General features: G+C 73.6%; 55 protein-coding genes (2 of these 55 running past the window's edge). 22 read left to right on the top strand and 33 right to left on the bottom strand.

Annotation, left to right across the window (positions count from 1 at the left end):
• The 3 genes from ASD18_RS04000 to ASD18_RS03990 form a co-directional block, all read left to right on the top strand.
• Positions 1-3735, top strand: the 3' portion of a protein-coding gene (locus ASD18_RS04000) for a S8 family serine peptidase (protein ID WP_056086967.1). It extends 399 nt beyond the left edge of the window; only the last 3735 of its 4134 coding nucleotides appear in the window; the start codon falls outside the window, past its left edge; it ends in the stop codon at positions 3733-3735.
• 123 nt (positions 3736-3858) lie between these two features.
• Entirely contained in the window at positions 3859-8007 is a 4149-nt protein-coding gene (locus ASD18_RS03995; RefSeq protein ID WP_056086965.1) for a S8 family serine peptidase, read from the top strand.
• A gap of 207 nt (positions 8008-8214) precedes the next feature.
• Positions 8215-8982 (top strand): ion transporter, encoded by a 768-nt coding sequence (locus ASD18_RS03990; RefSeq protein ID WP_056086962.1) that lies wholly within the window; start codon positions 8215-8217, stop codon positions 8980-8982.
• A gap of 4 nt (positions 8983-8986) precedes the next feature.
• On the opposite strand, the gene ASD18_RS03985 is transcribed toward ASD18_RS03990, so the two are convergent.
• Positions 8987-9592, bottom strand: a complete 606-nt coding sequence (locus ASD18_RS03985; protein WP_056086960.1) for a GNAT family N-acetyltransferase — start codon at positions 9590-9592, stop codon at positions 8987-8989.
• 73 nt (positions 9593-9665) lie between these two features.
• Between ASD18_RS03985 and ASD18_RS03980 the strand changes: the two genes are divergently transcribed.
• Positions 9666-9905 carry a hypothetical protein gene (locus ASD18_RS03980; RefSeq protein ID WP_056086957.1) on the top strand — a complete coding sequence of 80 codons (240 nt, stop codon included), beginning with the start codon at positions 9666-9668 and terminating at the stop codon, positions 9903-9905.
• Positions 9906-9919: 14 nt separating this feature from the next.
• Here the strand turns inward: ASD18_RS03980 and ASD18_RS03975 are convergent, their stop codons facing one another.
• Genes ASD18_RS03975 through ASD18_RS03945 form a run of 7 tightly spaced genes read right to left on the bottom strand, consistent with a single transcriptional unit; the run spans position 9920 to position 12901 of the window.
• Positions 9920-10297 carry a nuclear transport factor 2 family protein gene (locus tag ASD18_RS03975; protein WP_056086954.1) on the bottom strand — a complete coding sequence of 126 codons (378 nt, stop codon included), beginning with the start codon at positions 10295-10297 and terminating at the stop codon, positions 9920-9922.
• Between the two features lie 56 nt (positions 10298-10353).
• Positions 10354-10932, bottom strand: coding sequence for a hypothetical protein (locus tag ASD18_RS03970; RefSeq protein ID WP_056086952.1), 579 nt, complete (start codon positions 10930-10932; stop codon positions 10354-10356).
• The gene (locus tag ASD18_RS03965) at positions 10929-11504 is read right to left on the bottom strand and encodes a DUF6286 domain-containing protein (protein ID WP_056086949.1); all 576 of its coding nucleotides are present in this window, start codon (positions 11502-11504) and stop codon (positions 10929-10931) included. The genes ASD18_RS03970 and ASD18_RS03965 overlap by 4 nt, the downstream gene beginning before the upstream one ends.
• Positions 11501-11860, bottom strand: coding sequence for an Asp23/Gls24 family envelope stress response protein (locus tag ASD18_RS03960; RefSeq protein WP_056086947.1), 360 nt, complete (start codon positions 11858-11860; stop codon positions 11501-11503). Before ASD18_RS03960 ends, ASD18_RS03965 begins: the two co-directional genes overlap by 4 nt.
• On the bottom strand, positions 11853-12032 hold the full coding sequence (locus ASD18_RS03955; protein WP_056086944.1) for a hypothetical protein: 180 nt from the start codon (positions 12030-12032) through the stop codon (positions 11853-11855). The genes ASD18_RS03960 and ASD18_RS03955 overlap by 8 nt, the downstream gene beginning before the upstream one ends.
• A 9-nt stretch (positions 12033-12041) precedes the next feature.
• Positions 12042-12449 carry a hypothetical protein gene (locus ASD18_RS03950; RefSeq protein WP_200938467.1) on the bottom strand — a complete coding sequence of 136 codons (408 nt, stop codon included), beginning with the start codon at positions 12447-12449 and terminating at the stop codon, positions 12042-12044.
• Complete coding sequence (locus tag ASD18_RS03945; protein WP_056086942.1) at positions 12446-12901, bottom strand: Asp23/Gls24 family envelope stress response protein; 456 nt, start codon at positions 12899-12901, stop codon at positions 12446-12448. The genes ASD18_RS03950 and ASD18_RS03945 overlap by 4 nt, the downstream gene beginning before the upstream one ends.
• Positions 12902-13032: 131 nt before the next feature.
• Here ASD18_RS03945 and ASD18_RS03940 point away from each other — a divergent pair, with 131 nt between their 5' ends.
• The 4 genes from ASD18_RS03940 (at position 13033) to ASD18_RS03925 (ending at position 17627) form a co-directional block, all read left to right on the top strand.
• Positions 13033-13590 (top strand): RNA polymerase sigma factor, encoded by a 558-nt coding sequence (locus tag ASD18_RS03940; RefSeq protein ID WP_082573887.1) that lies wholly within the window; start codon positions 13033-13035, stop codon positions 13588-13590.
• Positions 13587-14036: a hypothetical protein gene (locus tag ASD18_RS03935; RefSeq protein WP_156387879.1), complete on the top strand. Its 450-nt coding sequence runs from the start codon at positions 13587-13589 to the stop codon at positions 14034-14036. Before ASD18_RS03940 ends, ASD18_RS03935 begins: the two co-directional genes overlap by 4 nt.
• Positions 14037-14130: 94 nt before the next feature.
• Positions 14131-16716, top strand: a complete 2586-nt coding sequence (locus tag ASD18_RS03930; RefSeq protein ID WP_056086933.1) for a circularly permuted type 2 ATP-grasp protein — start codon at positions 14131-14133, stop codon at positions 16714-16716.
• On the top strand, positions 16713-17627 hold the full coding sequence (locus tag ASD18_RS03925; RefSeq protein ID WP_056086930.1) for a transglutaminase family protein: 915 nt from the start codon (positions 16713-16715) through the stop codon (positions 17625-17627). The genes ASD18_RS03930 and ASD18_RS03925 overlap by 4 nt, the downstream gene beginning before the upstream one ends.
• On the opposite strand, the gene ASD18_RS03920 is transcribed toward ASD18_RS03925, so the two are convergent.
• From ASD18_RS03920 to ASD18_RS03910, 4 genes are all read right to left on the bottom strand, one after another.
• Positions 17624-18553, bottom strand: coding sequence for a hypothetical protein (locus ASD18_RS03920; RefSeq protein ID WP_056086926.1), 930 nt, complete (start codon positions 18551-18553; stop codon positions 17624-17626). The two genes, ASD18_RS03925 and ASD18_RS03920, sit on opposite strands and share 4 nt — an antisense overlap.
• Positions 18554-18690: 137 nt before the next feature.
• Positions 18691-19221: a DinB family protein gene (locus tag ASD18_RS03915; protein WP_056086924.1), complete on the bottom strand. Its 531-nt coding sequence runs from the start codon at positions 19219-19221 to the stop codon at positions 18691-18693.
• 63 nt (positions 19222-19284) lie between these two features.
• On the bottom strand, positions 19285-19416 hold the full coding sequence (locus ASD18_RS21680; protein WP_255355434.1) for a hypothetical protein: 132 nt from the start codon (positions 19414-19416) through the stop codon (positions 19285-19287).
• A gap of 149 nt (positions 19417-19565) precedes the next feature.
• Positions 19566-20819 (bottom strand): GAF domain-containing protein, encoded by a 1254-nt coding sequence (locus ASD18_RS03910; protein WP_056086921.1) that lies wholly within the window; start codon positions 20817-20819, stop codon positions 19566-19568.
• A gap of 253 nt (positions 20820-21072) precedes the next feature.
• Between ASD18_RS03910 and ASD18_RS03905 the strand changes: the two genes are divergently transcribed.
• From ASD18_RS03905 to ASD18_RS03890, 4 genes are all read left to right on the top strand, one after another.
• Positions 21073-21690, top strand: coding sequence for a TetR/AcrR family transcriptional regulator (locus ASD18_RS03905; RefSeq protein ID WP_056086918.1), 618 nt, complete (start codon positions 21073-21075; stop codon positions 21688-21690).
• Positions 21691-21694: 4 nt separating this feature from the next.
• Positions 21695-22837 carry a methyltransferase gene (locus ASD18_RS03900; RefSeq protein WP_235522249.1) on the top strand — a complete coding sequence of 381 codons (1143 nt, stop codon included), beginning with the start codon at positions 21695-21697 and terminating at the stop codon, positions 22835-22837.
• A gap of 89 nt (positions 22838-22926) precedes the next feature.
• Positions 22927-24876 (top strand): NHL domain-containing thioredoxin family protein, encoded by a 1950-nt coding sequence (locus ASD18_RS03895; RefSeq protein ID WP_056086915.1) that lies wholly within the window; start codon positions 22927-22929, stop codon positions 24874-24876.
• Between the two features lie 152 nt (positions 24877-25028).
• A complete protein-coding gene (locus tag ASD18_RS03890) occupies positions 25029-25394 on the top strand; it encodes a hypothetical protein (RefSeq protein ID WP_056086913.1) in 366 nt (121 codons plus the stop codon).
• Between the two features lie 16 nt (positions 25395-25410).
• Here the strand turns inward: ASD18_RS03890 and ASD18_RS03885 are convergent, their stop codons facing one another.
• The 6 genes from ASD18_RS03885 to ASD18_RS03860 form a co-directional block, all read right to left on the bottom strand.
• The gene (locus ASD18_RS03885) at positions 25411-26847 is read right to left on the bottom strand and encodes a diguanylate cyclase (protein WP_056086911.1); all 1437 of its coding nucleotides are present in this window, start codon (positions 26845-26847) and stop codon (positions 25411-25413) included.
• Between the two features lie 103 nt (positions 26848-26950).
• Complete coding sequence (locus ASD18_RS03880) at positions 26951-27121, bottom strand: hypothetical protein (RefSeq protein WP_235522248.1); 171 nt, start codon at positions 27119-27121, stop codon at positions 26951-26953.
• Positions 27122-27221: 100 nt separating this feature from the next.
• Positions 27222-28217 carry a hypothetical protein gene (locus ASD18_RS03875; protein ID WP_056086905.1) on the bottom strand — a complete coding sequence of 332 codons (996 nt, stop codon included), beginning with the start codon at positions 28215-28217 and terminating at the stop codon, positions 27222-27224.
• Positions 28218-28297: 80 nt separating this feature from the next.
• Positions 28298-30085 (bottom strand): ABC transporter ATP-binding protein, encoded by a 1788-nt coding sequence (locus ASD18_RS03870; protein WP_056086902.1) that lies wholly within the window; start codon positions 30083-30085, stop codon positions 28298-28300.
• Entirely contained in the window at positions 30082-31965 is a 1884-nt protein-coding gene (locus tag ASD18_RS03865) for an ABC transporter ATP-binding protein (RefSeq protein WP_056086900.1), read from the bottom strand. The genes ASD18_RS03870 and ASD18_RS03865 overlap by 4 nt, the downstream gene beginning before the upstream one ends.
• A gap of 82 nt (positions 31966-32047) precedes the next feature.
• A complete protein-coding gene (locus ASD18_RS03860) occupies positions 32048-32761 on the bottom strand; it encodes a YafY family protein (RefSeq protein ID WP_056086896.1) in 714 nt (237 codons plus the stop codon).
• Between the two features lie 64 nt (positions 32762-32825).
• Here ASD18_RS03860 and ASD18_RS03855 point away from each other — a divergent pair, with 64 nt between their 5' ends.
• The 5 genes from ASD18_RS03855 to ASD18_RS03835 all read left to right on the top strand — a co-directional run bounded on the left by ASD18_RS03855 (position 32826) and on the right by ASD18_RS03835 (position 36515).
• Complete coding sequence (locus ASD18_RS03855) at positions 32826-33527, top strand: alpha/beta fold hydrolase (RefSeq protein ID WP_056086892.1); 702 nt, start codon at positions 32826-32828, stop codon at positions 33525-33527.
• A gap of 92 nt (positions 33528-33619) precedes the next feature.
• A complete protein-coding gene (locus ASD18_RS03850) occupies positions 33620-34444 on the top strand; it encodes a DUF4397 domain-containing protein (protein ID WP_056086888.1) in 825 nt (274 codons plus the stop codon).
• Positions 34445-34451: 7 nt separating this feature from the next.
• Positions 34452-35165, top strand: coding sequence for a class F sortase (locus tag ASD18_RS03845; RefSeq protein WP_082573511.1), 714 nt, complete (start codon positions 34452-34454; stop codon positions 35163-35165).
• A gap of 35 nt (positions 35166-35200) precedes the next feature.
• On the top strand, positions 35201-35809 hold the full coding sequence (locus ASD18_RS03840) for an RNA polymerase sigma factor (RefSeq protein WP_056086885.1): 609 nt from the start codon (positions 35201-35203) through the stop codon (positions 35807-35809).
• Positions 35793-36515 (top strand): anti-sigma factor, encoded by a 723-nt coding sequence (locus ASD18_RS03835; RefSeq protein WP_056086881.1) that lies wholly within the window; start codon positions 35793-35795, stop codon positions 36513-36515. The genes ASD18_RS03840 and ASD18_RS03835 overlap by 17 nt, the downstream gene beginning before the upstream one ends.
• Positions 36516-36563: 48 nt before the next feature.
• Here the strand turns inward: ASD18_RS03835 and ASD18_RS21460 are convergent, their stop codons facing one another.
• From ASD18_RS21460 to ASD18_RS03820, 3 genes are all read right to left on the bottom strand, one after another.
• Positions 36564-36872: a DUF6458 family protein gene (locus ASD18_RS21460; protein WP_235522247.1), complete on the bottom strand. Its 309-nt coding sequence runs from the start codon at positions 36870-36872 to the stop codon at positions 36564-36566.
• 92 nt (positions 36873-36964) lie between these two features.
• Positions 36965-39016, bottom strand: coding sequence for an alpha/beta fold hydrolase (locus ASD18_RS03825; RefSeq protein WP_056086878.1), 2052 nt, complete (start codon positions 39014-39016; stop codon positions 36965-36967).
• Between the two features lie 199 nt (positions 39017-39215).
• Positions 39216-40103 carry a hypothetical protein gene (locus ASD18_RS03820; RefSeq protein ID WP_056086876.1) on the bottom strand — a complete coding sequence of 296 codons (888 nt, stop codon included), beginning with the start codon at positions 40101-40103 and terminating at the stop codon, positions 39216-39218.
• A gap of 473 nt (positions 40104-40576) precedes the next feature.
• On the opposite strand from ASD18_RS03820, the gene ASD18_RS03815 reads away from it, so the two are divergent.
• Both ASD18_RS03815 and ASD18_RS03810 read left to right on the top strand, forming a co-directional pair.
• Positions 40577-41020, top strand: a complete 444-nt coding sequence (locus ASD18_RS03815; protein ID WP_156387878.1) for a DUF6318 family protein — start codon at positions 40577-40579, stop codon at positions 41018-41020.
• A 491-nt stretch (positions 41021-41511) separates the two neighbouring features.
• Positions 41512-41931: a hypothetical protein gene (locus tag ASD18_RS03810; protein ID WP_156387877.1), complete on the top strand. Its 420-nt coding sequence runs from the start codon at positions 41512-41514 to the stop codon at positions 41929-41931.
• 9 nt (positions 41932-41940) lie between these two features.
• Here the strand turns inward: ASD18_RS03810 and ASD18_RS03805 are convergent, their stop codons facing one another.
• The 4 genes from ASD18_RS03805 to ASD18_RS03790 form a co-directional block, all read right to left on the bottom strand.
• Positions 41941-44031, bottom strand: a complete 2091-nt coding sequence (locus ASD18_RS03805) for a cytochrome c oxidase assembly protein (RefSeq protein WP_082573505.1) — start codon at positions 44029-44031, stop codon at positions 41941-41943.
• Positions 44032-44077: 46 nt separating this feature from the next.
• Entirely contained in the window at positions 44078-44728 is a 651-nt protein-coding gene (locus ASD18_RS03800) for a copper resistance CopC family protein (protein ID WP_056086869.1), read from the bottom strand.
• Positions 44725-45438 carry a YcnI family protein gene (locus tag ASD18_RS03795; protein ID WP_056086866.1) on the bottom strand — a complete coding sequence of 238 codons (714 nt, stop codon included), beginning with the start codon at positions 45436-45438 and terminating at the stop codon, positions 44725-44727. Before ASD18_RS03795 ends, ASD18_RS03800 begins: the two co-directional genes overlap by 4 nt.
• A 63-nt stretch (positions 45439-45501) precedes the next feature.
• Entirely contained in the window at positions 45502-46137 is a 636-nt protein-coding gene (locus ASD18_RS03790; protein WP_056086864.1) for a hypothetical protein, read from the bottom strand.
• A 137-nt stretch (positions 46138-46274) separates the two neighbouring features.
• On the opposite strand from ASD18_RS03790, the gene ASD18_RS03785 reads away from it, so the two are divergent.
• From ASD18_RS03785 to ASD18_RS03775, 3 genes are all read left to right on the top strand, one after another.
• On the top strand, positions 46275-48056 hold the full coding sequence (locus ASD18_RS03785; protein WP_056086861.1) for an MDR family MFS transporter: 1782 nt from the start codon (positions 46275-46277) through the stop codon (positions 48054-48056).
• Positions 48057-48144: 88 nt separating this feature from the next.
• Entirely contained in the window at positions 48145-48627 is a 483-nt protein-coding gene (locus ASD18_RS03780; protein ID WP_082573503.1) for a ubiquinol-cytochrome c reductase iron-sulfur subunit, read from the top strand.
• Positions 48628-48630: 3 nt separating this feature from the next.
• Positions 48631-49026 (top strand): hypothetical protein, encoded by a 396-nt coding sequence (locus tag ASD18_RS03775; RefSeq protein ID WP_156387876.1) that lies wholly within the window; start codon positions 48631-48633, stop codon positions 49024-49026.
• Here the strand turns inward: ASD18_RS03775 and ASD18_RS03770 are convergent.
• The 8 genes from ASD18_RS03770 to pdhA form a co-directional block, all read right to left on the bottom strand.
• The gene (locus ASD18_RS03770) at positions 48992-49633 is read right to left on the bottom strand and encodes a hypothetical protein (RefSeq protein ID WP_056086858.1); all 642 of its coding nucleotides are present in this window, start codon (positions 49631-49633) and stop codon (positions 48992-48994) included. The two genes, ASD18_RS03775 and ASD18_RS03770, sit on opposite strands and share 35 nt — an antisense overlap.
• A complete protein-coding gene (locus ASD18_RS03765; protein ID WP_056086855.1) occupies positions 49633-50166 on the bottom strand; it encodes an RNA polymerase sigma factor in 534 nt (177 codons plus the stop codon). The genes ASD18_RS03770 and ASD18_RS03765 overlap by 1 nt, the downstream gene beginning before the upstream one ends.
• On the bottom strand, positions 50163-51185 hold the full coding sequence (locus tag ASD18_RS03760; RefSeq protein WP_082573501.1) for an amidoligase family protein: 1023 nt from the start codon (positions 51183-51185) through the stop codon (positions 50163-50165). Before ASD18_RS03760 ends, ASD18_RS03765 begins: the two co-directional genes overlap by 4 nt.
• A 25-nt stretch (positions 51186-51210) precedes the next feature.
• On the bottom strand, positions 51211-51747 hold the full coding sequence (locus ASD18_RS03755) for a hypothetical protein (protein ID WP_056086849.1): 537 nt from the start codon (positions 51745-51747) through the stop codon (positions 51211-51213).
• Positions 51748-51824: 77 nt separating this feature from the next.
• Positions 51825-52481 carry a hypothetical protein gene (locus ASD18_RS03750; RefSeq protein WP_056086845.1) on the bottom strand — a complete coding sequence of 219 codons (657 nt, stop codon included), beginning with the start codon at positions 52479-52481 and terminating at the stop codon, positions 51825-51827.
• A gap of 28 nt (positions 52482-52509) precedes the next feature.
• A complete protein-coding gene (locus tag ASD18_RS03745) occupies positions 52510-53952 on the bottom strand; it encodes a dihydrolipoamide acetyltransferase family protein (RefSeq protein ID WP_056086842.1) in 1443 nt (480 codons plus the stop codon).
• 11 nt (positions 53953-53963) lie between these two features.
• Complete coding sequence (locus tag ASD18_RS03740) at positions 53964-54950, bottom strand: alpha-ketoacid dehydrogenase subunit beta (RefSeq protein ID WP_056086839.1); 987 nt, start codon at positions 54948-54950, stop codon at positions 53964-53966.
• Positions 54947-55834: the 3' portion of a pyruvate dehydrogenase (acetyl-transferring) E1 component subunit alpha gene (gene pdhA / locus ASD18_RS03735; protein ID WP_056086836.1), read on the bottom strand. Its footprint extends 246 nt past the window's final position; the window shows 888 of its 1134 coding nt (coding positions 247-1134); its start codon lies beyond the right edge, outside the window; the stop codon is at positions 54947-54949. Before pdhA ends, ASD18_RS03740 begins: the two co-directional genes overlap by 4 nt.

Below are 55834 nucleotides of genomic sequence, written 5' to 3'. Positions count from 1 at the left end.
GTGCGGCGCGCCACGCAGTGGACCGCCGATCCCGCGCTCGAGAGCACGTGGCCGTACTTCGACCTCCTGCGGCTGCCGCGCGCGTGGGACGCGAGCACAGGGGCAGGCGTCACGGTCGCGGTCCTCGACACGGGCGTCTCCCCCCATGCCGACCTCGGCGGCCTGCTCCCGGGCGCCGACCTGGTGACGAACGACGGCAACCCCCGGGACCCCCTCGGGCACGGCACCCTCGTCGCCGGCGTCATCGCCGCGCGCAGCAACACGGTCGGGTCCGTCGGCGCCGCCTACGACGCGCAGATCCTGCCCGTCCGCGTGCTCGACGAGCTCGGTGAGGGCCCTGACTCCCGGATCGCCGCCGGCATCGCGTACGCGGTGTCGCAGGGCGCGACGGTCATCAACCTCTCCCTGGCTGGTCCCGACGAGTCCCCCGTCCTGCTCGACGCCATCGAGTCGGCGGTCGCGGCCGGGGCGGTCGTCGTGGCGGCCGCGGGCAACGACGGCACCGACGCGCCGCAGTACCCCGCCGCCTACGCCCCGCAGGTGGACGGTCTGCTCGCCGTCTCCGCGACCGACGACGACGGCGCCCTGACGGACTTCTCGACCTGGGGCGACTGGGTCTCCATCGCGGCGCCGGGCTACGAGATCGTCGGGCCCGATGCGTCCAGCGGCACCTACGTGTTCAGCAGCGGGACGTCGTTCGCCGCCCCGTTCGTCTCCGGCGCCGCCGCCCTCGTGCGCGCGCACGCCAGCACGATGACTCCTGAGCAGGTCGAGGAGCGTCTCGTGCAGACCGCCCGCGACGCCGGGCCCCGCGGGATCGACCCCTACTACGGGTTCGGCGTCCTGGACGCCGCCACGGCCGTGACCGCGAGCGACTCGTTCACGGCCGCCGCGGCCGTCCCGCTCGACCGCGCGGCCGGCGACGGCGGCGGGGACGACACGGCCCGGACCGCGGTCGCGATCAGTGGCACCCAGGTGAGCGGCGCGATCGCACCCGAGGGCGACGCCGACTGGTACCGGTTCAGCCTCTCGGCACCGGGCTTCTACCGGATCAGCGCGGACGCCGGGTTCCAGCCCCTCACCTCCCGAGCGCTCGACCCGTCGCTGGAGGTCCGCTCGCTCGACGGCGCACTCCTCGGCACTGCCGACGGCCTCGGGCTCGGCCTCCAGGACCCCACCGTGCTGACGTTCCCCATGGCCGCCGCCGGGGACGTGCTCGTCGCCGTCACCAACGCGAACGGCGCCGCGAGCGACGCACAGTACGAGCTGACGCTCGACCCGACCGCCCGGCCCTTCGACTTCGCCTCCACGACCGCGCCGGCATCCGCCCGGGACGCCGTCGCGGTCGGTGACGTCACGGGAGACGGCATCGCCGACGTGGTCGGAGCGACAGCCGGCGAGACCTCCTTCACGGTCCTTCCGGGCGCAGGCGGCGGCCGCACGGGTGCGCGCATCGACGTGCCCGTCCCGTCGGGCGCCGGGTGGACCAGCGGGAACATCGCCCTGGCCGACGTCGACGGAGACGCCGACGTCGACGTTCTCGTGGGCGCGCTGGACGGCGTGTGGACGTTCACGCAGTCGGGCGGCGCGCTCACGGCCACGAGCTCGGTCGCCAACCCGTGGTCGCCGCGCGAGATCCTCCCGTACGACACGGACGGCGACGGCGACCGCGACCTCGTGATCGCCGGCCAACCGACACGGATCGCGACCAACGGCGGGACGGGTGTCTTCACCCTCCAGCCGCTCGACCTCGGGGCAGCGACGGGCATGGCCGCGGGCCGGCTCGACGGGGACGCGGTCGCCGACCTCGTCGTCGGCAACCGGATCTACCTCTCCACCGCGGGCGGCCTGGCGTCGGCCGGGACCGCGATGCCCGGTCTCGGCCTCGACGAGATCGCCCTCGGTGACGTGACCGGCGACGGCGCCAACGACCTGGTCCACGCCTCGCTCGGGGACGGGACGATCGCCGTCGAGCCCGGCAGGGGCGACGGCACGTTCGGGTCGACGGTGCGCCACTCCCTCCCGTTCCTGTCGGTCAGCACTCTGCGCCTCGGCGACGTGGACGGCGACGCCAAGACCGACGTGGTCGCGCTCACCACCTACTCCGGGCTCGCTGTCCTCCTGCAACGCGGGGGCAGCCTCGCCGGCCCGGCCGTCGTCCCGCTGGCGCAGGCTCCCGGGACCATGCGGCGCAGCGGTCTGAGCCTCGCGGACCTGGACGGCAACGGCTCGCTCGATGCCGTCACGGTCGGCAGCAACGCGGTGAACATCGCGGTCCAGCGCTCGCGCGCCGACACGGAAGGCCGCGCCTGGGTCTCGGGCATCACCCCGGGCCCGCACGTCTCGGGGGCCCAGCGGCGCCCGACGGTGACCGTGCTCGTGGACCGCGACCTCCGTACGCCGCTGCCTGCCACGGTGCGTCTCGTCGACGCCGACGGGGCCGAGGTGCCCGCCACCCGGACCTACTCCACCAACCCGAGGCGGATCCTGCTCACCCCCACGGTCGACCTGGACCGTGGCAGCCACTACGAGGTCGTCGTCGGCGGCCTCGTCGACGCGTCCGGCGACACCCAGGACGAGCCCCTGCGGTCGTGGTTCACGGTGGCCGCCGGTGGCGACCGGTTCACGCCCATCGACCCCGTCCGCATCGCCGACACGCGGCTCGACGACTTCGGCGCGGTGGCCTCGGGCGAGGAGGTGCAGCTCGACCTGAGCCCGCTGCCCGCCGACGCGACGTCCGTCGTCCTGTCCGTGGTCTCGGCCGGGCACGGCTCGCTGGGCAACGTGCGGGTCTTCCCGACGAAGCCCGGCGCCCCGGTGCCGACGGTCGCGAGCCTCAACCTGGTGCCGGGCGTCGACCAGCCGAACCTGGTGACGGTGGCCATCGGGCAGGACCGGATGGTCAGCCTCGTGCCGGACGGCCCGACGACGCACCTCATCGTCGACCTCTTCGGCTACTACAGCCCCGGCGGCGGCACGGCGTTCGAGCCCCTCGACCCCACACGCGTGCTGGACACGCGCAACGGGACGGGAGTGACGCAGGGCCCGCTCACCGGTGGTCACTGGGTGGACCTCAAGGTCGCCGGCACGGGCTCGGTGCCCGCGGACGCCTCGGCCGTCGTGCTCAACGTCGCAGGAACCAGCGTCGCCGGGCGGCTCTTCGTCTCGGTGTACCCGAGCCCCGATGCCGGCTACCCCGACGAGTCCCCGGGGACGTCGAACCTGAACCTCTACCCGGGCCGCGACCAGTCGAACCTCGTCACGGTCAAGGTGGGTGACGGGGGGCGCATCCGGTTCTGGGTGAACACGTCGTCCACCCACCTGGTCGCAGACCTCGCCGGCTACTACTCGGCCACGGGCGACAACGGCTTCGTCCCCGTGACCCCGGTGCGCATGGCGGACACCCGGACGAGCAGCCACCTGCCCGGCATCCTGCGGGCGGGCGTCCCGGTCGACCTGGAGCTCTGGCGAGCGCCGTTCGGGACGGACGCGACGGCGGTCGTCCTGAACATCGCCGGCGTCGGACCCAGGAGCCAGACGCACGTGCGGGCCTTCCCGACGACGGTGCCCGCGACGCTGCCGCTGATCTCGACGATCAACCTCGCGGCCGGCCGGGACGAGTCCAACCTGGCGATCGTCCGGGTCGGGGACCGAGGTCGGATCACCCTGTACGCGCACAGCTCGGACACGCACCTGGTGGTCGACGCGTTCGGCTACTTCCGGACGTATCGCTGAGCCTGACCTGATCTCGCCCGACCGGGTGAATCGCCCACGGGCGTCACCCGGTCGGCGCTACGTTGTCGCCACCCATGCGGACCGCGGCACCGCCGTCGCACGCACGAACCCCGGAGACAGCCCATGTCCGCCCGTGTCGCCAGTCCGCTGATCGGCGCCCTCGTCCTGGTCGGGGCCGTCGTCCCCGTCTCGACCGCACCGGGCGCCGCCGCGCTGCCGGCCGCCGTGGTCACCGCTGCCGCCGACGACACAGTCGGCGAGTCCGCGACCGGTCGCGTGCTGGTCCGTTTCACGGACGGTGCGACGGAGAACCAGCGCGGCGCCGCGCGCGCCGCCGTGGGGGCGACCGACGCCGGCGCGGTCGGCGCGACCAGCTGGCGCGCGCTGACGGTCACCCGCACCGACCTGCCCGCGGTCGCCGCGGAGCTGCGTACTGCCGCGGGGGTTGCCGCGGTCCAGCTGGACCACCTCCGGGAGGCAGCCGGCTGGCCGTCGGACCCGGAGCTGGCGTTCAACTCGTTCACGTACACCCGCGCCCAGGTGGCGTCGATCCGCCTCCCGCGGGCGTGGGACGCGGCCACCGGCGAGGGCGTCGTCGTCGCCGTGGTCGACGAGGGGACCAACGCCGCGGACGAGGACCTCGGCGGGGCGGTGCAGCCAGGGGTCGACCTCGTGCCGACGGAGCCGGATCCCCAGCTGACCCAGAGCATCCACGGCACGGCCGTGTCCCGGATCGTCGCGGCCCGGGCGAACAACGGCGTCGGGTCGGCGGGAGTCGCCCACGGATCGCAGGTCCTCCCGGTGCGCGTGCTCGACCAGACGGGGCGGACCCCGGACTCCCGGCTCGCGGAGGGCATCGCGTGGGCGGTCACGAACGGTGCCGACGTCGTCAACGTGTCGATCGCCGGCCCGGCCACGTCGCCGGTGCTCCGGGACGCGATCGAGGCCGCGACGGCCGCGGGTGCCGTCGTGGTCGCCGCGGCGGGCAACGAGGGCAGCCAGGCACCGCAGTACCCCGCGGCCTACGCACCCGACGTCGCCGGCCTGCTGTCCGTCTCGGCCAACAACGGGGCCGGTCTCCTCACGGAGTCGAGCTGGGGTGACACCGTCTCCCTCGCGGCACCGGGTCAGCACCTCGGCCTCCACGGCACGTCGTCCTCGGCCGCCGTCGTGAGCGGTGTGGCCGCCCTGGTCCGCGGCAGGTTTCCCGCGCTGACCCCGGCAGAGCTCGAGCTGCGGCTCGTGCAGACCGCGCAGGACGCCGGCCCGCGCGGGCAGGACCCGTGGTTCGGTTCCGGGATCGTGGACGCCGCCGCCGCGGTGACCGCGGGCGACGCCAGCCCGGCCGCCCCCACCGTGCCGCTCGACCGCCTGGCGTCCGACCCGGGCACGAGCGACGACACGCGCGCCACAGCCCGGCTGCTCCCCACCGCCGGGTCGTCCGCGACGCTCGCACCGGAGGGCGACGAGGACTGGTACCGGTTCGACGCACCGGCGCGCGGGTTCTACTCGCTCACCATCGACGGTCCGACGTTCAGGCCGATCATCGAGGTCCGGAACGCGTCGGGCGACATCGTGGCGCGGTTCGACGACGGCTACGCCCACGCGCCGATCGACGTCCCCGCCGCGGCTGCCGGGCCCCTCTACGTCCGGGTGACCACGGCCGAGGCGGCGGCCGGTCCGTGGCCCTACCGCATCTCGGTCGACTCCGATCCGGCTCGCACGGCCTTCGTCGCGTCCTCGGTCCTCGTGTCGGGCCGGGAAGGGCGGTTCGGGGTCGGAGACCTGACGGGTGACGGCATCCTCGACGTGGCCTCCACCGCCTCGTTCCCCAACCGGATCGTCGTCCTTCCCGGCCTCGGGGACGGACGCGTGGGGCCGGAGAGCACCACCGTGGCGGATCCCGTCCCGGCCGGGGAGAACCCGCTCTGGGCCGTCGCTGTCGCCGACCTGGACAGCGACGGCGACGACGACCTCGTGTACTCGAGGAACCGCGGGTTCTGGTCCTGGGACGAGGGGTTCCGCACGTTCCTCCAGTCCGACGGGCACCTGACCGCGGGGGCGGTCGTCGGTGGCGGGGGCGTCGGCGAGGACGTGGTGCCCGCGGACATGAACGCGGACGGGCACGTCGACCTGGTGCTGACCAGCCTCTACTCCCCGGACGAGCCGTACCCGTACCCGACCTACGGCACGACCGTCGCGCTCAACGACGGAGCAGGTCACTTCACGACGGGGCCGTCGTTCGCCCACACCTGGCGCTGGGCCCGGGCCGGGGACGTCGACGCCGACGGTCGGGTCGACCTCGTCGGGACGAGCTCCTGGTACCGCCAGCTCGCGGACGGGTCCTTCGAGGCCAAGGACCTGCCGCAGGTCGGTCACCCGGACGGCGACGTCGCCGTGGCGGACCTCACGGGCGACGGGCGCCCTGACGTGGTGCGCACGGACCGCTCCGGCTCCCGGGTGTGGGTCCATCCGGGCGCACCCGGAGGCGGGTTCGGAACGCCCGCCACGTACGCCGCGGGGATCGCGAGCACCGACGCCCTGCCGCTGACGCTGGCGGACGTGGACGGGGACGGCCGCACCGACGTCGTCGTGGACAACGTGCAGGAGAACGTCATCCGCATCTGGTACCAGAAGGCTGACGGGACGTTGACGTCGCCCGACCGGGTCAAGCTCCCCGGTTTGGCGAGCGGGTGGCGCGAGCACATCAGGGTCGTCGACCTGGACCAGGACGGCACTGCCGAGATCGTCACGCCCGAGGACGACCTGACCGTCCTGCGCCAGATCGACCTCGACACCCCCGGCCTCGACGACACCCTCGGCCATGGCTGGGTGCGAGGGCTGACCCCCGCTCCGCACACGTCCGGGGTCGACGTCCGTCCGACGGTGACGGTCACGCTCGAGGCCCCGATCCAGGCGTCGTCGGTGACCCCGACCACCGTGCGGCTCGTCGACGCGCGGGGCGCTCTGGTGAGCTCTACCCGGACGTACGACGCCGCCACCCGGACCATCCGCCTCACTCCGTCGACGGACCTGTCGCCCGGCGGCCACTACGAGGTGGTCGTCTCCGGACTGGTCGACACCGCCGGGGCCGTCCAGCCGGAGCCCTCACGCACGTGGTTCACGGTGGCCGCGGGCGGCTCTCGCTTCACCCCCGTGTCCCCGAAGCGCGTGCTGGACACCCGCGACCCGATGACCGGCGGGTACGGGGTGGTCCAGGGGCGCGAGAAGCGTCGGCTGGACCTGAGCTGGCTCCCCGCGGACGCGACCGCGGTGGTCATGACCGTGACCGCGGTCGGGCAGGGATCGCTGGGCAACGTGCGCGTCTTCCCGACGCCGACCGGGTCCGGCGCCCCACCCACGGTCTCGAACCTCAACATGGTGCCCGGCGTCGACCAGCCGAACCTGGTCACCGTGGCGCTCGGCGCCGACCGGTCCGTCACGCTCATGCCCGACGGGAGCTCCGTGCACCTGATCGCCGACGTGGCCGGCTACTACAGCCCCGGCGGCGCGGCGGCGTTCGAGCCCATGACCCCGGCGCGCGTGATGGACACCCGCACCGGTACCGGGGTGCGCTCCGGACAGGTCACCGGCGGCCGCTGGGTCGACCTGCAGGTGGCCGGCGTCGGCGGCGTCCCGGTGGACGCGTCGTCGGTGGTCCTCAACGTCACCGGCACCTCCGTGACGGGCCGGTGCTACGTCAGCGCCTACCCGGTGCCGGACCCCGGCGAGGACCAGACCCCGCCGACGGTCTCCAACCTGAACCTGTACGCCGGCCGGGACCAGGCGAACCTGGTGACCGTCAAGGTCGGTGACGGCGGCCGGGTCCGGTTCTTCGTCAGCGCCGCGGCCACCCACCTCGTGGCGGACATCGCCGGCTACTACACGTCCACGGGCGACAACGGCTTCGTCCCCGTCGCCCCGACCCGACTGGCGGACACGCGTGCCGCGCTCGGGTTCGCCGGTCCGCTGCGCGCCGGCGTGCCCGCCGACCTGAAGGTGACCGGCGCCGTCGTGCCCGCGGACGCGACCGCGGCGGTGCTGAACCTCGCCGGGGTCGGCCCACGGCGGCTCACGCACGTCCGCGCGTTCCCGACGACCGTCCCGGCATCGCTCCCCGAGGTGTCGAGCATCAACCTGGTGCCCGGCCGGGACGAGGCCAACCTGGCGATCCTGCGGCTCGGCGCGGGCGGTAAGGACACGTTCTACGCCGCCTCGTCGGACACCGACCTCGTGGTTGACGCGTTCGGCTACTTCCGCACGTACGGCTAGCCGCGCCTCGCAGGCCCTGCACGTCGCGCAGGGCCGGTCCCCACCCTCCTGGGGACCGGCCCTGCGACGTCGTGACCAGCGTGCCCCTCGCCCGCTCCAGAGTCAAGCAGTCATTGACACTCGTCACACGAATGCCATGACCCAGAAGTGGGGCGACACGGAGGTCGGGGCACCGGCCGGGCCCGAGCCGGGTGCCACACTCGTCGCGTGAGCGCGCCGCGCAGCGAGCTGAAGAACATCGGGTACGAGATCTTCATCGGCGCGCTGTCGCTGCTGTCGATCGTCAACTTGGTCCTCGTCGCAGTGGCCCGGGGCGACGGCGACCTGCAGAACGTCCTGCTGGCGATGGACGCGATCTTCAGCGTGATCTTCCTCATCGACTTCACCTACCGGCTCGCCACCGCACCCTCGCGCAAGGACTACTTCTTCCGGCACTTCGGGTGGGCCGACCTGCTCGCCAGCCTGCCGCTGGCCCAGCTCAAGTTCCTGCGCATCTTCCGCCTGGTCCGCGTCTTCCGGCTCATGCGGGGGGTCGGCGGCCGCTCCGTCCTGCGGACCCTCGTGCGGGACCGAGCAGGCAGCGCGCTGTTCACCCTGCTGCTCACGGGCATCCTGGTGCTCCAGTTCGGCAGCCTCACGATCCTGCGCGTCGAGAGCGGCGCCCCGGACGCCAACATCACGACCGCCTCGGACTCCCTCTGGTACACCGTCGTCACCATCTCGACCGTCGGCTACGGCGACCAGTACCCCGTGACGACCGCCGGCCGGATCGTCGGCGCGATCATCATCGTGGTCGGTGTCGGCATCTTCGGGACGTTCACCGGCTACCTGGCCAACCTGTTCCTGACCCCGCGGAAGGCTCCCGAGCGGGTCGACGCGCTGGCGCAGCTGCGGCACGTCCTCGACCTGCCGGGCGTCACGGTCGAGGATGTCGACCGCGTGCTCGCCCTGCACCGCGACGGACGTCCGGACTGAGCGCTCAGGTCAGGTCGAGCGTCAGCGTCCTGCCCCAGCCGTGCCGCTGCGCCTCCGTGAACCCGACCCGCGAGTAGAACGCGATCGCGCCCTCGTTCCGGCTGTCGACGCCGAGGTGCAGACCGGGCACCCCTCGCTCGCGCAGCGCCGCCGAGAGCGTCTCGACCAGTCGACGCCCGAGCCCCTGACCCTGCGCACGCGGGAGCAGGTCGATGTGCATGTGGGCGGGGAACCGGTCCGCCAGGGACTCGTCGGCGGCCGCCCACTCGTGGATCCGGCCGACGACCACGTGGTCCTCGGTGCCGTCGTGCGGGTCCTCGCCGAGCGGGTAGCGCGCCCGCAACGTGGGCCACCACGCCCGCTCGAGCCACTCCTCGAAGCGCTGGGTGTCCGACGTCGCCAGGATGTAGCCCACCGGGCCGAGCTCGTCGACGACGACGAACGTCAGGCTGGGATCGGCGATCGGGTACGGCCCCGCGTAGACGTGTCCCAGCAGGTCAGGGTCGCGGTAGAGCGCCGTGGCGTCGGCGCCCGCGTCGCCTGTGCCCAGGCAGATCCGGTAGAGCGCGGGCAGGTCGGACGGGTGGAACGGCCGGATGACTGCAGGCATGACGACGACCCTCTCACGGCCTCACCCGCACTCCGGGTTCCAGGTCCGGCGCCGATCTGCCGATGACTACGGTGTGACGCTCCTCACCGACACCACCACCGACCTGATGCACCAGGCGTTCATCGTCGCCGTCGGCAAGTGTGACGACGACGGGAACCCCCTGGGCCCCTACTACAGCGTGCTGAGCACCGCGAGCACCTTCCACGCCAGCGTCGTCGTCTCGACGCCCGAGGAAGCGTTCGCCCTCGCCCGCGACCGGATCGCCCTCCAGCCCGACCCCGGGTCCTGGGAGATCGTCAACCTGCTGCACTGAGCCCGGACGCGCGGTCAGGCTCCTGCCGAGGCCGTGTACGTCTTCTCCGGCCAGTACGCCCACTCCTCGAACAGCTCGGCGCGCCCGTCCGGCCCGAACCGCAGCACCCAGAGGTCCTTGTACTCCTGCGGCTTGTTGCCGCCGTACTGCAACTCCACCCGGACCACGGCGTCCTGACCGTCGGCCGCGATCACCTCCGCCGTCATGGTGAACGGCGTGGGGTCCACCCAGAACCCGCGGATCGCCTCGAGCCCCTCCAGGGGCTCCGGGTCGTACGGCGAGCGCAGATACCGCGCGTCCTCCGCGAACAGGCGGTCGAGCCCGTCCACGTCCTGCGTGCGCCACGCGTGCTCGTACCGCTCGACCCATCCCGTGACCGCATCCCGGCCCATCGCCGCCTCCTCCGCTCGGTGTGGGTCCGAGTCTCCACCCGACCACCGACGCGGCGTCAGCTCACCCGCGGACCGACCGCTCCGCGGCGCAGCACCGACAGCTCGACGCGCGAGCGCAGCTGGTCGGTGGGCAGGACTTGCGCGAGGTCGGCGAGCACGCCGTCGCACGCGTCGACCACGGCTCCGAGGTCCACGTCCGGGTCGACGGTGGCCCGCAGGCGCACGACGAGCTCACCCCGGTCCGCGAGCACGGCACCCTTGGCGGACCGGATCATCGGGTCCTCGGCGAGCACCTCCGCGGCGGTCGCCACCGCCGGGCCCGGATCGACCAGCAGCCGGCCCGGCTGCGCCCCGGACGGCAGCCGCAGCGACCCGACGGACCGTCGGGGCAGGTGCGCCAGGAGCCACCAGAGCCCGATGACGACGAGGGCGCCGCCGACGATCCCGGCGAGGGCCGCGAAGCTCGACGACCCGGTCACCTGGCCGGAGTCGACGGCGACCTCGTCGGGCACCTCGGGCCACAGGGACTCCAGGAATCCCGTCTGCCAGCCCACTGCGGCCACGCCGACCAGGATCAGAAGGAGCCCGAGCAGCAGGACGAGCACCCGGTCGAACCCCAGGATCGAACGCCTCATCGCCCGTCACCTCCCGAGTGGAGCCCGGCGGTCGTGCGACCGACCACCTTGACCGACAGCGGCTGCGCCAGCGGCGCCAACCGCTCGGTCACGGCCGCGCGCACGGCATCGGTCACGTCGTCGCCCTCGAGGGTCGACACGGTGACGGTCACGGACCGGCGGGTGGCCGACGCCCGCGCGGAGAGCACCCGGTCGACCTCGTCAGCGGCCGAGGCGGCGAGCCGGGCGGCGTCCCCGACGCCGATGGTCGCCCCGGTCGAGGACGTGACGTCCAGCCGCGTGCGGACCCGTCGGCCCAGCGCGACCACCACGAGCCACAGCCCGAGCAGGGCGACGACGACGCCCACCGCGGTGACCAGCGTCGACGGCACGACACCGTCGGCACTGTCCACGACAGGCGCGATCCAAGGCTCGCCGTCGACCCGCCCGGCGGCGACGAGGGCCTCGCGCACCACGAGGACTCCGAGCACGACCAGCACGGCCGCGAGCGCGATGCTCCACCAGGCGACCCTGCCGGCCCGTGTGGCAGCGGCAGCGGGAGCGAACCCGCGCGGGGTCTCGACGTGCGTCATCGCACCCTCGCGACCGGTCGAGCGCTCGCCGCACGGACGACCTCGCGCACGGCGACGCTCACGTGGGCGAGGTCCTGACCTGCGAGGCGCTCGAGCTCCTGGCGCAGCGCAGCCTGGACGCCTGTGGTGACCTGCGCGGCCGAGGCCGGCCAGGTGATCGCCACCTCCACCTCGACGCGCGCCTTGGAGCCGGCCCGCTGCCAGCGGACGCGCGGGTAGCCGCGGCCCAGCGTGCGTTCGACCGTGCCGACGGACTCCTCCTCCGGAGCGACACCGGGGACCTCGAGGGTCACCTGACGGGCGATCCGTGTGAGGGCGCGGTCGGCGATGGTGAGCGTCCCGCGGGCGTCAGCCACGGCCGCGGCCGGAGACGAGGCCGGTGACGTCGATCCGACCGTCGACCGCGAGGCCGACGACCACCCCGACGGCCGCGAGGACGACCGCGAGCATGAACATGTCGAACCCGCCGACGGCGGCGACGAGAGCGAGCAGCAGGCCGGCGAACAGCCCGATGGCGACAGATGACACGGTGACTCCTCAGACGATGGTGTCGATGTCCTCGACGTGGACGCGGACGGGCATGGGTGCGATCGCGGAGACGGCCCGCTGCACCCGAGCCGCCGTCTCGGGCACGGGGACGAGGTCGGAGACGACGACGTGCACCTCGGTGCCCCCGTCGTCGATCCGGACCCCGGTCACCCGGCGGCCGGGCAGGTAGGTGCCCAGCTCCCCGAAGCGACCGCCGTGCAGCCGGACGACGCCGGCAACCGCCAGGACGGTCGCCGCGACGACCTCGGACGGGGTGAGCGGCTCCGGGACGACGTCGGCGATGACGACCACCTCGGCGGGCGGGACGACCTCGGGCACGGGCTCGGCCAGGTCGAGGGGCGCCACGTCGGACGCCACCTCCAGCGGCGTGGGCACGTGATCCGGGAGCTCGGTCACTGGACCCGCTGCTCCTGGGGTGCCGCAGGCTGCGCGTCGTCCTGCGGCAGGTGCACGTCGTTGACGGTCACGTTGACCTCGACGACGTGCAGGCCGGTCATGCGCTCGACGGCACTGATGACGTTGCGCCGGATGCCGTCGGCCAGGTCCGCGATCGAGACGCCGTACTCGGCGACCAGGTCGAGGTCAACGGCCGCCTCGGTCTCGCCCACCTCGACGGAGACGCCCTGGGAGTGGTTGGTGCGGGCACCGGGGATGCGCTCGCGCAGGTTGCCTATCGCGCGGGCTGCGCCGCCGCCGAGCGAGTGCACCCCGCTGACCTCGCTCGCGGCGATGCCCGCGATCTTGCTGACCACGGTGTCGGCGATGGTCGTGCTGCCCTCGGGCGTGACCAGCGCGCTCTGCCGGGCGCGGGTGGCGGGGGCGGTGACTGTCGTGGCGGACTCGCTCATGGTGACCTCTCTCGACTGGTGGACGTACACGGTTGGTCGCGGTTCCGGCCGATTCGTCACGGATCCCAGATGTGACGTGGGTCACATGCGCCAGGATGCGGTGCCTGACCGGCGGACGCACGCTGCTCGGGATGGACGACGACGAGGGGGTCCCGGACGAGGTGCTTGCCCGGCGGGCGGCACTGCTCGACCGCGCCGCGTTCCGGGTGATCGTCGACCGGCATGGCCCGGCCCTCTATCGCTATGCCCGCCGCATGCTCGATGATCCACAGGACACCGAGGACTGCGTGCAGGAGGCGTTCGCAGCCGCGTGGACCTCGTTGCCACAGTTCGCGGGCCGGTCGGCGCTGCGCACCTGGCTGTTCGCCATCACGGCGCACAAGGTGCGGTCCTTGCAGCGTCGTCGGACCCGCACGGCTCTGCCCCTGCCCTTCGTCCCGGTCGACGAGGTGGATCGTCACGCGATCGACCCGGAACGCTCAGCCGAGGGGACGGACCTGCTCGAGGCGCTGAACGCGGCGCTGCGTGAGCTGCCACCGGGGCCACGGTCGACGTGGCTGCTGCGGGAGGTCGAGGGACTGTCGTACGAGCAGATCGCCGAGGTGTCGGGAACGACGACCAGCACGGTCCGCGGCCAGCTCCACCGGGCGCGTGGCCACCTGATCCAGCGGATGGAGGCGTGGCGGTGAACGCTGAGCAGCTGCTCACGCAGGCCGCTCGGTCGTTGCGCGAGCACACCGACAGCGGGTGGGTCGCCCTGCGTGACGACGTCGTGGCGGTCGCCGTCCGTGCGTTCCGCCCGTCCGCCCCCGTCCGTGGTGGCGCGCTGCCGGACGGCCCCCTGTTCGTGGCGTCCACCGTCGTGGTGTCGCGCGTGGGAGCCGCCCTCGCGACCGTGGCCGACGCCGGCGTCCTGCGGATCACGTGCACCACCACCTCGCAGGACGACCTGGACCGGCTGACCGTCGAGCTCGTCGCGCTCTACGGCACCCCGCTGGTCCCGCTGGCCGACGAGGTCCGCAGCCTCGCCGCGACCGCCGTCGCCGAGACGCTCGGCCTCGCCCGGCCACCGGTGGACCGCGTGCGCGTCGACGTCTCGGTGCAGGACGTGACGAGGGACCGCCGACAGCTCTGACCGCGCGCCGTCCCCGGCCGTCGAGGTCGCGGAGTCCGGCAAGACACGCTGCGCAGGCCGCCCAGATGGGCTGCCGTAAGACACACTCCTCTGTGTGACCGACCTGCTCTCCTCCCCGCGCCCCCTGGGCGAGCCGGGGACGGTCGACCACCGCGCCGACTGGTCGTGGCTCCCCGACCCGGCGGACATCCCGACCGCGTCGGGCCTGGCGCGCGCTCGCGACGAGGCCGAGCGGCTGCTCGCCGACCACGGCGTCACGTACGGCGCGGACCAGGAGGACGGCGAGCACCCCTGGCACCTGGACCCCCTGCCGGTCATCGTCGACGAGCCGGAGTGGGCCCGCCTCGACGCGGGGCTCGTGCAGCGTGCCGAGCTGCTGGACGCGATCCTGCAGGACGCCTACGGCCACCGGCTCCTGCTCACCGACAAGCTGCTCCCCCCGACGGTCGTGCTGGGCCACCCGGGGTTCGTGCGCGCGGTCGACGGGCTGCGGCTGCCCGGCGGGCGTGAGCTGGTGCTCACCGCCACCGACCTGGTGCGCGACGCCGGCGGCGCCTGGTGCGCGGTGGCCGACCGGACGCAGGCTCCTTCGGGCGTCGGGTACGCGATGGAGGACCGGCGCATCGTCGCGCAGGTGCTCTCGGGGGTGTACCGGCAGGCGTCCATCCAGCGCCTCGGGCCGTTCTTCCGCGCGCTGCGGCTGGCGCTGCGGGCCGTCGCCCCCGGTCAGGCCGAGCAGCCGCGGGTGGTCCTGCTGACGTCCGGGCCGTCCAGCGAGACCGCGTTCGACCAGGCCTACCTGGCCTCCATGCTCGGCCTGCCGCTGGTCGAGGGCTCCGACCTGCTGGTCCGGGACGGCCGCGTGTGGATGCGCGGTGTCGAGGGCCTCGAGCCGGTCGACGTGATCCTGCGGCGCGTCGACGCCGAGTGGTGCGACCCGCTGGACCTGCGGCAGGGCTCGCGCCTCGGCGTCCCCGGACTGGTCCGGGCGGTGCGTGCCGGCGCCGTGAGCGTGGTCAACCCGCTGGGCAGCTCGGTGCTGGAGAACCCGGCCCTGCTCACCTACCTCCCGCGGCTGGCCAACGCGGTGCTCGACCAGGACCTCGCGCTGGCGTCGGCCCCCACGTGGTGGTGCGGCGAGGCGCGGTCGCTCCAGCACGTGGTGACGCGCCTGGACCAGCTGGTGATCCTGCCGACGGTCCGCGGCACCGACGTCGGCACGATCCTCGGCTGGACGCTGAGCCACCGCGAGCGCGAGCAGCTGGCGGCCCGGATCAGCGCCGAGCCGTGGCTGTGGGTGGGCCAGGAGCCGGTGGGTCCGGCGGGGCCGACGATCGACGGCGCACCCGTCGGCGTCGGCAGCGACCTGCCCTCCGCGGAGGGCATCGGGCCCGCCGACCTCGGGCCGCGGGCCGCGGTGCTGCGCACGTACGCGGTCGCGCACCGGGAGACGTACACGGTGATGGCCGGCGGGCTCGCGCGCGTCGCGTCCGGGCACGTCGTCTCGTCGGCCCTCGGTGCCGCCGCCAAGGACGTGTGGGTGCTCTCCACACAGCCCGACGCGCCGGTCGAGCCGTGGGTGCCGTCCGACGAGTCCTCGGCTGGCGAGGTGCCCGCGCAGCGCCGCCCGGCCACCGGCATCTCGCCGCGCACCGCCGAGAACCTGTACTGGATGGGCCGCTACGCCGAGCGGGCCGAGGACGCCAGCCGCGTGCTGCGCGTCGTCGTGGACCGCTGGGACGACTTCCACCAGCGACCGGCGTCCGCGGGCGGGCGGGCGCTCGCGGTCCTCCTCTCGTCCCTGACCCCCACCGACGGACCGACCCCGCGCTTCCGCGACCTCGTGCTGGACCCCCAGACCACGGGCACGGTCGCGCGCTCGGTCCGTCGGCTCGCGGCCTCGGCCGCTGCGGTCCGCGACCAGCTGTCGACCGACACGTTCGGCCCGCTCGCCCGCATCGAGCGCGCGCTGCGCGACGAGCGGAACAAGACCCGCGGCCGCACCTCCGGGGCGGACTCGCTCGACCTCGGGGTGGTCAGCGGGAGCACCGCCACGGCCGGGCTGCGGCCCGCGCTCGACAAGGTCCTGGAAGGGCTGCTCGCCATCGCGGGGATCACCGCCGAAGGGCTGGTGCGGGACGTCGGCTGGCAGTTCCTGGACGCCGGCCGACGCATCGAGCGCGCCCAGCACCTGGTCGAGAGCCTGCTCGCCACCGTCGTGCAGCAGCGCCCGGCGGACGTCGACTCGGTGGTCCGCGAGTCCGTGCTGCTGGCGCACGAGTCGGCCATCACGTTCCGCCGCCGGCACCAGACCGGCGCGGGCCTGGCCGAGCTGCTCGAGCTCCTGCTGCTCGACCCCACCAACCCCCGGTCGCTGGCCTACCAGCTGGACCGGCTGCAGGAGTCGCTCGCGCTGGTCCCCCTCGCCGGCCGCGCGCCCGACCAGCGCGACCACCTGCTGTCCGACGTCGTCGACCTGCTCGCCGAGGTGGACCCGGTGGCGATCGCCGGCGCGGTCACCGAGGACGGCCGGCGCGCCCGGCTGGCGGAGGCCCTGGAGTCGATGCTCTGGCGGCTGCACGCGGCGGCCGACGAGATCGAGCGCGTGCACTTCGTCCGGCTGGCCCCGAGCCGCGCGCTCGAGGACCCCTGGGACGCCCGGGACGGTGGTGGCGAGTGACCCGCACCTACGACCTGGTGCACCGCACCACGTACACGTACGCCAACGTGGTGACGGACTCCTACGGCCGCACGACGATGACGCCGCGCGACGTGCCCGGGCAGTCGTGCCTGTCGACGACCGTGGAGATCGAGCCGCCCCCCGCCGACACCGCCGCGCACGTGGACTACTGGGGCAACCGGACCACCTACTTCGGGGTCACGACGCCCCACACCCGGCTCGTGGTCACGGCGCGCTCGACCATCGAGGTGACGCGGCACGCCCCCGATCCCGCGGCGCTGCCGACCGTCGGCTGGCACGAGGTCGCGCGTCGCGTGGCGGCGGGCGAGGTGGGCCGGCTGGACCCGGGCATCGTCGACCTGCGGGAGGTGCTGCTGCCGTCCCCGCACGTGGCGTTCGCCGACGAGGTCAGGGACTGGGCCGCCCCGACGTTCGAGACCGACCGACCGGTCATCGAGGTGCTCGTCGAGCTGGCGCACCGGATCCGCACCGAGATCGCGTACCGGTCGGGCTCCACCACCGTGCACACCACGCAGGCCCAGCTGCTCGCGCAGAAGGCCGGGGTCTGCCAGGACTTCGCGCACCTGATGATCGCGGCGCTGCGCCTGCACGGGCTGCCCGCGCGGTACTCCAGCGGCTACATCGAGACCCGTCCGCCGGCGGGCCGGGAGAAGCTGCGCGGGGCCGACGCCTCGCACGCCTGGGTGTCCGCGTGGGTGCCCGGTGCCGGCTGGGTGGAGGTCGACCCCACCAACGACCAGCTGGTGGACGACCGCTACGTGCTGCTCGGCTGGGGTCGTGACTACGACGACGTGCCGCCGCTGCGCGGGGTCATCTTCACCGAGGGCTCGGGTTCGCGCCTGACTGTCTCCGTCGACCTCGTCCCGTCCGGCAGCGAGCCGTTCGCCTAGCGTCGGGCCGTCGCCCGGTCACGCAGCTCGTCGGGCGTCACGACGAACCCGCCGCTGTCCACGACGGTCCCGCCCACCGCCCGCCACAGCGCGGCAGCGACGCGGGCGATCGACGGCTCCACCCGCGAGCGCGCGATCAGGTGGAGCTGCGAGGGGTGCTCGTTGCGCAGCTCCGCCGGCTCCGGCGGCTGCCAGCTCACGTGGTACGACCAGGGCCCGAACTCCCGCCAGTCGAGCCGCGACAGCGCCACGGGGACCTCGCTGGACCGGCCCGTCCTCACGGTGATCGCGCCGTCGTACTCGAAGGTCGCGGTCACGGAGAACGTGGGCGGGCCGGAGCTCCCCTCGGCCTGCTGCGGGTGCGGGACGTCGGTCGGGCCCACCCGGGCGCCGGTCATCGCCGGCCGCACGAGGGGCAGCGCGTCCTGGGCGGACAGCGGGATGGGCGACCAGAGGGTCAGGTCGATCGCCGAGCCGGGGTCGGGGACGACGACCTGGGTCCGCTCCGCGGGGACGATGCTGCCGGCGGCGCGGCGGGCGGCGGCGGACATCCAGCCGTAGACCACGTCCAGCGAGGCGCGCGGGTCGGCGGGCACGAGGGCGTACAGGTCGACGTCCTGCGGGGACAGCCCGGCCGCGTGCGCGACCGTGGGCCCGGCTGGGATCGGGCCCTCGAGCGAGGCCGCCCCGTCCAGGCGGAGCACACCCGGACTCGGTTCTGCCACGTCCGCGACGATGCCGCGGAACCGAGCGCCGGTCATGGGCCGCGCGCTCGCCGTCGCCTGCGCGGCGGTCACCGGCTCCCGCGTCCACGCGGTCTCGGGGAACCACGCCGTGGCCATGGCGACGACGTCGGTGCCCCGCGGCACGACGAGGACGTGGCGGCCGTCGAGCTCCCCCGGGAGGACGACCTGCGGCAGGCTCATGCGGCCGGACGGTACACAGGTTGTGATGCGGGCGTGTTACGTCGCGGCGCGCCTTCTCGGCGAGTCGACGCTGGTCACGGGGTTATCCACAACTTAAACGTTGTTGCACACGGGTGTGGACGAAAGTTGTGGACAACTCAGCCGCGGACGTCGTGCAGATGGTGGACCACGTCGTGCAGGAAGTACTGCCCGAGCGTCCGCACCGTGAACTCCGAGCCGTTCGAGCGGCGCCCCGCGCGGTCCCACTGCTGGTCAGCCACCGAGTCGAACCGGTCGGCGATGACGTCGGCGGCGTCGGCCAGCTCGTCGGCCACCACGACCGGGTCCTGCAGGTCGTACCGCTCGGCGATCGCGGTGGCGTCCTGGTCCCAGTTCTCGAACAGGGGGTCGTCCTGGGTGAGCAGGAGCCCGAGGCGCCCGTCGAAGATCCGGAACACGTCCCGCACGTGCGCGCCGTACTCCAGGGTCGACCACGTGGTCGGCGCCGGCCGGTCCCGCGCGTCCGGGCGGTGCAGCGCGGACACCCACCGCGGCGTCAGGTCCCGCACCGTGGCGCCGATCGCCGGACCGGCGACGTCCGTGGCGGTGAACCCGCACTCGGGGCAGCGCTGCGACAGGACCCACGTCCAGTCCTTGGTGTCGGGCTGGATCTCTTCGTCGTTCGCCATGCAGGGCAGGCTAGACGACGCGACCGGCGCACTGCTGCCACGGACCGTCGAAGCCCGGCCAGGTCAGCGGACGACGGTCTCGACGTAGGGGAAGGGCGGTTGCCCTCCGTCGAACCGGGCGGCGTCCGGCGCGACGATCTCGCCGGCGATCCACTGGTCGTCCCGAGACCCGGGACTGTCCGTTCCTGCAGCCATGCAGATCTCCCCCTCGCACGTCGCGGCCGGGCGAAGCTCCCCTCCGATCCTCGCCCAGCCGCAGCGCGCACGTCCGCCCCCCCGGGGGTATGTGCTCACTGGTGCAGACGCTAGGGCGCACCACGTTGCAGAAGGGTTGCAGGCTGGTGCTAGGTGCCGAGGCGGCGGCCGAGCAGGTCGAGCCGACCGACCGCGCGGACGTGCACCGGGGAGCCCTTGGGCGCGAGCCACGCGAGCCGCTCCCAGGCCTGCCAGTCGTCGGCGCCGTCGTCGCACGCGAGCCAGCGGCTGACCACCGCGGGCTGCGGGCTGGCCAGGACGGCGGCCCGGAGGTCCGCCGTGAGCTCTTCACGGATGCGCACGACGCCCGGCGCGAACGACCTCGCCAGCACCGGGCCCGGGTAGGCGGTCAGGGCCGCGTCCGTGTCGCCCGAGCCGAGGAGGGCATGGACCATGTCCGCGTCGGTGCGCACGGTGGACGTCAGCCGGTACGGCCGGGACTCGCTGAGCAGGGGGCCGACGAGGCGTCGGAGGCGGGACACCTCGGCGCGGACGGTGACGTCCGACAGCTCGTTCTGGCTGAGCAGCACCGCGAGCTCGTCGCCGCTGAGCCCGGCGGGATGCCTGGCCAGGAGCAGCAGGATCTCCGCGTGCCGCAGGCTCAGCCGGGCATCCGCGGTGCCGAGATGCAGCATCGGCGTGCCCAGCACCCGCAGCCGTGCCACCGGGCCCGGGGTGCGCAGCAGCACCGACGACGACGGCCCGGCGTGCCCGGGCGCGACCCGGGCCAGCTCGGCCTCGATCGCCGCGACGGTGGCACGGACCAGGGACATCACGAGGGGCGAGGCCACGACGTCTCCGCCGGTGACGTCGAGCACCCCGAGCACCCGGCCCTGCGGGCTGTGCACCGGGACCGCCGCGCAGTTCCAGGGATGCACGGTGCGCGCGTAGTGCTCGGTCCCGACCACCTGCACGGGCTGATCGGTGGCCAGGGCGGTCCCGAGCGCGTTGGTGCCGGCGCACTCCTCACGCCAGACACCGCCCTCGACGAACCCGACGGTCTCGACGCGGCTGCGCAACGAGGACTCGCCCTCGACCCACAGCATCCGGCCGACGTCGTCCGTCAGGGCGGTCATCCAGCCCGCGGCCGCACCGGGCCGGACCAGCAGCTCGCGGACGACCGGCATCGCCGCCGCGAGCGCCAGCGAGCTCCGGTAGCCGACCAGGTCCGTGCCGCCCATGTCGACCGGTGCGTTCTGCACCTCCGGGTCGACGCCGCTGCGCCGGCTCCGCCGCCAGGAGTCGGCGACGACGGAGCGGACCACGCGGCTCGAGAGCTGGCCCGTGGTGACGAAGCGCTCGTGGGCAGCACGCACACGCGCGGCGTCCGCGATCTCCGTCATCCCGTCTCCTCCCGACTGCGCCGTCGAGAACGCATGCATGCGCGGAGACCGACCGGCCCCCGCGCACTCCGAGTGTAGGAACACGAACCGCCGATCTGTGCACATTTCCGACAGTTCGCCCGCATGATCACGGGCAACACGGCCCTGTATCGGTTCGTCGACCGCCGCGTCGGGCCGGCCACCCAGTGCCGGCATAGGTGAGGGTGTTCGACGGGGCACGCCATTTGGTGACAGAACGTGCGATGATGTCACGATGCCCAAGATCATCGGCGGTTCCCTGCACGAGCACCGGGAGCAGACGCGCCAGAAGCTCTTCGCGGCGCTCTCCACGCTGATGGCCGAGCAGGGTTTCGACGCCATCACGCTCGCCGAGATCGCGTCCGCCGCCGGCGTCGGCCGCACGGCGGTCTACAACCACTTCCCCGACAAGGAGTCCCTCCTGCTCGGGTTCATCACGCACGAGACCGAGCAGTACGCGGCCACGCTGCAGCGCGCGCTCGACGACATCGAGGACCCGACCGAGCAGCTCCAGACGTACGTCCGCCAGCAGGCCGCGCTCACCCGCGTCTACCACCTGGCCCCCGGCCCGGAGCTGCGGTCGGTCCTGTCCCGAGGGACCCAGCAGCGCGTCCGCGAGCACGTGATGGTGGTCGAGCAGATCCTGCGCCGCATCCTCGCGGCCGGCATCGAGTCGGGCGCGTTCCCTCCGCAGGACCTGGACGTCACCGTCCCCCTGGTCAACGCCTGCCTGTCCGGGCGCGGCGTGCCCTCCGAGGGCCCCGAGCGCGAGCGCGCGATCGAGCAGACCGAGGCGTTCGTGCTCCGGGCTGTCGGAGCGGACGCCGCTGCACCTGTCCCCGTGCCGGCCTGACCTGGTGGCCAAGCGCGCACGCGGCGGACCACCCCCCGCTCACCACGGCAGCCATCCTTCCGAACGACGACCCCGGTCCCGCCCGACAGCCCGCCGCTCCACGGCGCTCGAGCTGACGTTCCTGCCCGGGCTCGAGGACGTGGTGGCCGACGAGGCCGCCGAGGTCCTCATGCTCGACGGCGCCCCGACGCCCGTGCCCGGCCGCGAGGACGCCCTCGACGTCGCGACGTGGGGTCCGCCCGCCGACGTGCTCGGCCTGCGCACCGCGGTCGCCGCGTTCCTCGTCCTGCGGTTCGACGTCCCGCGCCCCAAGTCGCTCACCAGCGGCGACCACCTGTCCCGGATCGTCGACGCCATGTACACGTCGCTGCGGACCGGCAGCTCGTCCACGTTCCGGTTCGAGGCCGCGGGCAGCGACTCCGCGGTGTTCGCGCGGCTGGCCGAGCTGCTCGCCGAGGCCACCGGCCTGCGCTACGACGAGAAGGAGGGCGAGCTGGTCGTCCGCGTCCGCCGCGGCGTGCGCCCCGGACCGTCCGGCGACCCCGGCTGGGACGTGCTCGTCCGCCTCGGCGCGCGGCCGCTGTCCGCCCGCCGCTGGCGCGTGACGGACTACCCCGGTGCGGTCAACGCGACGATCGCCGCCGCGATGGTGCGGCTCGGTGAGGTGCTGCCGTCCGACCGCGTGCTCAACCTCATGTGCGGCTCCGGCACGCTGCTGATCGAGCGCCTCATGGCCGGCCCGGCCGCCGAGGCCGTCGGGGTGGACCTGTCCGCGGACGCCCTCACCGCGTCGTCGGAGAACCTCGGCGCCGCCGCGCACGCCGGTGACGCGCGTCTGGTGACCGCCGACTGCACGGGACCCGCGCTGGTCGAGGCCGTCGGTACCGGCTGGGACCTGCTCCTCGCCGACCCGCCGTGGGGCACCCTGCACGGCACGCACGCGACGAACGCGGAGGTGCACGCGGGCATGCTCCGGGCCGCCTACGACGCCGCCGCTCCCGGTGCGCGGTTCGTGGTCCTCACGCACGAGGTCAAGGTCATGGAGCGCTGCCTGCGCGACGCCGACGCGCTGTGGCGGATCCGCTCCACCACCCGCGTGTTCGCCAAGGGCCACCACCCGCGCATCTACGTCCTCGACCGCACCTGATCCGCCCCGCCGCGGCATCCGCACCACCGAGCGTCCGGACGACCGGAATCGCGGACGTCGCGAGCGGTTCGATCGCGCAGAATGGTCCCGTGCGTGAGAGCAGACTGCCCCGGGTCCGTGCGTCCGAGCTGGTCGGGCGGGGGTGGCTGAACACCGGCGGCCGCGACGTGACGCTGGCCGACCTGCGCGGCAAGATCGTCATCCTCGACTTCTGGACGTTCTGCTGCATCAACTGCCTGCACGTCCTGGACGAGCTGCGCGAGCTCGAGGAGCAGCACCGCGACGTGCTCGTGATCGTCGGCGTGCACTCCCCGAAGTTCGTGCACGAGGCCGATCCGGTGGCGCTGGCCGCCGCCGTCGAGCGGTACGAGGTGCACCACCCGGTGCTGGACGACCCGCAGCTGGTCACGTGGTCGGCGTACACGGCGCGCGCGTGGCCGACGCTCGTCGTCATCGACCCCGAGGGCTACGTCGTCGCGCAGATGGCCGGCGAGGGCCACAAGCGCAACGTCGAGATCCTGGTCGGCGAGCTGATCGCCGAGCACGAGGCCAAGGGCACGCTGCACCGCGGCGACGGACCGTACGTGGCCCCGGCGCCGGCGGAGGGCACGCTCCGGTTCCCGGCCAAGGCGATCGTGCTCCCGGACGGGCACCTGCTGGTCGCCGACGCCGGGCACCACAGCCTCGCCGAGCTCGGGTCCGACGGGGAGACGCTGGTCCGGCGCATCGGCTCCGGCGAGCGCGGGCTGGTGGACGGCGGTCCCGACGAGGCTCGGTTCAGCGAGCCGAACGGCCTCTGCCTCGTCCCCGACGAGCTGCGGTCGCTGCTCGGGTACGACGTGCTCGTCGCCGACACGGTCAACCACGCGCTGCGCGGGGTCCGGCTCGCGGACGGGGCGGTCACCACCGTGGCCGGGACCGGCGAGCAGTACATGGTCGGCGCCGCGGACAACTTCCTGGCGTCGGACGAGGACGAGGCCGACCAGGAGCTCGCGTCGATCCCCGTGATCGGGGAGCCGGGCGACGCCGTCGCGGGACTCACCGCCGGCACCGGCACGTTCGTCCCCGGCCCTCGTCGGCACAAGCTCTCCTCGCCCTGGGACGTCGCGTGGTCGGAGCCGCTCGGCGCGTTCGTCGTCGCGATGGCCGGCAACCACACGCTCTGGGCGTTCGGCGACGTGCAGGGGTCGATCGAGCTGCTCGGCGGCACCATGAACGAGGGCCTGCTCGACGGGCCGCTGCACGAGGCGTGGTTCGCGCAGCCGTCCGGGCTCGCGGTCGCGGCGGACGACCGGATCTGGCTGGCCGACTCGGAGACCTCGGCGCTGCGCTGGGTGGACCCGGTGGAGCGGACCGTGCACACGGTCGTCGGCGAGGGGCTGTTCGACTTCGGCCACCGCGACGGACCGGCGGCCGAGGCCCGGCTGCAGCACCCGCTCGGCGTCGCGGTCCTGCCCGACGGCTCGGTCGTCGTCGCCGACACCTACAACGGCGCGATCCGTCGATACGCCGACGGGTCCGTGAGCACGCTCGCCACCGACCTGGCGGAGCCCAGCGGGATCGTCGTGCTCGACGGCGGCTCCACCCTGCTCGTCGTCGAGTCCGCGGCGCACCGGCTCACGCGGATCGCCCTGCCGGCCACGCTCGTCGGCCGGCTCCTCGACTCCGGCAGCCACCGCACGCAGCGACCCGTGACCGAGCTGTCCCCCGGCGAGGTGCGGCTCGACGTGGTGTTCACCCCGGCGGCCGGCCAGAAGTACGACGACCGCTACGGCCCGTCCACCCGGCTGCAGGTCTCGTCGACCCCGCCCGGGCTGCTGCTCGAGGGCGCCGGCGACGACGTCCCGCTGGATCGCGTGCTGCGGCTGGACCCGACCGTGACGGAGGGCGTCCTGCACGTCACCGCGCACGCGGCCAGCTGCGACGCCGACCCCGCGATCGAGTACCCCGCGTGCCACCTCAACGCACAGGACTGGGGCGTGCCGATCCGGCTCGTCGAAGGCGCGCCGGCCACGTTGACCCTGCCGCTGCACGGCTGACCGGGCACCTTGACTCCCCGCACCGCGCGCGAGGAACCTGGCCCCATCGGGAGCGGCGAGCTACGCGCAGGGCGGGCGCTCGTGGTGAGCGGGCAGGGGAGCCGCGACGGCGGGGACTCACCCTCGCCCGCCACCGACCTGGGGGGTAGGCCATGCACCGGCTCGCGGCGAAGAACAAGTACGTCGGTTTCTTGTTCATGAAGATCAGTCCCGAGTACTTCGCGCTCGGGCGCAAGGGTATCCATGAGGTCTCCGTCAGCCACGCCGACGACCTCTCGAAGTTCTCGGACCTGCTGACGCACGTGGTGACCAGCGGGCTCAACGGCAAGTACGACCAGATCACGATCGTCGAGGCCGACACCCTCGAGCAGATCCACGCGGCAGCGACCGAGTTCCGGATGGGCGCCAAGGCGGCGTACATCGACGTGGTCGACGTGATGATCGGCATCAAGGCACCGCCGCGCAAGCACGGGGTCCGGCTGAGCGAGCCGGACGCTGAGTCTGCGGAGCCGCAGTAGGCGACGCCGTACGCGCTCAGCGCGCTCCGAGCACCGCCACCGCCGCAAGGGCGTCCAGGGACGTCGCGACGACCTCGCCGGTGGCGGCCGTCGCCGACATGCCGATCTCGACCTGCCACAGGTCGTGGATGACGACGGCGGTCGACGACTCCACGCCCAGCTCCGCCGGGCTGCCGCCGCGGGCGACCGCGGACGGCGGCTCGTCGGGGCTGCGGCGCGTCAGGACCGCCCACGCGGAACCGCCGAGCGTCTCGGTCGCGGCCGCCGCGAACGCGCACAGGCGCGGGACGACGCCGGACTGGGCGGCCACGATCGCGGCCGTCCCGGCCACCAGCACGCGCTCGGCGGTGACCGCGGGGTCCGCCGCGGCCGGCACCATCGACCGCAGCGCGCGTGCACGAGCCCGCTTGGCCTTGTACTGCGCGGTGTCGGCCTGCCGGAACAGGTGCCGCGCGGACACCGACCCGGTCACGGCCGTGGAGGCGATGCCGTAGGAGATCGCGGCGCCGTGCGGCAGGGGGAACTCGGCGATGGTCGCGGCCATGACGTCCGCCACCTCGGCGCGCCGGCGCCCGACGGTCACCAGGCAGAACTCGTCACCACCGATGCGCGCGGCGGTGGACCCGGGCAGCGCGGCGGACGCGCGGCTGAGGACGTCCGCCACCGACCGCAGCAGGTCGTCACCGGTGTCGTGCCCCAGCTCGTCGTTCACCCGCTTGAGCCCGTCGACGTCGCACATGACGATGCACGTCTCCTGGCCGGACTCGAGCGCCGCCTCGGCCTCCGCGTCCGCGATCCGGCGGTTGGCCAGCCCGGTCAGCGGGTCGTCCGCGACGAGGTGGCGGACCTGCGCCTCGAGGTCCACCCGCGCGATCGCGCCGGCGACGAGCGCCGCGAGCACCTCCGCCCGCGCGATGTCGTCCACCCGGAACGGAGCACCCGGCCGCATGCGGATCGCGTAGATCTGGCCCCAGACGCTGCCGTTCACCACCAGCGGCGACGCGAGCGCGCTGGAGGCATCGAGCTCCTTGAGCGTGTCCACCTCGACCGGGTCGCCCGCGTCGGGGTCGTCCGGCACGGTCAGCTCGTCGTGCACGGTGCGGGCGTGGGCCACCCAGCTGGAACGGTCCCGGATGAGGGCGCGCAGCGCGGGGCGGTCGGCGGCGCGGTAGGAGGCCCGGGCCATCCACACGGCACGCGGGTCGGTGGGCGCGGGCTCGACCAGCACGACCCGGCAGGTGTCCTGGTCGATCCGGCAGACCGCGACGCGCTTGGCGTCGAGCATCTCGACACCCGTGGACCCGGCGACCTGGGCGACCTCGTCGACGGACCGGCAGCGCTCCAGGCGGTGTGCCGCGAGCGCGAGCGCGCGCACGCCGACGAGGCCCGCGGCTGACCTGCTCTCCGCGCGAGCACCCTGAGCGGCCGTGCCTGGTCGCGTCACGTCGCCCATCATCGACCCTGGATCCCATCTGGTGCGACGCACACGGATGAGAGGTGCGTGAGATCACCCGTCTTGGGGAAGCGATAACGATTCCGGACGGGTATGGACGGTGTCAGGCGCTCGCGTGGATCGCGCCGACCACGCGGACGTGCACGTCCACGCCGTCGACCGCACCCGGCAGGTCCGGACCGGGGCCCCGGGACACGTTCACCTGGAGCTGGTACCCGTCGGACGCGCGCGCGATGCCGATCCCTCGCACGTCCGAGCGCCCCTTCAACGTCATGCGCAGGTGCTCTTTCGCTGCCCGGGCCTGCTCGAGGTCCGCCATGGTGTCCCGCCTCCCGCCGACCGCGACGGCCGCGGGGCGGCTGGTCCGACGATCGTCAGACCAGTGTGACCCCGAGCCCGTCCAGAACGGCATCGATGGGGTTGATGTACGTCAACCCGGTGCCATTCTCTCCCCCCGACTCGGAGCCTGCAAAGAGCAGACCCAGGGCGACCCCGTCCTCCCGGTACACGAGCGAGCCCGAGTCACCGCCGCGGGAGAACGGACCGGTCCCCGTGGACTCGACCTCGATCTGGTTGTCGAAGCTCAGCTCCCCGAGCTCGTCGCCGTACCCGACGACCACGTTGTCGAGCTCGATGGCCGTGATGTGCCCGTAGGTGATCGACGTGGTGCGCCCGATCTTGCTCACCTTCTCGCCGCCGAGGGCGACCGCGGTGGTGGTGATCCGGCCGACCGGGTACTCCGGGTCCACCTCCTGGTCGTCCAGGAGGGCGATCGCGCAGTCCACCGTGGCGTCGCCGCCGGGCTCCAGCTCCACCCGTGCGGCGAGCGTGCCGATCCGGTCCCGCGGCGCGCGCCCGCCGTCGGCCGGCCCGGGCTGCAGGATGAGGTCGCCGACCCGGGCCTCCGGGCGCCCGGACAGCACGTGGTAGTTGGACAGGGCGTGGACCACCCCGTCCTTGTGCACGAACGCGCCGAGCGTGCCGGCGGAGACGTCGACGTGGGCGATCGAGATGCCCGGCCGCAGCGGGCGCACGCGACCGGTCTCGCCCAGCGAGCGGGCGGTGATGACCGGCGGGCGCGGCCGCACCTTGGACGGGTCGTCGGCCAGGGTGGAGATCCGGCCCGTGCGGCGGACGTCCACGTCCTGACCGACCTCGGCGACGACCTTGCGCGCGATGCTCCGGACGGACGGCAGACCGAGGCGGTAGCGGACCGCCAGCGCGTACGAGCCGTCGGGCTGGGGTGCGAGACCGATGGCCAGCGCCAGGCCACCGTCGGCGACGTCGGACGGCCGCACCACCCGCTCGGACAGCTCCCGAGCGAAGTCCGTCGCCTGCGCCTTGACCTCGCGTGCCTTGCCCTTGTCCATGCATCCCCCTGCTGGTCGGTTCGCCCGGTCCGTCCCGGAGCGCTGCCAGTCTGCCCGCCACCGCCCACACGCGCAGCGGTTCAGAGGTACGCCGCCGCCTGGATCCCGAACAGCTCGGCGTACAGGCCACCGTGCGCCACCAGCTCCTCGTGCGAGCCGGACTCCACGATCCGGCGGTCGGCCACGACCAGGATGAGGTCGGCCATGCGGACCGTCGAGAACCGGTGCGAGACCAGCAGGGTCACGGCCCCGGTCGTCGCGCCGACGGCCTTCGCGTGGGCCGCGTACCGCTCGTACAGGTCGTGCTCCGCCTGGGCGTCCAGGGCCGAGGTCGGCTCGTCGAGCACCACGAGCAGCGGCTGCTCGCGCATCATCGCCCGGCCGAGCGCGAGCTTCTGCCACTGCCCGCCGGACAGCTGGGCGCCGTCCGCGTGGCTGGTGCCGAGCTGGGTGTCGAGCCCGTCCTCCAGCCGGTCCAGGACGTCCGCGGAGTGCGCCCGGTCGAGCGCACCGAGCACGGCCTCGTCGTCCCCGATCCGGGGCAGGTCGCCGACGCCGACGTTCTGCCGCGCGAGCAGCTCGAACCGGCAGAAGTCCTGGAAGCCCGCCGCCGTCCGGTCCCGCCACGCCACGGGGTCGAGGTCGTGCAGGTCGACGCCGTCCACCGTGATCGTGCCCGTCGTGGGCGCGTAGAACCGGCACAAGAGCTTGACCAGGGTGGTCTTGCCGGCGCCGTTCTCGCCGACGATGGCGACGCTGGTCCCCGCCGGCAGCACGAGGTCGACACCCTCCAGGACGGGCGCGTCCGTGCCGGGGTAGGTGAACGAGACGCCGTCGAACCGGATGCCGTCGCGCAGCGCGTCCGGGGCGGGCACCGACGACCCCCGCACGGTCTGCGCCTGCACGAGCGACCGCATCCAGGCGAGGTCGGTCATGGTCCGGCCGGCCCGCTGCAGCTGCTGGAGGATCGTGACCGCCGCGGTGACCTGCTGGTTCACCTGCGACGCCAGCGTGATCACCAGGACGACGTCACCGACGGTCCGGCGGCCGGCGACGGCGTCGCGCAGGACGACCAGGGTCGCGGCGACGTACGCGACCGCGAACGCCAGCTGACCCGCGGCGCGCAGGGCGTCCGCACGCACCTCCCCCGCCCAGAGGATGGCCGTCGCCGCCTCCCACGACCGGGCCAGCCGGGACCGGACCTCCTCGCCCAGCCCGCAGGTGCGCAGCTCCTTGGCGGCGGACGCGTCGAGCGACAGGACGAACAGGTGCCGTGCGCGGCGGTTGTCGGTCGCGGCGGCGGTCCGCGCGGCGCCCAGCACGCTCTCCGCGCGGCGGCCCAGGACCAGCGGCGGCACGGCGGCGAGCGGCAGCAGCAGGAGCCACGGGTTCAGCCGGGCCAGCAGGACGCCCGTGATGAGCAGCGCGACGCCGAGCCCGATCGCCGACAGCAGCGCCTGCATGGACCCCCAGCCGGACCGGTCCAGCTCGGTGCGCAGCACCTGCAGCCGGTCGGCGTACTCCGGCCGCTCGTGGTGCTCGATGCCGGGGGAGTCGTGGGAGAGCCCGATCAGGTCGCGCTCGAGGCGCATCACCGCCTCGTCGCCCAGCTCGAAGTAGAAGATGTGCGCGAAGTGCCCGGCCGTGAGCGCGGCGACGACCAGCGCCGCGACGAGCACCGCCGCCGCCGACGCACGGCGGGCGTCCCCCGCCACGGCGGCGTCGGTGAGCGCGGCGAGCGCGGGCGCGGCCAGCGGCAGCGCTACCGACTGGAGCACCATCAGGACCGCGGAGAGCGTCAGCTTGCCGGGGCTGATGCTCGCCGCCAGCCGGAGCAGCGCCCAGCTCCCCCGCACCGTCTGCCTCATGCGTCGACCTCGTTCCCGTCGGCGTCCAGCCCCGCGGCGAACCGCTCCGCCTGCAGCCGGAACAGCCGGGCGTAGTGCCCGTCGGCCGCCACGAGCTCGTCGTGCGTACCCTGCTCGACCACCCGGCCGGCATCGATGACGACGATCCGGTCCGCCCGCCGCACGCTGGAGAACCGGTGCGAGATGAGCACCGACGTCACCCCGCGCGTGAGCTCGACGAACCGGTCGAAGAACGCCGCCTCCGCCCGGACGTCGAGCGCGGACGTCGGCTCGTCGAGGACCAGCAGGCGCGCGCCCGCCTCGAGCGCGTACAGCGAGCGGGCGATGGCGATCCGCTGCCACTGACCCCCGGACAGGTCCGCGCCACCCTCGTACGCGCGGGACAGCGTGGTGTCGAAGCCGCCCGGCAGGGCGTCGATGGCGTCGGCGATCCCCGCGCGCTCCGCCGCGCCCCGCACCACGGCGGGGTCCCGTGGGGCATGGACGGCACCGACGAGGATGTTGTCCGCCGCCGACAGCTCGTACCGGACGAAGTCCTGGAAGACCACGCTGACCTGGCGGCGCCAGGCGACGACGTCCAGGTCGGCCAGGTCGGTCCCGTCGACCGTGAGCCGGCCGGCGGTGGGCTCGTGCAGCCGGGTCAGCAGCTTGACCAGCGTGGTCTTGCCGGCACCGTTGACGCCGACGATCGCGGTGCACAGACCCGCCGGCAGGTCCAGGTCGAGACCGTCGAGCACCGGCCGACCGCTGCCCGGGTACGTGAAGTGCACGTCCTCGAACCGCACCGACACCTCGGGCGCCCCGGGCGGCACGGGCCGTCCGGGTCCCGACGAGCCCAGCCGCGCCTCGGCCGCGTCCATCCGCTCCTCGAACTCGGCCAGCGCCGCGACCGCCTGCATCCCGTACTGCGTCTGCACGTCCGACTCCGGGTAGTACTCGCCGAGCGCGATCGCGGCGACGACCGCCTGGATGCCGAGCGCCAGCGCGGTGAGCGTGATCTCGCCGGCGGCCGCCGACCGCCCGATCGACACCAGCACCGCGGCGCCGACCACCAGCCCGATCGCCGTGTACACGAGGTAGGGGACCAGGTAGATCTGCCGGCGCCGAGCCGCGACCGGGTCGAGCATCCGCCGGGTGGCGTCGCTGTACTCGTCGGTGAACCAGCCCGCCAGCCCGAACACCCGCATCTCCTTGGCGGCCGCCGGGCCCATGGCCACCTCGCGCAGGTACACCGACCGGCGTCGGAAGCCGATGACGTTCTTCCACACCTGCGAGTACCGCCGCAGCCCGCCGCGCTGCCCGTACCGGAACACGAGGGTCGCCGCGAGGACCGCCGCCGCGGCCGGCCAGGACACGACCACGCCGATGACCGCGACGAACCCGAGCAGCTGCACGTACCGCGCGACGAGGGCGAGCAGTCCCGCAGCCGACGCCCCCGGGCTGCGGAAGTCGGCCTCGAACTCCCGCGTCGCCTCCGTCAGGGCCTCGAGGGTGGCCTGGTCCTCCATCGGCGCGATGCTGGTGGACCGCAGGGCGATGCGCAGCGCCCGGTCCCGCAGGGCGCCGTCGATCCGGCGCTGCATCCGCACGCCCAGCGCGGTCTGCACCGGCGCGAGCACCTGCCGGGCCAGGAAGAGGACTGCCGCCAGCACGAACGTCCGCACCAGGTCACCCCACGCGGCCGAGCCCGTACCGCCGTCGACCGCCGCGGGCACCTGCCCGACCACCACGCTGGTGGCCAGCACGAACGCGACGGGCAGGAGGCCGAGCACCAGGTTCAGCGCGGTGAGACCGACCACCAGGCCGGCGCCCGCGGTCGGCAGCAGGCGGGCGATGTCCCTGCGGGGCAGGACCGCGGTGCGGTACCAGGACCGGAGCATGGTCGGCGCCCTCCTTCGTCGGGGCGTGGGAGCGCGCCCAACCTAGTGCGCGCCCTGCGCGGGCGCACGGGGTTTCGCGACCTCAGTCCGACGGGCGCGACGACACCGGGCGTGCGTCGGGAGGGGCCGTGCCGATGTCGGCGACCGGGCGGGGGTCGTACCCCTCCGGCGTCAGGTCCGCACGCAGGATGCGCCCGAGCCGGAACCACCGCAGGTCCTCCCGCGCCTGGCACCACGCGACGACGTACCAGGTGCCCTCGGTCCGGGCGAGGACGACCGGCTCGATACGACGGCGGCTGAGGGCCCCGTCCGAGCGGCGGTACTCGATGGCCAGCACCCGGCGGCGCCCGATCGACTCCTCGACCCCCCGGAGCACCTGCGGAGGCACCTCGTCGCCCGCGCGGTCCGGCCGGGACCACACCCGACCGGCCAGCTCGTCGGCGCGGGCGCGGTCCGCCGGCGGGAGCGCGTCGAGCACCTTGGCGCGGGCCGCCTCGGCGTCGGTGCCGAACGGGCTGCCCGCCGGCAGCGCCCGGACCGCGAGCGCCAGGGCGACCGCCTGCGCGGGCGTGAAGTTCACCGGCGGCAGGCCGACGGACGCGTCGAGCACGTAGCCGCCGCCGAGCCCCGCCTGCGCCACCACGGGGAGCCCCGCCTGCTGGAGCGCCGACACGTCCCGCTTGACCGTCCGGGGGGAGACCTCGAACAGCCGCGCCAGCCGGGTGCTCGTCGTGCCGGCGCGGCCGACGCGCCGCAGCTCCTCCGTGAGCGCGTACAGACGGTCGGTGCGGTTCATGGTCCCAGCATGGTGACACAAAGGTGACATCCCGTTGTCACCGGCCGGGGTCCACGCTGGATCCATGACCACTTCACTGATCCTCATCCCTGGTTTCTGGCTCGGCGGTTGGGCGTGGGACGACGTCGTCGCCGCCCTGCCCGACGAGCTCGACGTGCACGCGCCGACCCTGCCCGGGGTCGAGCCCGGTGCCGAGCGCGCCGGCATCACGCGCGCCGACCACGTCCGGGCCGTCACCGACCTCGTCGACTCCCTCGAGGGCGACGTCGTCCTCGTCGGCCACAGCGGGGGCGGCGCGCTCGTCGGCGAGGTCGTCGACCAGCGGCCCGACCGCGTGCGTCGCGCGATCTACGTGGACTCCGGCCCGCTCGTGGAGGGTGCCGCGATCGACGCCTCCGCCACGGAGGAGGCCGAGGTCCCGCTGCCCAGCTGGGAGGAGTTCGCGGCCCAGGGGTCGAGCATCGAGGGCATCGACGACGCCGGGCTGGCCGAGTTCCGTCGGCGCGCGGTCCCGCACCCGGCCGAGGTCGTGCGCGGCGCGGTGCACGTGGGCGACCCGCGGCGGTTCGACGTGCCGGCCACCGCGATCTGCTCGAGCATCCCGGCGGAGATGCTCAAGACGATGGCGAACGGCGGACCGCCGTTCCACACCGAGCTCGGCGACCTGCACGACCTCACGTACGTGGACCTGCCGACGGGCCACTGGCCGATGTTCTCGCGGCCGAAGGACCTCGCGGTGGCGATCGCGGAGGCGGCGCGCAGCTAGGTGCATCCAGGGACGGCCCGGCGGCCGAAGAGGGGGTGTCAGCACATCGGCCGCCCGGAGTACCCGCCGGGCCAGTCCTCGAAGGACGCACCATGCGCACACGTCTTCTCTCCGGCATCGCCGCCGGAACGCTCGCCCTCGTCACGCTCGCCGCGGTCCCCGCGAACGCGGCCGACCCCGCCAAGCTGTCCGTCCTGCACGGTGTCCCCGGCCTCACGGTCGACGTCTGGGTCAACGGCGAGCGCACGCTCGACGACTTCACGCCCGGCTCCCTCGCCGGTCCGCTGGACCTGCCCGCCGGCACCTACACGGTCGCCATCACGGCAGCCGACGCCGCCGACGCCAGCTCCCCGGCCATCGGCCCGGTCGACCTCGCGCTCGAGGCCGGCAAGAACTACACGGCCGTCGCGCACCTCGACGCCGCTGCCGCGCCTACCGCCACCCTGTTCACCAACGACATCTCCACCACCGCCGCCGGCGAGGGCCGGCTCACCGTCCGGCACGTCGCCGCGGCCCCCGGGGTCGACGTGCTCGCCGGCACCTCGCCCGTGATCACCAACCTCACCAACCCGAACGAGCAGGTGCTCAACCTGCCCGCCGGCACGGTGTCCGCCAGCGTGACCGCCACCGGCACCACGACGCCCGCTCTCCTCGGCCCGGCCGACGTGCCGATCGTCGAGGGCACCAGCACGATCGTCTACGCCTGGGGCAACGCGACCGCGTCGCCGTCCACCCTGGCGCTCGCCACGCAGACCATCGCCGGCCTGCACAGCAACCCGTCCGGGGTGAACGCCGGCCAGGTCGGCCTCGTCTCCGACGGTGGGTCGTCCGCGTGGACCTTCGCGATCGCCGGGCTGGTCGCCGCCGGCCTCGTCGGCCTCGCGTTCGCCCGTCGCCCCGCCACGCAGCGCGGCTGACCCGCACATGACCGGCACACCGCAGCCCGAGCGGGCCCTCGCGCCCGCCCGGGCTGCGGTGCGCCCCCGTCCCGCACGCGTGCTCGCGACCGTCGTCGCACTCGGCACGATGATCGGTCCGCTGACCGCGTGCACCGGTCCGGAACCCTCTGCCGGACCGGTGGTCGCGGCGTCGCCGTCCTCCGCGGCGACGCCGCGACCGACCCCCACCCCCGTCCTCCCGCAGGTCCCGGTGGTCGACGCCGCCCTCGGCGCCCCTGTCGCCGCGACTCCCCCGCCCGTCCGGCTCGTCGTGCCGGACGTGGGGATCGACATGGCCGTGGACCCGGTCGGGGTGCAGGAGGACGGCGAGATGGAGATCCCCGAGGACGCCGACCGCGCCGGGTGGTACCGGTTCGGTCCCGCGCCCGCCGACCCCGCCGGCGCGACCGTCGTCGCCGCGCACGTGGACAGCGTGCAGACCGGGATCGGCCAGTTCGCCCGGCTGCTCGACGTGGCCGTCGGGGCGACGATCACCGTCATCTCGGCCGACGGCGGCGTGCGCGAGTACCGCGTCGTCGGCGTCGAGAAGATCGCCAAGGAGGGTGCGCCCGTGGACCAGTGGTTCGACCGGTCCGGCGCGCCGCGACTGGTGCTCGTGACCTGCGGTGGCACGTTCCGCCGCGACATCGGGCACTATACGGACAACGTCGTCGTCACCGCCGAGCCGATCGGTGGGTAATGATGACAATGCTGCTGACGAGGGAGGAGCCGTCTGTGAGCGCACCCGGGACCGGGTCCGCTGACTCGGCGCGCCCTGGGCACCGGCTCGACCCGGACGGCGAGGGCGTCGAGGAGCTCGGTGCCGCGTTCGCGCGCGGCGACGAGACGGCGATCGCGGAGGCGTACCGACGCTGGTCCGCCCTCGTGCACACGGTCGCGCTCCGCTCGCTCGGCAGCGTCACGGACGCGGAGGACGTGACGCAGCAGGTGTTCGTCGAGGCGTGGCGCAGCCGCCAGCGGTTCGACCCGGACAAGTCCCGGCTGCCCGCATGGCTGCTCGGCATCACGCGGCACGTCGTCGCCGACACGCACGAGAAGCGCGCGAGGGACCGGCGCCTGCGGGACAAGACGGTGGCCAGCACGTCCGACCGGCCCGTGCCGTCCGTCGACGCGCGCGTGGTGGACCGGGTGGTCGTCGCCGACGAGCTCGACAAGCTCGGGGACCCGCAGCGCACGATCCTGCGGCTCGCGTTCTTCGACGACCTCACGCACGACCAGATCGCGAACCGGCTCGACCTGCCGCTCGGCACGGTCAAGAGCCACGTCCGGCGCAGCCTCGCCCGGCTGCGGACCCGATGGGAGGTGGATGGTGCCGTTCGATGAGTCCCACGTGGACGACGACGTGCTCGCGCTCCTCGCCCTCGGCGAGCCGGCGGGTTCGACGTCGGACCTTGCACACATCGAGGAGTGCGAGCGGTGCACCGACGAGCTCGACTCCCTGCGTGACGTCGTCGGGCTGGCCCGCGTCGGCGCCGCGGAGGGTCCGCTCGTCGCGCCCGCCCCGCAGGTCTGGGACCGGATCGCCGACGAGCTCGGCCTCGAGCCCGCCACGCGCGCCCCCGCCACCGTCGTGCCCCTCGACTCCCGCCGTCGGCGCCCGAGCGCGTGGGGCTGGATCGCCGGCGCCGCGGCCGCGGGCCTGGTGGTCGGCGGGGGCGGCGCCTGGTGGGTGGCCAACCGCGCCGACCCGGTGACCGTGCAGGCGACCGCCGTTCTCGAGCCGCTGCCCGGCTGGGACGCGTCCGGGTCGGCCGTGGTCGAGACGCGGTCGGACGGCAGCCGCGTGCTCGTCGTCGACCTGTCCAAGGACACCCCGTCCGACGACGCGTTCCGTGAGGTCTGGCTGCTCAAGCCCGACGTCAGCGGGCTGGTCAGCCTGGGCACCCTCGAGGGGACGTCCGGGCGGTTCGACCTGCCCGCGGGCCTCGACCTCAGCCAGTTCTCCGTGGTCGACGTGTCCGAGGAGCAGTTCGACGGCGACCCGGCCCACTCCGGCGACTCGATCGTGCGGGGACCCCTGGAGGCATGAGAAACGCCCCCTCCTGAGCGGAGGGGGCGTCTCGTCGTGCTGCGTGCGTCAGACGGCCGGCGGGGCCGCCGGCGGCGGCTGCTGCTGGTACGTCTGCTGCACCGGCGCGGCCGGCGGGGCCGCGGGGGCGGCCTGTGCGGGCGGCGCGTTCGGCGTGGTGCGCTGCTCGACGACCGCGGTGTGGGACGTGTGGCTGCGCTGGCTGTTGAGCACGATCGCCAGGATCAGTGCGATGACACCGGCGCCCATGCAGATGTACCCGATCACCGTCAGGTTGACACCCTCGACGGCGTCGCTGACGCCGAACGAGAGGATCGCGCCGATGACGATGAGGGCGATTCCGCCTCCGATACCCATGTCGGTCCTTCCGTCGAGCCGCACGGTTGTCGCGCGGCCTTGACCGGTGAGTCTGGCGCCGACCGGGCCACCCCGCACGTCGAGAGCGCTCGTCACCCGAGGATCTCGGGATACTCACCCGATCGGGCGAGGACGTGCTCCGCGAGGAACGCCTGCACCACCTGGTACCAGACGATGGCGTGCTGCGGGCTGAGCACCCAGTGGTTCTCGTCCGGGAAGTAGAGGAACCGGTGGGGCGTCCTGCCCTCGTCGTCGGCCGGGAGCCCGCTCTTGGCCAGCAGCTCGTACCAGAGGCGCAGACCCTCGCCGATGGGCACGCGGTAGTCCTTGTCGCCGTGCACGACGAGCATGGGCGTGACGATCTTCTCGACGAACCGGTGGGGCGAGTTCTCCAGCGCCATCTCGTCGGTCATCTCGCGCTGCCAGTAGTACGCCGCGTCCGTCGTCGGCCCGAACTGGTCGAGCGCCCACAGGCTCGCGTGCGTGACGATCGCCCGGAACCGGTCCGTGTGCCCCGCCACCCAGTTGGCCATGTAGCCGCCGAACGAGCCACCCATCGCGGCCGTCCGGGTCTCGTCGATGTCGTCCCGCGCCTCGGCCGCGTCCGTGATCGCCATCAGGTCCGTGTACGGCGCGGCACCCCACGCACCCCAGCCGACCTGCACGAACTCCTGGCCGTACCCCGTGGACAGCGCCGGGTCCGGCAGCAGCACGGCGTACCCCTGCGCGACGAGGATCCACGGGTTCCACCGCCACGACCACGCGTTCCACGAGCCCAGCGGGCCACCGTGGATCCAGAGCAGCAACGGCGCTTTCTCCGTGGTGGCGGGGAGCGCCAGCCACGCGCGGACCCGCCGGCCGTCCTCCGTCGTCGTCTCGACCTCCGTCAGCGTGCCAGGCAGCTCCGGGGTGGCGGCCGGGCTCCGCAGCGGCGTCGTCGCACCCGTCTCCAGGTCGATCCGCACCGGGTGCGAGGGTGCCTCGTACGACGACCGCAGCGCGAACGCGACCGTGCCGTCCGGGCTGACCGACACGTCGGTGAACGTCGCGTCGTCGCTGGTCACGCGCGTGACCTCGTCCGTGCCCAGGTCGATCCGGAACACCGGGCCGCGACCGTCGTCATCCGCCGTCACGAGCAGGCCCGTGCTGTCCGGCAGCCAGACCGCGGCCGACGGCCAGCGGTCCCAGCTCTCGACGAGCGTGCGCGCGTCGCCGCCGGCCAGCGGGACGAGCTGGAGGGTGACGCGCGGCGCGACGTGCGGCGTCGACAGCGACTCGCGCGCGAACACGACCCACTGCCCGTCCGGCGAGATGACGGGCGACCAGAGGTCGGCGCCCGGGTCGTCGACCAGGACGCGGTGCTCCCCCGACGCCACGTCGATGGCCACCAGCCGCCCCCGCTGCTCGCCCTTGGCCAACGGCAGGTTCCAGCCGGTGACCACCGTGCGACCGTCCGGGCTGATCGCCGACCCCTGCTCGACCAGCGCCGAGCGCGCCCCCGGCGTGACGTCCGTGAGGGTCAGCCGCGGGTCCTTGCTGCCGGCCAGGGGCGCGACGACGTCCGTGCCGACCTCCGCGACGAACAGGTGCGGCGACTCCGGACCCAGGTCGTGGTCCCAGAACCGGACCGGGTAGCCGTCGTGCAGGATCGCCGCGACCTTCTTCTCCTTGCGCGTCTTGCGCAGCTTCTCGTCCGTCTCGGCATCGCTCGCGCTGGGCAGGACGTCCGAGCCGACGAGCACGACGTCGGCATCCTTCGCCACGTGCACCCCGCCCAGACCGGCCGCCCGGTCCGCGACCACGCGTGCCTCCGCACCGTCGCGCGGCAGCAGCCAGAGCGCCGGGACCGGCTCGTCGTCGCCGCCGTCCTTGCCGTCCGGGTCCGGCCGCGCGCTGGTGAAGAGCAGGTCGCCGTTGCTGGTGAACGCGGCGCTCGACTCGCCCTTGGCGCTGCGCGTGAGCCTGCGCGCCGGCTTCTCACCGGTCGGGTCGACCTCCCACAGGGCGGTCACGAACTTGGTCTTCTTGGCGTCGAGCGTCGCGACGCTGGTCACCAGCCGCGTGCCGTCCGCATTGAGGACGAGCCCGCTCAGCCGAGGGATGCCGACGTACTGCTCGAGGTCATGAAAGGGGGTCGAAGTCATGCGAAGAGTCCTACCACCCCGACCTGGGCGCCGTCCGCCGAGTTGCCGGGCCGGCTCACGGTCTCGCCTGGCCGCGACCATGTCGTTGAGATCGCAATGGGGCTAGATCGACGACACATCGACATGGTCGACCGGCCTCGGCCTCCTCCCGCCCCCCTCGCGGCGCCGAGCATGTTGGTGGAGTCGGTATCGGGGCGGTTCAGCGCTCTATCGACGTGGTCGACGAGCGGCGGGCTTCCCGGTCGCGGGTCAGGGCTGCTCTGACGGTTGCGGGGATCACCGTTCGGGACGTTGCATCGTCGGACGTGAAGCGGAGCAGCTCGACCTGACCGGAGTTGATCAGGGCGTTCTGCCTTGCGCGGTCGCGGAGCAACGCGTCCGGTGCCTCATGGAACTCACGCCCGTCGATCTCGGCGATGAGCCACCGTCCCTCGCTCAGACGCCAGCCGAGGTCGCCGCGCCCGAGAAGTCGTCCGTCGCGCGCACGGATCTCGACCTGGAGCTCGTCCGGTGGGATCCCGGCGTCCACGCATCGCAGACGCGCGAACGTCTCGAGTGGCGACTCTGCCCGCGCGTCGACGAGCTGCAACCAGCCGACGACCGTCACGGACCGGCGCCGGCCCCGGAGGAGCAGCCGGATGTCAGCCAGGCCCCGAGCGGAGAGCAGACCGCGATGAATCACGTCATCGACGACCGCGACCGCGTGCTCCCGCGGCAACTCGGGCAGCGCCTGCACAAGCGCGGCGACCAGATCGACGACCGCGTGGGCGCCATACCGTGACGTCGTCGGGCAGTCGAACTGGCGGACACGGACGCCGTCTCGCGGACGGTGCGACCGGCCTCCGCGGATCGCTACCTCCGGCGCGATGTGCGGTGGCAGCCCCTTCACCCCGAGCAGTGCGAGGGCGCACGGCCCCACGGCGATCGCATCCGGCCCGTACGCGAGCAGCCCGATCCACGCCGAACGGCGCCTGCGATGGTCGGCGTCGCGACGCCGGTCCCGCCCGGGCGTCGTGTCGAAGACGCCCCGAGTGAGCCGGACCCATTCCCTGGTGCTGACCAGTCGGGAGCGACGGGCCGACCGCACGCCCACCTCGTCGCACTGGGCCGAGGAGAGCAGCCCTTCCTGACGGAACGCGGGAGCTCGGAGAGACGGCGGAAGCGGCTGTGGTCTGCGCACCGCGATATCGCAGCGGATCTCGACGCAGCGGCTCGTGGAGCATCGACACTCGTGGACAAGGGTCGGCTGGGACTGCCTGTGGTCGGTTCGCGGGACTGGTGACGCGCTGCTGCGATCGGGTCGCGGATCCACCGCCTGGGGCGTTCTCGTCACAGGGTTGTCCACAACTGGGTGGGCGGCCGTGACGGGGAGTGTCCGTTTTCGGTACGTTCGCCCGCATGCCCAGGTGGAGCGGTCGACGCGTACGTGCCCTGCTCGTTGCGCCTGTGACTGCGGTGCTGTTCTTGGGTGGCTGCACCGGCGGGGAGCCCAGACCTGGGGGTGCATCCACACCGCGAGCGCAGAATGCTACCCCGACCGCCGAACCCAGCGATGCTGGCGTGGCGGTCGCGCCTCGCGCACCGCTCGCCCTGGACGAACCGCCGAGCGTGGCCGGCGCAGTCGACGTCGCGACATACTTTGTCGAGCTCTACCCGTACCTCTTCGCCACCGGCGACGTGACCCAGTGGGAGCAGCTTTCGGCGCCTGATTGCGTGTTTTGCCACGATGTCATCGAAGACGCGGACGCGCTGGTCGCGCAGGGTCAACGGCGCGAGGGCGGGACCGTCTCCGTCGGCTACGCAGTGGGAGCCGAGATCGGCGAAGCTAGTTCCTACAGTGTCGATCTCACGATGGATGAGGCGCCAGCACGGGTCATCGACAGCGATGGTACGGAGGTCGACGCTTGGAGCGTCGCGCAGTCGTACCGGACGGGCGTCGTCCTCCTCCATGACGGTGCGGCGTGGTCAATCAGGGCAGTCGAGCCCGTCCCCGTCAACCCATGACCGCGATGCGACGGAGCCTGGTCGGATTCGCGTCGTGGGTCGCGCTGACATGCGTGTTGCCACTGCCCGCGGGGATGGCAGCAGTCAGGCCGACGTCTGACACACCTACCTTCGGCTCCCACGCCACCGAGTCCGCACTCGCGGTTATCGGAGATCTGTTCCGTCGGGACGAGCATGTCCGACGGGCACCGGCCGCACTCACTCGACCCGTCCTCCGCGAGTACACCCACGCCGAGCTGTGCAACGTTTCCTCTTCGGTGCTCACGTCGAACGTGAGCGGCAGTTGTGCGCCCGCAGATGGCGCTGCGCCCGTCCCTGAGTGCGAAACTGGCGACCCGCTATTGCCTCTGTGGCGCCGGGACCGAGCGACTGAGGCAGCGCCGTGGGGGCCTTGGACGTTTACTACCGGCTGGTCGTGTCCGGAGGATGCCGTCCCCACCTTTACCGCCGAGGACTTCCGCCGTCTCCCCCTCACCCCGCAGGTCATCCAGATGCAGCCCGACCGCGGCTGGGTGCTGGTCAACAAGGAGACGATCGTCCTCACCGACCCCGCCGAGCAGACGTTCCGCACGGACCTGTTCGGCTACGGCATCGACGTGATCGCCACCCCGACCCAGTACACGTGGGACTTCGGTGACGACGCCAGGCGCCTGACCACCGACAGCCCCGGTCACGCCTACCCGGACTTCGACGTCTTCCACGTCTACGCGCAACCGGCCACTGCCGCGACGATCAGCCTGACGACCACCTGGTCCGGTCGCTACCGCGTGGACGGCGACGACGAGTGGCGCGACGTCGTCGGCACGGCCGAGACGACGAGCGTGACGGCGCCGTTCGAGGTCGTCGAACGGAGGTCGCACCTGGTCGCCCAGGACTGCAACGAGAACCCCGACCAACCCGGATGTGGCTGACCCACGACCTCAGGCGGGCGGGTGCGCGTCGCGGTCGGCCAGCTGGGCGAGCATCGCGTTGTACTCGTCCATCTCGCGGTCACCGTCGCGGTCGACCTGCCGGTCGCGGCGGCGGGCGGTGCGGTCGTCGTCGCGGGACCAGGCGATCGCGACGCCGATCGCGAGGGCGAGCGTCGGGATCTCCCCGATCCCCCAGGTGATCGCGCCGCCGGCCTGCTGGTCGGCGATCGCGGACGCGCCCCAGGGCCGGCCCATGAGACCGAACCAGTCGGCGACCAGCAGCACGTCGCCGGTCACGAGGGTGACGCCGAAGAAGGCGTGGAACACCATCGTCGCGAACAGGAGCAGGAGGCGCTGCGGGTAGGCCAGGCGGCGCGGGCCGGGGTCGATGCCGACGAGGGCGTTGACGAACAGATACCCGGCGGCGGTGAAGTGCACGACCATCGCGAGGTGGCCGACGGGGCTGCGCAGCGACCACTCGAACAGGCCGGAGTAGTAGAAGAGCAGCATCGACCCGATGAAGTTCACGGCGGCCACGACGGGGTGCGCGAGGAAGTGGCCGACGTGGCTGTCGACGAGTGTGAGGATCCACTCGCGCGGACCGCGGGAGGCGTCGTCGCGCAGCTGCGTGGACCGCACGGGGAGCGCCCGCAGGGCCAGCGTGATGGGTGCGGACAGGGCGAGGAACAGGGGGACGACCATCGCGAGCACCATGTGCTGGACCATGTGCGCGCTGAACAGGACGTGCCCGTAGAGCGCGGGTCCGCCGTTGGTGGCCCAGAAGAACAGGACCATGCCGACCGTCCACGACGCGGCGCGCAGCAGGGACCAGGAGTCGCCACGCCGGCGCAGCCGGAGGACCCAGCGCCAGTAGACGATCAGGCCGGCGACCGCCGCGGACGCGAGGACGAGGTCCCACCGCCACTCGGTGAGCCAGCGAGCACCCGACAGGACCGGCGGCAGCGGGTGGCCGGTGAGCTGATAGGCCGGGGACTGGTCGAGCGGCGGCTCCTCGGACACCGGCGGTGCGGTCTCCCCGAGCGCGACGGCCACCCCGGAGACGGCCCCCATGACGGTGAGCTCGACGAGCACGAGACGCCAGAACAGCCAGTCGCTCGTGCGCGTCGCCAGCCGGGGGAGGACGGACCGCCGGTGCGCCAGACCGAGCAGACCGAGCACGCCGAACAGGGCGACCTTGGCGAGCAGGAGGATGCCGTACGAGCTGGTCAGGTCGGCCCAGCCGTTGGTCCGCAGCAGCCCGTTGACCAGCCCCGACACCGCGACCGCGGCGAAGCACCAACCCGCGATGGCCGAGTACCGCGCGACGGACGCGGACAGGTCGGTGCCGACTCGCCGGACCAGCAGGGCGAGCGCGGTGAGGGCCCCGATCCAGATCGCCGCGCCGACGAGGTGCACCACCATCGACGACGTCGCGATGTCGTGCCCGGAGGCCCCGGCGGCGTGCCCGAGCTGCGCCTGCTGCCAGAGCGCGACCAGCACGAGCGCCGCGGTCCAGGCTGCGCCGGTGGGCGTCGCGACGACGAGCGCGAGGGCGGTGACCACGGCCGCGACGGTGGTGATCAGCAGGAGGGTGCGCCCGAGGTCGATCTGCGTGACGAAGACGCCGAGCTCGGCGCCGAACGTGGCCGAGTCGAGGGTCCGGCCGGCGACGCTCGCGTACGTGAGGACGAGGTGCGCGATCGACAGGACCGTCCAGACCCCGGCCGCGAAGCCGGCCAGGAGCGTGCTGCGCGGGTAGGCCCGCCCGTCCGCCGTGCCGACTCCGGTCCGGGCCGCCCGGGTCGACGCCACCTCGGCACGACGCGGCAGCACGCACACGGCGAGCACGAGCGCACCGAGCGTCACGGACCCGGCGAGCTCGGTGAGCACCTCCGTGGCGGGCAGGCCCCAGCGGACCGCCGCACCGGGGTCGCGGAGCAGGGCGGGCAGCGCGGCACCGGAGAACGCGACGCCGAGCAGGGCGGCCGCGACGGCGGCGAGCACGAGGGCGGCGACGCGCCAGGGGCTCGGAGGCCGACGCTCGTCGACCCCCGGCCCACCGGCACCCGCGCGGCCGGCGCTCGTCACCGGCGCAGTCATCGCACCAGCGTAGGTCGCCGCGCAGGCCCTCCGGACATGCCGTCGGTCACTCCGACGACGAGCCCGGCGGCGCGTCCGGCGACGACGGGTCCGCCGACTCGCGCCGCCGCAGCAGCAGCAACGCGGCGACACCGCCCGCCACCGCCAGCGCACCGGCGACCCCGACGAGGACCCCCCCGGAGACGCGACTCTCCGGTGCGGGTGGCGCGGAGGCGGTGGGCGACGCGGTCGGCGCGGCGGACTCGCCGGCCTGCACCTCGGCGGAGCTGGTCGGCGTCGGGGACGCGGTCATCGTGGGCGCCGGCGTCGCGACGCCGTACGACGTGGCCTCCGCCGCGGTGAACCGGAACTGACCCTCGATCGGGTGCCCGTCGGCGGACGTGACCCGGTAGATCACCGTGTACTCGCCGGCAGGGAGCTCCCCGGTGACGGCCTGGCTGACGGTGTTGTCGACGAGGACCGGCGGGCCGATGTTCACCATGGTCTCGTCGACCGTGTGCACCATGATCTCGGTGCCGACGAACAGGGCCGGCTCGTTGAACGTCAGCGTCACCGTCTCCGGCATCACCGGGACGGTCGACCCCTCCGCCGGGTCGGTGCTCTGCAGCGCGTTGTGCGCCTGCGCCGCCGGCGCCGCGAGGACCACGGCGGCCAGCGCGAGGACGAGGCCGACGAGCGCGGCGAGCCCCCGCCTCACGCGTCGCCACGCTGACGTCGACCGAGCACCGCGACCACCAGGGCGACGACGCCGAGCGCGAGGCCGACCCCGCCGAGCACGCGGGCGAGCGTGTCGGGCTCCGAGGACCCCGGCGACGCGGCGTCGGACGCGGCGGCGGCCTCGACCACGACGCCCTGCGCACCCGACCCGTCGGTGGTGGTCAGCACCGGCGCCGGGTGCTCCGGCTCGTCCGCGCCCTCGTCGGCGACGTCGTCCCAGTCCACGACCGTGCCGTCGGTGTAGGTCTGGTGCGCCGGGAGGACCAGCCGCGTCCCCGCGTCGGGCAGCGGCCCCGCGGACACCTCGAACTCCTGGAACTGGCCGTCGGCGATCTCGGCACCGGGCTCCGCGGTCCACACCACGCGGGACGGGGCCTCCGTCAGCTCGGTGCCGTAGAAGTCGACGGGCTCGGGCAGCGGGGCGGTCTCCACGGACGCGGTCCACCCCGGCACGGGCTTGGTGGAGACCGACAGGAGCGGCGTGGCCGTCGGGAGGTCGACCGTGACCTGCGAGGTCGCGGCGGTCTCCGACTCGTTGGGGACGCGGAAGGTGAGCACGGTCCATCCTCCAGCAGCGGTCTGCTCGGGGACGACCCGGACGTGCGAGGAGGCTGCGGCGGCGGGCAGGAGGGCGAGGGCGAGCCCGGCGACGGCGACGACGCCGAGGCGGGCAGGGGACAGCGATGGCATGACGGATCCCTGGGGTGGTGACGAGGGTGGGCAGGCGCACGCGCGCGGCCCCTCGACGACCGGTCAGCGCGGGGGGACCACGGGCGACTGCCACGCGGGTGGGCCGCGCAGCGGGACGGCGTCGCGCCACCAGGCGTACCCGGACCAGGGGACCTCGACGGGCGTCGGCAGCGAGGCGCGCGGGACGACGACCGCCCGCTCCGTCGTGCCGAGCAGCGGGCTCAGCCAGGCGGCGAGCCACCAGAGCGCGCGGTCGGCCCCGACGAGGACCAGGGCGGCGGCGACGGACGCGGCCACGTGCAGGACGAGCATCGCGGGAGCGCCGAGCAGGGGCTGCGCGAGCGTGACGTCCGCAGGCGTGCACGATGCCTGTGTCGCCATGACCATGCCGGGGTGGTGCACGTGCCCCTGCAGCGACGCCGGACCGGGCAGGCACGCCACGGTGGTGAACAGGCTGAACGACGAGTGCACCGCGAGCTGCCCGACCCCGAGCAGTGCGACGGCGCCGACGGGACCGAGCCGGCGGGCGGTCAGGACGACGGCGGCCGCGAGCGCGACGGCGGTCAGGGTGACCAGCACGACCGACGGCGGCAGGGTCCCACCGGCGAGCACGTGCGCCAGGGCGCCCAGCGCGACGGTGACGGCGGCGACCACCCCGGCGCGCACGAGGCGCAGCGGACCGGTCGCGGGCGCAGGCATCCCGACACGGTAGCGGCCGCCGTGGCGGGCGTCCCCGGTGCGAAGCGATTATCTGACGGGAACACATCTCGGGTGGCCCGTTGTTGCGACACGTCGCAGGATAGTTGTCCTGCGCAATCAATCCGCGAGAAGGTCCGATGTCGCAGCAGAGCACCGCCCCCACCGACGCCGCGTCGGCCACCTTCACGCCGCCGACCCACCGCGAGATCCTCACGATCCTCGGCGGCCTGATGCTCGGCATGTTCCTCGCCGCGCTCGACCAGACCATCGTCGCGACGTCGATCCGGACCATCGGCGACGACCTTCACGGCCTGTCCCTGCAGGCGTGGGTGACCACGGCCTACCTGCTGACCGCCACGATCTCGACGCCGCTGTACGGCAAGCTCTCCGACATCTACGGCCGCAAGCCGCTGTACATGATCTCGATCTCGATCTTCGTCGTCGGCTCCCTGCTGTCGGGCACGGCCGACTCGATGTACCAGCTGGCGGCGTACCGGGGCATCCAGGGACTCGGCGCGGGCGGCCTCATGGCGCTGGCGATCACGATCCTCGGCGACCTCGTCGCGCCCCGGGAGCGCGCCCGCTACCAGGCCTACTTCCTCGCGGTGTTCGGCACGTCGTCGGTGCTCGGGCCGGTGGTCGGCGGGTTCTTCGCGGGCGCCGACACGATCCTCGGGGTGGAGGGCTGGCGCTGGGTCTTCCTCATCAACGTGCCCATCGGGATCATCGCGATCCTCGTCATCTCGCGCGTGCTGCACCTGCCGCCGCTGAAGCGCGTCGACCACAGGATCGACTACCCCGGCGCCATCGCGCTCGTGGTGGCCCTGGTCCCGCTGCTGGTGGTCGCCGAGCAGGGCCGCATCTGGGGCTGGGACTCCCCCCGGTCGATCGCCTGCTACGTGATCGGCGTGATCGGCGTCGTCTCGTTCATCCTGGCCGAGCGGTACGCCAAGGCGGACGCGATCCTCCCGCTGTACCTGTTCCGGAACCGCACGTTCTCCGTGGGCGCGGGCGCGAACACCGTGATCGGCCTGGGCATGTTCGGCGGCCTGGCGACGCTCCCCCTGTACCTGCAGATCGTCAAGGGCCAGTCGCCCACCGAGGCCGGCCTGACGCTCATCCCGTTCACGCTCGGGATCATGACCGGCTCGATCGTCGCGGGCCAGATGACCTCCCGGACCGGTCGCTACAAGATCTTCCCGGTGATCGGCACGATCCTCATGGGCATCGGCGCCCTGCTGTTCTCGCGCCTCGGGGCCGACACGGGCCTGCCCTACGTGTTCGCGGTGTCCATCGTGTTCGGGCTCGGGCTGGGGCTCACGATGCAGCCGCTGGTGCTCGCGGTGCAGAACGCGGTGCCCGTCCGGGACATGGGCGTCGCCACCTCGTCGTCGCTCTTCTTCCGCCAGATGGGCGGCACCCTGGGCACCGCCGTGTTCCTGTCGGTGCTCTTCTCGACCGTGGGCGGCAACATCGCGTCGGCGTTCCGGACCGCGTCGGCGACCCCCGAGTTCCAGGCCGCCGTCGCCGATCCCGCGGTGCAGGCGGACCCGGCGAACGCGCCGGTGCTGTCGATGCTGCAGGGGGGCGGGACGGTGCCGTCGCTGGACGACTCGTCGTTCATCAACAACCTCGACCCGCGCCTGGCGCAGCCGTTCCTCGACGGCTTCGCGCAGTCGGTGGACACCGTCCTGCTGCTGGCCGCCATCATCATGGCGTTCGGCGTGGTCCTCACGGTTCTGCTCCCCGAGCTCCCGCTGCGCAACGTGTCCGGCATCCAGGGGCGGTTCGACGACGACGCCGCGGCCGCCGCGCAGCCGCAGCCCGCCGCCGCCGCGACCGCTGTCGGCGGGGTCGCCGGGATCGTCGCCGACGAGGCGGCGGTCGATCGCGCGGAGGCGAAGAGCCCGCGCTCCTGAGAACTGGTGGCGGGATCGCTGAACCTGGGCGGCCTCGGCATCGTGACACTGGTGACGGTCCCGAGCACCATGTCCCACGGAGGTGGAGATGTCCCGGTCGACGAGCGAGCTTCCCGCAGCACCGCCCAGCACGCACGCCTGTGACGGCTGCCTCGACCGCCGGGAGGTGCTCGTCCGGGCCGGCGTCGTGACCATGGGCGTCGCCGCGGCGGGCGTCCTGGCGGCCTGCGGCGGCAGCACCGACACCCCGTCGGGCGGCTCGTCCGCGGCGAGCGGGGGCGCGCTGGCGCAGGTGTCGGACATCCCGGTGGGCGGTGCGATCTCCGCGACCGACGCCGACGGCAAGCCGATCTTCCTCGTGCAGCCCGAGGCCGGCACGGTGATCGGCCTGTCGGCCGTCTGCACCCACCAGGGCTGCACGGTCGCGGTCGACGGCGAGGAGCTCGCGTGCCCGTGCCACGGCTCGATCTACGACCTGACCGGCGCCAACGTCTCCGGCCCGGCCGACAAGCCACTGCCCGCGGTCGACGTGCACGTGAGCGACGGCGCGGTCCTCGCGGGGAAGGCCTGAGCCATGGTCCTGCGGGTGCTCACGGCGATCTGCGTCGCGGTGTCGGCGGTCGTCCACCTCTACCTGTGGCAGGACGGGATGAAGGCCGTCGACGTCGTCGGCCCGGCGTTCCTGCTCAACGGCGTCGGCGGCCTGGTGATCGCGGTCCTGGTGATCATCTGGCGGCACTGGCTCCCGCTGCTCGGCGCAGTGGGGTTCGGCGTCGCCACGCTGACGGCGTTCATCATCTCGACGACACCCAGCGGGTTCTTCGGGGTGCACGAGCGCTGGGTGGGCCTGCCGGTCTGGCTGTCGGCCATCTCGGAGGTCGGCGCGATCGTCCTGGGCGTCGCGGCGATCGTCGTGGAACGCCGGCGTGCGCCGATCAGTCCAGCGGGGGCGGCTGTCCGTCGAGGATGAGGCGGCCCGCACGCGCCTTCGTCTCGAACGCGTCGGTGTGCCACAGCTCGCTGAGCGTCTCGACATCGTCGATCGTGTAGCCGGCGGACCAGAAGGCGTCCACCTCGTCCTGCTCGGGGAGCGCGACACGGCCGGGTGCCACGGGGGGCGCGTCGCCGTCCAGGAGCAGCTGACCGGCCCGCGCCTTCGTCTCGGTGGTGTCCGTGTGCCACAGCTCCTCGAGCGCCGTGACGTCCTCGGTGGTGTACCCGGCACCCCAGAACGCCTCGTACTGCTCCCGGGTGTAGCCGGCCGGCATCGCCGACCAGTCGATCCCCACCGACTGCACGACGTCCTCGAACCGGCGTGCGGCGTCCGAGTACGGGTTGGCGGCCGCCGCCGCACCCGCTCCGGCGACGGCCAGCGCCGACGTGACGACGCCCGCGGCGACGAGCTTGCCGCCGCGGCGCCGGAGGGTGGTCACCGTCGCCTCCGGCGGGTTGGCGAGCTCGGCCCGGAGCCGTGCCGCGACGACCGCAGGATCGGGCTGCTGGGCCTCGCGCGAGTGCAGCGCACGGGTGATCCGCGCGATCAGCTCGTCGTCGTCCAGCGGGGGGTGCTCGTTCATCAGTGCTCCGGTCGGGTCGAGAGGTCGGTGTCGCGCAGGGTCGCCAGCGCCCGGGAGGCGTGCGACCGGACGGTGGCGGGCGAGGTACCCAGCACCTGGGAGATCTCCGCGTCGCTGAGGCCCTCGTAGTACCGGAGCACCAGCACGGCGCGCTGGCGGGGCGGCAGCGCCTCGAGATGTCGCCACATGGCGTCCTGGTGCACGACGTCGTCGGCGTGGTCGGAGTGCGCGTCGGCGTGGGCGGCGAGGACCTCGTCCGCGGCCGGCCGGATGGTCCGCACGTGCCAGCGCCGGCGCCAGGACAGGTGCTCGTTGGTGACCATCCGGCGCAGGTACAGGTCGGGCCGCTCCAGCAGGGCGATCCGGGTCCAGCGCACATGGGCGCGCAGGAGCACCTCCTGCACCAGGTCCGCCGCGGTGTGCCCGTCCCCGGTCAGGACCGTCGCGTACCGGAGCAGCCCGGCCAGATGGACGCGCACGAGGTCGTCCAGCGCGGGCTCCACGATCGGGATCGCGGCGCTGTCGACGCTCATCGGTCGACCCCGACCAGGTCGTCCAGCAGTGCGCCCCGGGGCAGGGGCCGCGGGTCGAGGCACCGGGCGAGCAGGGCCTCCACCAGAGCCGCGCGGCGCACGATCGCGGATCCGTCGATGGCACCGGGCAGGATCCGCACCTCCACGGTGTCGCGCAGCGGGCGGTCGGTGACGAGCTGGGTGAGGTTCACGTCGGCGTACTTGGTGAGGCCGGTCGGACGCGCCGACGCGACGGTGAACCCCGGCTGCTCGACGAGATCGAGCAACGCGTCGGGCAGCGGCGCCAGCCGCCGGCAGGCGGGGTTGGTGTCCAGGGCCGCCCACAGCGCCTCGCGCCGGTGGCCGAACAGCCGGACGAGGTTGGCGAACGTCTCCGGCCTGCGGAACGGTGCCCCGTCGAGGTGCAGGTGCACGGCGGCCTCCTGCGGGACCGTGAAGCCGAGCTCGCGTGCCGGTCCGAGCAGCCGCTCGAGCGCGCGTGCGTGGTCGGTGGTGAGCGGCGGCGTGATGATCTCGCACGGTCGCTCCCGGCCCGCCGGCAACGGCATCGCGACGGCGACGGTGGCACCGCGGGTGTCGTCGACGCGCACCGCCGAGCCGACGACCTCGGCCCGCACCCCGAACAGCTCCGCCACCGGGTCCAGCACGGTCCGCAGGGGTGCGTCGGGGTCCGCGTGCCGCTCGATCAGGCGCAACAGCCGGGCGTCGTCGCACAGGACCCGGTACCAGCCCCGGTGCCCGGAGGTTCCGGGCACCGGGGGCAGATCGGCCTCGATGGTGATGTCGTCGACGAGCCGTGCCACGGGACGACCGTCGGCGTCGACCACGTCGAACGCCGGGGACAGGTGCCGGAAGACCCCGACACCCGGCACCGTCGACGGCTCGCTGTCGGCGTGGAAGGACCGCCGCACACGGCCGCCGCAGCGCGCGGCGAGGTCGTCGGCCAGCACCTGCCGGTCGGACCCGACGGGTGCCAGCAGCTCGATCTCGAAGCCGGTCCGCAGCGACAGCTCGTCCACGACGTCTCCTCGCACAGGTCGGGGGTCAGGAGGTGGCGGGGGTCCCGCTCGGGGCCACGGGAGGAGTCTGCCCGTCGAGGATCATCTGACCCGCGCGCGCCTTGGTCTCGCTGAACTCGCTGTGCCAGAGCTCGGCGAGCGCCTCGACGTCCTCGCCGGTGTACCCGGCGCCGAAGAGCGCATCGAGCTGAGCGCCGGTGATCTCGACCGTCGGGGTCGACTCGCCGCCGCCCGGCGCGACCGGCACCGGCTGACCGTCGAGGAGCAGCTGGCCCGCCCGCGCCTTGGTCCCGGTGGTGTCCAGGTTCCAGAGCGCGCCGAGCTCCTCGACGTTCTCGGACGTGTACCCCGCCCCCCAGAACGCCTCGTACTGCTCCGGCGTGTACCCGTCGGGCATCGTCGACCAGTCGACGCCGGCCGACTGCAGGATCTCAGTCACGGACCGCGACAGGGCCGAGGTCGGCGCGGCTGCCGTGGCGACGCCGGTGCCGGCGACGCACAGACCGGCGGCGACGGCTCCGACGGCGACGAGGCGTCGGGTGCGGGTGGTGCTGGCGTTCATGGGGTCCTCCGGGAGCAGCGTGCGGATGGGCGTACCCCCCTAGAACGCGGCTCGACCCCCAGGTGTGCAGTCCGGGCTCAGACTCCCTCGAGAAGCCGGCGCTCGTACGCCGCCACCACCTGCGCGGAGGTCCAGCCCTCGGTGCCGACGGCCTGGTCGCGGCCCACGTACGGTCCGCGGCCCCGCTCGGCGCCGAGCCAGCACGCCTCGTCGAGGAACACCGCCCGCGCCTGCGCGAACGACCGCGACGCGAACAGGGTGCTGGCGGATCCGCCGTCCCGGTAGCCGACGACGAACCCGTCGGGCCTGCCGTCGAAGGTGATGCACTCATCGCCGGCCGGACCGCTGCCCACCGTGAAGTCGACTCCGTCGAGCAGCCCGTTGTCGAGGGCGTCGTCGCGCAGGTCCACGAGGTCCGGGGACGACGGGACCGACTCTGCCGACGGTGGCACCGCACCCGGAGCGGACCGGACGGCGTCGGCCACCTTCACCAGGATCCGGAACCGGCGCAGGTCGCGGACGGTCAGCGGGACCAGGTTGGTGTCGAGGAACCGCACGCCGTCGCCGTCGACCTCGTCCACCCGGACCAGGCCGTCGGCCACCAACGGGCTGGCCGTGTCGACCCGGTAGCTGTGCGCGACCGGCCCCAGAGGGGTGCGCCGCAGGACGTCACCGCGCTCGTAGCCGACCCGGTGGAGCTCGAGGTCGTCGTGCGCGGTGAGGGTGCGGGTCATCCCGCGAGTGTCACACGGCGAGCGCGGCTCAGCCCCACACGAGCCCGTGCGACGGGTCGTGCAGCACGCGCGCGACGTCGGCCAGGACCTGCGAGCCGAGCGCGCCGTCCACCAGCCGGTGGTCGACGCTCAGGGCCAGCTGCGTGACGTGGCGGATCTTGATCTTCCCCTTGTGCACCCACGGCTGCTCCCGGATGGCGCCGAACGCGAGGATCGCCGCCTCCCCCGGGTTGAGGATCGGCGTGCCCGTATCGATGCCGAACACCCCGACGTTGGTGATCGTGATCGTGCCGTCGGACATGTCGGCGGGAGTCGTCCTCCCCGAGCGGGCGGTCGCGGTGAGCTCCGCCAGCGCAGTCGCCAGCTCCTTGAGGCCGAGCCGGTGCGCGTCCTTGATGTTGGGGACGACGAGCCCGCGCGGGGTCGACGCCGCGATGCCGAGGTTGATGTAGTGCTTGTAGACGATCTCCTGCGACGCGTCGTCCCAGCTGGCGTTGACGTCCGGGTGCCGGCGCACGGCGAGCATCAGGGCCTTCGCGGCGATGAGCAGCGGGGTCACCCGGACGTCGGAGAACTCCCGGTCGGCGCGCAGGCGCTCGACCAGCTTCATCGTCTTGGTGACGTCGACGGTGTGGAAGACCGTGACGTGCGGGGCGGTGAACGCGCTGGTCACCATGGCCTCGGCGGTCCGCTTGCGCACCGACTTCACCGGGACGCGCGTCTGGCGGCCGTCCGAGGAGACCGTGCCGCTGGCCAGCCAGGGCGCGTCGTCGCCGGGATAGGTGGCCAGCGTCCGCGCCTCGGCCTGGGCCGCGCGGCCCAGCACGTCCTCACGCGTGACGATGCCGCCGGGGCCGGTCGGCGAGACCGAGTCCAGGTCCACCCCGAGCTCGCGCGCGAGCTTGCGGACGGGCGGCTTGGCCAGCGCGTGCCGGGTGGCCTCTCGCTGCGAGGGGGTGGCGGCAGCCGGCGTCCCGTCGGGGGTCCGGTCCCGCCGGGTGGTGCTGGTCTCGGCCAGTCCGTAGCCGACGAGCACGGCCTCGCGGGCAGGCTCCGGCTCCTTCTCGGGCGCGCGCGCCGGGCGTGCTGCCTCGATCTCGTCGGACCCGCCGGGCTCGACTCCCGCGTGCCGGTTTCCGCCGCCGCGGTGCCCGTGCTCGATCGCGCCGCCCTTGGGAGCCGCCACGGGCGAGGGGGGCGCCTCCTCGACCGGTGCCGCACCCGTCGGGTCCGTGTCGACCTCGATGATGGGTGTCCCCACGTCCACCGTCTGCCCCGGCTGGACCAGCAGCTGCGTGACCACCCCGGCCCAGGGGCTCGGCAGGTCGACCAGCGACTTCGCGGTCTCGATCTCCACGATGGTCTGGTTGACCTCGACCGTGTCGCCGACGGCCACGTGCCACGCGACGATCTCGGCCTCGGTCAGGCCCTCGCCGGCGTCGGGGAGCGGGAACTGCTGGTAGGTCGGCACGGGGTGTCTCCTCAGAAGGCCAGCGAGCGGTCGACCGCGTCCAGGACGCGGTCGAGCCCGGGCAGGTAGTCGTGCTCGATCTTGGCCACCGGGTAGGGAGTGTGGAAGCCGCCGACCCGCAGCACGGGGGCCTCGAGGTGGTAGAAGCACTCCTCGGTGATGCGCGCGGCCACCTCGGCGCCGGTGCCGTAGAGCACCGGGGCCTCGTGCACGACGACGCAGCGGCCGGTCCGCTTGACCGAGGCCGCGACCGTCGCGGTGTCCAGCGGGGACAGGGTGCGAAGGTCGACGACCTCGACGCTCGTGCCCTCCGCGGCGGCGGTCTCGGCGGCCTTGAGCGCCGTCTGCACGGTCGGGCCGTAGGCGACGAGCGTGAGGTCGGTCCCCTCGCGCAGCACCCTGGCCGTGTCGAGCGCCGGGTGCGGGGCGCCGATGGCGGCGTCCAGGTCGACGTCGCCCTTCTCCCAGTAGCGACCCTTGGGCTCGAAGAACAGGACCGGGTCCGGCGACGCGATCGCCTGCTGGATCATCGCGAAGGCGTCGGCCGGGCTGGACGGGCTGATCACGCGCAGGCCGGCCGTGTGCGCGAACAGCGCCTCGGGCGACTCGCTGTGGTGCTCGACCGCGCCGATGCCGCCGCCGTAGGGGACGCGGATGACGACCGGGAGGCTCAGGCGGCCCTGCGACCGGTAGTGCATCTTGGCCAGCTGCGTCGTGATCTGGTCGAACGCCGGGAAGATGAACCCGTCGAACTGGATCTCGCACACCGGGCGGTAGCCCCGCAGCGCCAGGCCGATCGCGGTGCCGACGATGCCCGACTCCGCGAGCGGGGTGTCGACGACGCGCTCCTGCCCGAAGTCCTTCTGCAGCCCGTCGGTCACGCGGAACACCCCGCCGAGCGCCCCGATGTCCTCGCCCATGAGGAGCACCTTGGGGCTCTGCTCGAGCGCCTTGCGCAGGCCGAGGTTGATCGCCTTGGCGAACGTGATGGTCGTCATCGGTGGCTCCCCTCGCCCTCCAGGAACGTGGCCTCGTACGCCTCGAACCACTGGCGCTCGGACTCGACGACCGAGTGAGGCGTCGCGTACACGTGCTCGAACATCGACGCGGCCGAGGGACGGCCCATGCCGCGCACCGCGGTCCGGATGCGCTCACCGAGCGCGTCGCCCTCGGCCGCGAGCCCGTCGAGGAAGTCCTGCGGCAGCTCGCCGCGGTCCTCCAGGTGCAGCCTGAGCCGGTCGATCGGGTCGCGCTGACGCCAGTACTCCTCCTCGGCGGCCGAGCGGTAGCGGCTCGGGTCGTCGGAGGTGGTGTGCGCGCCCATCCGGTAGGTGAACGCCTCGATGAACGTCGGCCCGCCGCCGGACCGCGCCCGCTCGAGCGCCTCCGCCGTGACCGCGTAGGTGGCGAGCACGTCGTTGCCGTCCACCCGGACGCTCGGGATGCCGAAGCCGGGCCCGCGGTCGGCCAGCGGGACGCGCGACTGCCGGCTGGTGGGCTCGGAGATGGCCCACTGGTTGTTCTGGCAGAAGAACACGACCGGAGCGTTGTTCACCGCGGCGAAGACGAGCGCCTCGTTCACGTCGCCCTGCGAGGTCGAGCCGTCGCCGAAGTACGTGACGACCGCGGAGTCCCGCGCCGGGTCGCCGGTGCCGACCGCCCCGTCTCGCTGCAGGCCCATCGCGTAGCCGGTGGCGTGCAGCGTGTGTGAGCCGATGACCAGCGTGTACAGGTGGAACCCGTACGCCGTCGGGTCCCAGCCGCCGTGGTCGATGCCGCGGAACAGGCGCAGCACGTCCGCCAGGTCGACTCCGCGCGTGTACGCGACTCCGTGCTCGCGGTAGCTGGGGAACACCTGGTCCTGCGGCAGGAGCGCGCGGCC

This window comes from Cellulomonas sp. Root137 (genome assembly GCF_001426725.1).
In the GTDB taxonomy this organism is placed as follows: Bacteria; Actinomycetota; Actinomycetes; order Actinomycetales; family Cellulomonadaceae; genus Cellulomonas.
Note: the sequence above shows the minus strand (reverse complement) of the source record. Positions and strands in the feature narration are given on the sequence as shown.

What these genes read in the sequence shown, in the direction of transcription:
- ASD18_RS03995 (WP_056086965.1), top strand. Translation starts at nt 3,859, where the DNA reads ATGTCCGCCCGTGTCGCCAGTCCGCTGATCGGCGCCCTCGTCCTGGTC.
- ASD18_RS03985 (WP_056086960.1), bottom strand. Translation starts at nt 9,592, where the DNA reads ATGCCTGCAGTCATCCGGCCGTTCCACCCGTCCGACCTGCCCGCGCTC.
- ASD18_RS03975 (WP_056086954.1), bottom strand. Translation starts at nt 10,297, where the DNA reads ATGGGCCGGGATGCGGTCACGGGATGGGTCGAGCGGTACGAGCACGCG.
- ASD18_RS03970 (WP_056086952.1), bottom strand. Translation starts at nt 10,932, where the DNA reads ATGAGGCGTTCGATCCTGGGGTTCGACCGGGTGCTCGTCCTGCTGCTC.
- ASD18_RS03965 (WP_056086949.1), bottom strand. Translation starts at nt 11,504, where the DNA reads ATGACGCACGTCGAGACCCCGCGCGGGTTCGCTCCCGCTGCCGCTGCC.
- ASD18_RS03945 (WP_056086942.1), bottom strand. Translation starts at nt 12,901, where the DNA reads ATGAGCGAGTCCGCCACGACAGTCACCGCCCCCGCCACCCGCGCCCGG.
- ASD18_RS03940 (WP_082573887.1), top strand. Translation starts at nt 13,033, where the DNA reads ATGGACGACGACGAGGGGGTCCCGGACGAGGTGCTTGCCCGGCGGGCG.
- ASD18_RS03920 (WP_056086926.1), bottom strand. Translation starts at nt 18,553, where the DNA reads ATGAGCCTGCCGCAGGTCGTCCTCCCGGGGGAGCTCGACGGCCGCCAC.
- ASD18_RS03915 (WP_056086924.1), bottom strand. Translation starts at nt 19,221, where the DNA reads ATGGCGAACGACGAAGAGATCCAGCCCGACACCAAGGACTGGACGTGG.
- ASD18_RS21680 (WP_255355434.1), bottom strand. Translation starts at nt 19,416, where the DNA reads ATGGCTGCAGGAACGGACAGTCCCGGGTCTCGGGACGACCAGTGGATC.
- ASD18_RS03910 (WP_056086921.1), bottom strand. Translation starts at nt 20,819, where the DNA reads ATGACGGAGATCGCGGACGCCGCGCGTGTGCGTGCTGCCCACGAGCGC.
- ASD18_RS03905 (WP_056086918.1), top strand. Translation starts at nt 21,073, where the DNA reads ATGCCCAAGATCATCGGCGGTTCCCTGCACGAGCACCGGGAGCAGACG.
- ASD18_RS03890 (WP_056086913.1), top strand. Translation starts at nt 25,029, where the DNA reads ATGCACCGGCTCGCGGCGAAGAACAAGTACGTCGGTTTCTTGTTCATG.
- ASD18_RS03885 (WP_056086911.1), bottom strand. Translation starts at nt 26,847, where the DNA reads ATGGGCGACGTGACGCGACCAGGCACGGCCGCTCAGGGTGCTCGCGCG.
- ASD18_RS03880 (WP_235522248.1), bottom strand. Translation starts at nt 27,121, where the DNA reads ATGACGTTGAAGGGGCGCTCGGACGTGCGAGGGATCGGCATCGCGCGC.
- ASD18_RS03875 (WP_056086905.1), bottom strand. Translation starts at nt 28,217, where the DNA reads ATGGACAAGGGCAAGGCACGCGAGGTCAAGGCGCAGGCGACGGACTTC.
- ASD18_RS03870 (WP_056086902.1), bottom strand. Translation starts at nt 30,085, where the DNA reads ATGAGGCAGACGGTGCGGGGGAGCTGGGCGCTGCTCCGGCTGGCGGCG.
- ASD18_RS03865 (WP_056086900.1), bottom strand. Translation starts at nt 31,965, where the DNA reads ATGCTCCGGTCCTGGTACCGCACCGCGGTCCTGCCCCGCAGGGACATC.
- ASD18_RS03860 (WP_056086896.1), bottom strand. Translation starts at nt 32,761, where the DNA reads ATGAACCGCACCGACCGTCTGTACGCGCTCACGGAGGAGCTGCGGCGC.
- ASD18_RS03855 (WP_056086892.1), top strand. Translation starts at nt 32,826, where the DNA reads ATGACCACTTCACTGATCCTCATCCCTGGTTTCTGGCTCGGCGGTTGG.
- ASD18_RS03850 (WP_056086888.1), top strand. Translation starts at nt 33,620, where the DNA reads ATGCGCACACGTCTTCTCTCCGGCATCGCCGCCGGAACGCTCGCCCTC.
- ASD18_RS03845 (WP_082573511.1), top strand. Translation starts at nt 34,452, where the DNA reads ATGACCGGCACACCGCAGCCCGAGCGGGCCCTCGCGCCCGCCCGGGCT.
- ASD18_RS03835 (WP_056086881.1), top strand. Translation starts at nt 35,793, where the DNA reads ATGGTGCCGTTCGATGAGTCCCACGTGGACGACGACGTGCTCGCGCTC.
- ASD18_RS21460 (WP_235522247.1), bottom strand. Translation starts at nt 36,872, where the DNA reads ATGGGTATCGGAGGCGGAATCGCCCTCATCGTCATCGGCGCGATCCTC.
- ASD18_RS03825 (WP_056086878.1), bottom strand. Translation starts at nt 39,016, where the DNA reads ATGACTTCGACCCCCTTTCATGACCTCGAGCAGTACGTCGGCATCCCT.
- ASD18_RS03810 (WP_156387877.1), top strand. Translation starts at nt 41,512, where the DNA reads ATGCAGCCCGACCGCGGCTGGGTGCTGGTCAACAAGGAGACGATCGTC.
- ASD18_RS03805 (WP_082573505.1), bottom strand. Translation starts at nt 44,031, where the DNA reads ATGACTGCGCCGGTGACGAGCGCCGGCCGCGCGGGTGCCGGTGGGCCG.
- ASD18_RS03795 (WP_056086866.1), bottom strand. Translation starts at nt 45,438, where the DNA reads ATGCCATCGCTGTCCCCTGCCCGCCTCGGCGTCGTCGCCGTCGCCGGG.
- ASD18_RS03790 (WP_056086864.1), bottom strand. Translation starts at nt 46,137, where the DNA reads ATGCCTGCGCCCGCGACCGGTCCGCTGCGCCTCGTGCGCGCCGGGGTG.
- ASD18_RS03785 (WP_056086861.1), top strand. Translation starts at nt 46,275, where the DNA reads ATGTCGCAGCAGAGCACCGCCCCCACCGACGCCGCGTCGGCCACCTTC.
- ASD18_RS03780 (WP_082573503.1), top strand. Translation starts at nt 48,145, where the DNA reads ATGTCCCGGTCGACGAGCGAGCTTCCCGCAGCACCGCCCAGCACGCAC.
- ASD18_RS03775 (WP_156387876.1), top strand. Translation starts at nt 48,631, where the DNA reads ATGGTCCTGCGGGTGCTCACGGCGATCTGCGTCGCGGTGTCGGCGGTC.
- ASD18_RS03770 (WP_056086858.1), bottom strand. Translation starts at nt 49,633, where the DNA reads ATGAACGAGCACCCCCCGCTGGACGACGACGAGCTGATCGCGCGGATC.
- ASD18_RS03765 (WP_056086855.1), bottom strand. Translation starts at nt 50,166, where the DNA reads ATGAGCGTCGACAGCGCCGCGATCCCGATCGTGGAGCCCGCGCTGGAC.
- ASD18_RS03755 (WP_056086849.1), bottom strand. Translation starts at nt 51,747, where the DNA reads ATGAACGCCAGCACCACCCGCACCCGACGCCTCGTCGCCGTCGGAGCC.
- ASD18_RS03750 (WP_056086845.1), bottom strand. Translation starts at nt 52,481, where the DNA reads ATGACCCGCACCCTCACCGCGCACGACGACCTCGAGCTCCACCGGGTC.
- ASD18_RS03740 (WP_056086839.1), bottom strand. Translation starts at nt 54,950, where the DNA reads ATGACGACCATCACGTTCGCCAAGGCGATCAACCTCGGCCTGCGCAAG.